We start from the raw sequence: 55,606 nt of genomic DNA on the forward strand, positions 1-55,606 counted from the left end.
TTCTGTGCGCGGACCGGTTGTTCGAACGCGTGGCGCTGACCAACTACGGACGCGAGGACGTGCGACTGAGCCTGGTGTTCGATTGCGATGCGGACTTCCGCGACATGTTCGAAGTGCGCGGCAGCCATCGCGCCGCGCGCGGGCAATCCCTGCCGCCGCATCCGCGCGAGGACGGCCTGACTTTCGGATACGTCGGCCTGGACGGCGCACCGTGCCGTTCGTCCATCGTCTTCTCGGAGGCGCCGCGCCGGATGGACGACGGACGCCTCGCGCTGGATGTCACCCTCGCCTCGCGCGAACGCCACGAGTTCTACCTGGAAGTGAGCGCCGACGATCATCCCGCCAAGGCCACGCGCGCCCGTTACCGCGCCGCGGCGAGCGTCGCCCGCACGCGCATGCGGCGGCGGCAGCGGCGGCTGTCGCGCGTGCGCAGCGAGGCGCCGCTGTTCAACTCGTGGATGGAACGCTCGCGCGCCGACCTCGCGCTGCTGACCAGCGAACTGGACACCGGACCGTATCCCTACGCGGGCATTCCGTGGTTCTCCACGCCATTCGGGCGCGACGCGGTGATCACCGCGCTGCAGACGCTGTGGCTGGATCCGCAGCTTGCACGCGGCGTGCTGGCGTTCCTTGCGCAGCACCAGGCCAAGGAAGAGTCGTCCTTCATGGACGCCTCGCCCGGCAAGATCATGCACGAGACGCGCAAGGGCGAGATGGCGCGCCTGCGCGAGCTTCCCTTCGGTCTCTACTACGGCGGCGTGGACACCACGCCGCTGTTCCTGGTGCTCGCCTCGGCCTATGCGCGACGCACCGGCGACATCGAATTCATCCGCCGCATCTGGACGGAACTGAAGGCCGCCGTGGCCTGGATCGAGCGTGTATGCGATGCCAACCCGCTCGGCTTCCTCGACTACGCGCGCGGTGAGGCGACGGGTCTGGCGAACCAGGGCTGGAAGGACAGCTTCGATTCGGTCTTCCATGCCGACGGCCGTTCGCCGCAGGGGCCGATCGCGCTGGTGGAGGTGCAGGGGTACGTATTCGAGGCATTTCGCGGGATGTCGCGCCTGGCGCTGGCCGTGGGCGAAGACGGGCCATCGCGGCAATGGCTCGTGCGCGCCGAGCGCATGGCCGATGCGGTGGAGCGTCATTTCTGGATGGACTCGGGCTTCTACGGCATCGCCGTGGACGGCGAGAACGCCTTGTGCGCGGTGCGTGCGAGCAATCCCGGGCACCTGCTCTACATGGGACTGCCCACGCATCCGCGCGCGCAGGCGGTGGCGAGGCAGCTGATGTCGCAGGATTTCTTCAGCGGCTGGGGCGTGCGCACGCTGGCGGTCGGCGAAGCGCGCTACAACCCGATGTCGTATCACAACGGCTCGGTGTGGCCGCACGACAGCGCGCTGTGTGCGGCGGGTCTGGCGCGTTACGGACAGCGCGAGGCTTCGGTTCGCCTGCTGCGCAGCGCGTTCGAAGCGGCGGTGGCGTTCGACATGCGGCTTCCGGAACTGTTCTGCGGTTTTCCGCGCGTGCCCGGCGGCGCACCGGTGGCGTATCCGGTGGCGTGCCTGCCGCAGGCGTGGGCGGCCGGCTCGGCATTCATGTCGTTGCAGGCGTGCCTGGGAATCGACATCGACGGACCCGCTGCGGAAATCGTGCTGGACCACCCTCGCCTTCCGGCCGGCGTGGAGGAACTGTCGATCCGCAACCTCGCCCTCGGCGAACGCCGCGCGCATCTGGTGCTCAAGCGTTTGGGCGATCGCGTGGCGGTGTTCGTGGAGGGGCCGGATGCAGGGGGCGTGGTGGCGCGCGTGCGTGGGTGAAGCACCGCGCATCAGGCGAAGACCGGCATGCGCCGGCCTTCGCCGAAGGCAACGATCAGTGCTTGGAGAGCACGAACGCGCGCAGATCGCCGCGATCAAGGCCTGACTGGCGATTCCTCGCTCCCCGCTTCGGATTCCTGCGCAGTGATTAGGGACGCGTGCAGGCGCATCGCCCGGCCATCATTGGGGCGATGAATTCAATGGAATGATCAATGCGATCGGATCCGCTTTCCGGTAAGCGGACGCGGCGGGCTCTTCATGCCGCGCCACGCAACTGCGGCTATCGGCAAGGCATCAACGCGCCAACGCCTTCTCCACCGCCCGGAACACCGCCCCCATCTGCAACGGCTTGAGCAGTATCGCTGCCACTTCATCGTCCGGCAGCGCATCGTGGCGCAGCGGATCGGCCGGATCGCCGAGCGTGATCACCGGACCGTCGAAGCCCGCATCGCGCAATGCAAGCAACAGGCTCACCGCCGACAGCATCAGGATCTGGCTGTCGATGATCGCCAGCGCCGGCAGACCCTCGCGTTCGATCAACCGCAACGCGGCCGCACCGTCCACCGCGATCAGCGGCTCATACCCCTGGCTGTCCAGCGCGTTGGCCAGCAGCGACAAGCGCGTGCCATCGCCGTCCACCAGCAGGATCCGCTGCCCGTTGCCGACCGCGAAAGTTTCCCCGGGCACCTGCGCACCTTCGATCACGATACGCAGCGGCAGGTGCAGTTCGAACGCGGTGCCCTGCCCCGGCTGGCTCTCGACCTCGATGCGTCCCTGCAGCGAATCGACGAAGCGCTTGCACGACAGCAGCCCCAGCCCCGTGCCTTCGGGCTTGGTGGTGAAGAACGGGGTGAACAACTGCGAGCGGGTGTGCGCATCCATGCCGCAACCGGCATCGGAGATGCGGATGCACAGCCGCTCACCATTTTCGTGCGGGCCGCGCGAGGCGGACAGACGCAGCTCGCCGCCCGCTTCTTTCATCGCCTGCACGCCGTTGAGCGCCAGGTTGACCAGGCACTGCTGGAACTCGATGTAGTTGCAGTGGACGACGAGGTCTTCCTCCAGCGGGTCCACCACCAGCGCGATGTTCCTCGGCAGCGTGCCCTGCAACAGCAGCGCGACGGCCTGGAACAGTTGCGCGACGGCCACGTCCTCGCTCGCGCGGTGCGAGCCGCGCACGAAGGCGAGCATGGATTCGGCCATCTCGTGCCCGCGCCGACCGCTCTCGGCGATCAGCGACGACAGGCGACGGATGTTCGGATCTTCGCTGTAGGCGTTGAGCAGGTCCGGCACGATCAGCAGCGGCTGCAGCACGTTGCGCAGGTCGTGACTGAGGCCGGCGGCCAGCATCGCCAGGCAGTCCAGGCGCTGTGAGCGCATCAGTTCCTTTTCGGCCAGCTCGCGTTCGCGCGCGGTCCGCGCCTCGCGCACGGCGCGCGCGACCGCGTTGGGCAGGCGCGCGGGGTTCTGCTTGAGCACGTAGTCGTTGGCGCCACGATGCAGCGCGTCGATCGCGGTCTCCTCGCCGATGGTGCCGGAGACGAAGATGAAAGGCAGCTCGCCGTCGACTTCGCGCAGGATGCGAAGCGCCTCCATGCCGGAGAACCCCGGCAGCGACAGGTCCGACAGCACGACGTCGTAGCGGTCGCGCGCGAGCGCATCGCGCAGGTCGCGCTCGCTGTCGACGCGATCGAACTGCGCCGCAAGGCCCGACTCCAGCAGCTGCTCGCTCAGCAGCTCGGCGTCTTCCCACGAGTCCTCCACCATGAGGACGCGAAGGACTCCCAGCGAAGGCGCGGCCTGGTTCATGTCAGGCCTTTTCCGGCGCCTGGTTGATCACGGCCCAGAACGTCCCCAGCGTCTTCACCGCCTGGAAGAACTGGTCCACGTCCACGGGTTTGACGACATAGGCATTCACGCCCATGTCCCAGCTGCGCGCCAGATCGCTTTCCTCGCGCGAAGACGACAGGATCACCACCGGCAGGCAACGCAGTTCGTCGTGCTGGCGGATCGTCTGCAGCACTTCCAGTCCGTCCAGGCGCGGCATCTTGATGTCCAGCAGCAGCACGGCGGGAAGGCCCTCGCCGCGACCTGCGAACTTGCCCCGGCGCAGCAGGTAGTCCAGCGCCTCCACGCCGTCCTCCACGTGCACGATGGGGTTGAGGAGGTTGGCCTCGCGCAGCGCGTCGATCGCCATTTCGGCGTCGGCGTGGCTGTCTTCGGCCAGCAGGATGGTGCGGTATTCGCTCATGCGATGGATCGCTCTTGGATGGGCGCATCCAGCGCCGCGGGCAGGGTGAAGTGGAAACTCGCGCCCTCACCGGGCGCGGATTCGGCGCGGATGCGGCCGCCGTGGCGCGCCAGGACGCGGCGCACGCTCGCCAGGCCGATGCCGGTGCCGGGGAACTCGGTGGGCTTGTGCATGCGCTGGAACACGCCGAACAGCTTGCCGGCGTAGGCCATGTCGAAGCCGGCGCCGTTGTCGCGCACGGTGAATTCGTGGCTGCCATCATCGAGCACGCGATGGTCCACGTCGATCACGGCCACGTCGCGGCGCGAGGAGTACTTGATCGCGTTGCCCAGCAGGTTGCCCCAGAGCTGGCGCATCATGTTTTCGTCGGCGACCAGGATCGGCAGCGGCGCGATGTGCCACTCCACGCGCGTGGCGCGCGCTTCGGCACCGGCGTCGAGCATCGCGCGCGTCTCGGCCACCAGCGACTGCATGTCCACCGCCTGCAGGCGCAGTGCGCTACGGCCCAGGCGCGAATAGACCAGCAGGTCGTCGATCAGCTGCGACATGCGCCGCGCCGAGCCGCCGATCACGTCCAGATAATGCCGCGTCTTCTCGTCGGTGCCCTCGCCCAGATGACGGGTGAGCTTGTCGGAGAAGCCGGCCACGTGGCGCAACGGCGCGCGCAGGTCGTGCGAGACGGAATAGCTGAAGGCTTCCAGCTCGCGGTTCACTTCCGACACCTGCTCGACCTTGCCTTCCAGCTGGCGGTTGAGTTCGGCAATCTTCTGGTTCGTGGCCTTCTGCGCGGAGACGTCGGACACCGTCATCAGCACGACATGGTCGTCCACGTCCGGCAGTGGCATGCGCCGCGCGTTCAGCAGCACGGTGCGCGCGGTACCGTCGGGCTGGTGCTGCTCGTGCTCGAAGTCCCACAGCTCGCGGCCGCGTTGCAGCACGTCGCGCAGGCGTTGCTGCAGGACGGGATCGTTCCATGCGCCGCCTGCGTCGGCGAGTGCGTGCGGGCCGTCGCCCGGGATCGCGTACATCTCGGCGAACGCGGCGTTGTGCATGACGATGCGCTGGTCGTCGTCGAACAGCACGATCGGCTCGCGCACCGTCTGCAGCACGGCCATCGCGCGCTCGCTGGCGCGGCTGGAGCGTTGCTCGGCACGAATGCGGCTGGCGATCTGCCGGCCCAGCAGCAGCATCACGATGCCCACCAGCAGCAGTTGCACCGCCATCGCCGCCCAGCTCAGCCACATTGCGTTGCGACGCTGCGATTCGGCGTCGTAATTGCGCTGCGCCAACAGTGCCTGCTCGTTGCGCAGCATTTCCTGCAATGCCGGGCGGATCGCGAAGCGCGACACCAGCGGCATCAGCGCCTGCGCGCCATCGCGGCGGTCACCGCGCAGGAAGTCCTCGATCGTGTCCACGCGGCTTTCCACCAGCTCGCGCAGGCGTCCGATCAGCACCTGCTGCTCGGGGTTGTCGGCGGTCAGGCGGGTGAGCCGGTCGAACTGCGGGCCAAGCTCGCGCTTGCCGGAGGCCATGCGCTCGCGCGCCAGCGGCTGGTCCACGCCCAGCGCGATCAACATGCCGGAGGATTCGATCTCGCGCACCGTCAGCGCCAGCTGGGCGACGGCGGTTTCCACCTCGTGCGTGTGGGCCACCGCGTCGGCCGCCTGCAGGTTCTGCTCCGACAGGCGCTGCAGCAGCAGGAACGGCGTGACCATGATCAGCACGATGCCGGCCGCGAGCAGCGGCAGCCTCCATCGTCCCCACCCGAAGCGAGTCATGGTCGTTTCCATCGGTCCCCTGAACCGGCGAAGTCACCGGCGAACAGCGGCCGATCCTAACGGATGCCCGCGCGTGCGTCAGGTGAAGATCATGTGGACCGGTTTGCGACATCGGCCTTTTGACTGCGTGGACGCCGGGTTTCACCTGGCGTGGGCGGCGATTGTGCTCTGCTGCGTCACCAGCACCCCACCGCGCTTTCCATGAGCAAACTCCATCGCGACCCATCTGGCCTGGACGAGGCCGACACGCGCAAGGGCGAGCTGCGCAAGCCCGACGACCGCGACGATCAGCCCGGCCAGGGGGCCGACCTGACGCCGCCGCTGCGCGATACCGCGCTGGACGCAGGACACGAAGCCCCGCCCTCTTCGACGCATCATTGATCGTGGTCGTGCGCCGGTGCACGGAAATTTAACGCCGTGCAAACTAGTCTCGCCCGACGAAAGGGGGATGTGACATTGGTCGACGCAATTCCCGCGCGGCCGCCGCATGAAAGCGGCGTGGCCGTGGGCGGACCCTCGTTGAGGGGACTGGACGACGAAGCCCGGCAACTGGCGCTGCTGATCGGCAGCGTCACCGACTACGCCATCTACATGCTCGACCCCGACGGCTACATCCGCAGCTGGAATCCCGGCGGTGAGCGCATCAAGGGCTACACCGACCGCGAGATCGTCGGCCAGCATTTCTCCCGCTTCTACACGCCCGAAGACGTGGTCAAGGGCGAACCGCAGCGCGGTCTGCAATGCGCGCGCACCGAAGGCAAGTTCGAGGCCGAGGGCTGGCGCCTGCGCAAGGACGGCACGCGTTTCCGTGCCAGCGTGGTGATCGATCCGATCTGGCACGACGGCGAGCTGATCGGTTTCGCCAAGGTGACCCGCGATGTCACCGAGCGCTACGAGGCGCAGCTGCGCCTGCAGGACGCGCAGAAGGCGCTGGTGCAATCGCAGAAGCTGGAGGCGATCGGCAAGCTGACGCTGGGCCTGGCGCACGACTTCAACAATCTGCTGACGGTGATCGTCAACAGCCTGGACCTGATCAACCTGCAGCACGCGCAGGACGCGCGCACGGGCGAGTGGGTCGAAGCCGCCCAGCGCGCCGCCGACCGCGGCGCCCTGCTCACCCGTCAGTTGCTGGCGTTCGCACGCGGACAGAACCTGGCGCCGGAGGTGCACGACGTCAACCACCTGCTGGCGTCTTCGGCCGAACTGTATCGGCGCGCGTGCGGGCCCTCGATCCAGTGCGCCTTCGAGCTGGGCGAGGACATGCCGCAGCTGGAAGTGGACGCGACGCAGTTCGAGGCCGCGGTGCTGAACCTCGTCGCCAACAGCCGCGACGCCCTCGCCGGCGGCGGCACGATCACGGTGCGCACGCGCAAGGTCCGTCGCGCGCCTCCGGACATGCCCGATGCGGAGCCGCGCGACTACCTGGCCATCGAGGTGATCGACAACGGCGAAGGCATGAGCGCGGACACCGTGGAGCGCGCGGCCGAGCCCTTCTTCACCACCAAGGACATCGGCCGTGGCAGCGGACTGGGACTGAGCCAGGTGTACGGATTCGTTGCGCAATCGGGCGGCTTCGTGCTGCTGCGCAGCGCGCCCGGCCAGGGCACGACGGTCGGCATGCACCTGCCCGCACGCACGGAGTGCAACGATGGCTGAGCACGACGTCCTGCTGGTGGAGGACGAGGACGACCTGCGCATGCTCGTCGGCGAAGCGCTGCGCCTGACCGGCTACCGCGTCACGCTCGCCGCCGACGGCCCGCAGGCCGTGGCCGCGCTGGAACAGGGGCGATTCGACGTCGTGGTCAGTGATGTGAGCATGCCCGGCGGCATGTCCGGCATCGATCTGACCACGCATGCGGCCCGGCTGCAGCCCGATGCCCGCATCATCCTGGTCTCCGGCTTCGCCCGCGCGCAATTGCCGGCGTTGCCGGCCAACGTGGGTTTCCTGCCCAAGCCCTATCGCATTCCGCAACTGCTGGAACTGCTGCGCGAACACGTGCCCTCCTGCGAACCGGCGCTGGCCCGCGTACCGGGCTGAAGAACCGGCCGCATCGGCCGATACCGTGGAAGACGCGCCATGCCGGCGCACGTCAACGTGCGCTCACGGCGTTGTCACATCGCAGCGTCCCGAATACCACCTCATCCTCCGGTACCCCGACCACCGCACACGCGATGCCTTCCGCCGAAGCCTCCAGCACCGCGCCAGGCCGCACCCAGTCGGCCGCTGCCGTACTGGCCTTCGGACTCGGGCTGGCGGTGGTGCTGGGCATCGTGCTGGTCGTGGTCGCCGCGTCTGATCGGCGCAATCGCCTGGTCGCCGCGGAGCAGCAGAACCTCGCCCTCACCTCCGGCGCGGGACGACTGGTCTGGTTGCAGCTTCGCAACCTTGAACGGGCCATGCTCGGCATCGCCGGCGATGCGCAGCGCATCGAGGACACCGCACCGGAGCACGCCCTGCCCCTCGTCGCCGAATCCTTCGCCGGCGTCGCGCAGCGCCAGCAGGAGCTGGAAAGCCTGGAGCTCACCGATGCGCGCGGCCGCCCGCTGAGCGGCGGACGCGGCGAGCCGGAGTTCGCGCGCTGGCCGGACCTGCAACGCGCACGTGCGCACGCGCGATCGATGTCCGTCGGCCCACTGCAACGGCATGGCGGCCGATGGCTGTTGCCGTTGGCGGTGCCGATGCGCGGCGACCGCTGGATCATCGCGCGGCTGCGCACGGAGGAGCTGCACGGGCTCATCCGCCACCTCGAAGGCGACCGTCGTCGCCTCATCCAGCTTGCCGACGCGCAATCGCGCATCGTCGCCGACAACCGCGGCCTGCAGTACGTGGGCGATCGCGACGACGATTTCGTGGCCGCGCAGGTGGAGCCACGCTCGGTCGAGTCCGGCACCGGATACGGCGACGGCGTAGCGCGCATCACCGCGTCCGGTGCGGTGCCCGGCTATCCGCTGCACGTCAACGTGGGCCTGCCGCGCACCAGCGTGCTGGCGCCGTGGTGGCGACTGGTCATCGCCGGCACCGTGCTGTACGCGCTGTATCTGGTCGGCCTGGCGTACCTGGTGCGCGTGGTGAAGCGCAACGCGCGCGACAACGCCGCCATGCTGAAACGCCTGACCGAAACCGCCGAAGGCCTGCGCCGCGCGCAGGAACTGGGCCGCACCGGCACCTGGAGCGCCGATCGCAGCGGCACGATCCGCTGGTCGGACCAGGTGGCGGAACTGGTCGGGCTGCGTGGCGATCGCCACGACGCGACGATCGAGGACTTCTACGCAAGCGTGCACCCGGACGATCGCGAGCGCGTGTCCGCCGATTTCGCCCAGGCCTGGCGCAGCGGCGAGCCGTACTCGCTCGACTACCGCATCCTCGGCGACGACGGTGTCGTGCGTTGGATTTCTGCGCGCGGCGCCGCGGTCATCGGCCCGCACGGCACCGAGCAGATGAGCGGCACGGTCATGGACATCACCGCGCGAATGGAAGCGCAGCAGGCGCTGGCGGACACCGAACGCCAGTTCCGCCTGCTGTTCCAGCGCAACCCGCTGCCGTTCTGGGTGTTCGACGTGGAGACGCTGCGGTTCCTGGAGGTGAACGAGGCGGCCATCGCGCAGTACGGCTACACGCGCGAGGAGTTCCTCGCCATGACGATCTTCGACATCCGCCCCGAAGAACATCGCCATAAAGTGATGGAGGATCTTGACCGACACGCGGGCGCGCACCACGACGAAGCGCGCATGTGGGTGCACCGGCGCAAGGACGGACGCCTGCTCGAAGCGCGCGTGTACGCCACCGACATCGAGCTGCGCGGCCGGCCCGCGCGGCTCGTGCTCGCCGAGGACGTGACCGATCGGATGGCGCAGCAGCGCGAGCTGGCGTATCGCGCCAGCCACGACATGACCAGCGGCCTGCCCAACGCCGACGCGCTGGCGCAGCGCATCGATGCGATGGCGCCGGGGCCCTGCCGCGTGGCGAGCATCCAGCTGCGAGGGCTGGAGCTGATCGAGGACAGCCTGGGCCGCGAAGCCGGGCACGACACGCTGCGCGCGATGGCCACGCGCGTGGCGCGCCTGGGCGAGCGCTTCGGCGCCGCGGGCCACGTGCGCGGCGACGAGTTCGCGCTGGTGGTGTGTCCCGCGCAGGCCTGGGATCAGGCCTTGCAGAATCTGCAACGCGAGCTGGCGCGACCGATCCCCGGTGAGGACACGCTGCACCGTCTGGAATCGTGGATCGGCGTGGCCGACCTGCGCGCCGGCGAACACCAGGCCGCCCAGGCCATCGGCAACGCCGGGCTCGCGGCGCACGTGGCCCGCACCGAGCACCGTCCCGTCGTGGTGTTCGAACCGGGCATGGCGCGCCACGCCAGCGACCGCCTGCGCCTGGCCGGCCGCATCCATCGCGCCATCGACGCGGACGAGTTCGAGCTGCATTTCCAGATCCTGTGGGATGTCGGGCGCTCACGGCCGGCCGGTCTGGAAACGCTGATCCGCTGGCCGCAGAGTGATGGCGGCTACCTGCCGCCATCGCAGTTCATCGGCATCTGCGAAGACACCGGCCTGATCGTCCCGCTGGGCCGCTGGGCCATGCGCGAAGCCGCCGCGGCGCAGCGTCTGCTGGGCCGCGCCGGATTCGGCGATCTGCCCGTGGCAGTGAACGTGTCGCTGATCCAGTTCATCGACGGCGACATCGCGCACGACATCGAGCGCACGCTGGCCGACTACGAACTGCCGCGCGGCGCGCTCCACATCGAGCTGACCGAGAGCGTGCTGATGACGCGTCCGGAGCAGGCGCTGGATACCCTGCGCCGCCTGCAGGACGCCGGCGTGTGCATTTCGCTGGACGACTTCGGCACGGGGTTTTCGAGCATGTCCTACCTCAAGCAGCTGCCGCTGGATGCGATCAAGCTGGACCGCTCGTTCGTGCGCGACGTCGATCGCGACGAACGCAGCGCCTCGATCTGCGATGCGCTGCTGACGCTGGGGCACGGCCTGGGGCTGAAGGTGGTCGGCGAAGGCGTGGAGACGCAGGCGCAGTTCGAATGGCTGGCCGCGCACGGCTGCGACCAGGTGCAGGGCTTCGGCATCCACCGCCCCGCGCCGCTCGCACAAGCGATCGAGCAATTGCGCACGATGCGCGACTGGATCGACGGACCGTGGCAGGCGTCGGGGACGCATTCGCGCTGACGCTTCGGCAAAGGGCACCGCCTGCCGGCACCTTCTCCGCTCGCGCGAGCGGGGCTCGGGTGCGGCATTCCACGCGCCTCAGGTCAACGTCGGATACAGCCGCCGCATCGTGAAGCACACGCGCCACTGCCCCTGGTCGATCACCACCAGGTACGACGCGGATCGCAGCGTGCGTGCGATGCGCCACTTGCACGCAGGAAAGGTGAACCCGCGCAGCGTCGAAAACGGCGCGCCGTGTTCGCGCACCATGCCGGCCAGCGTGCGCGAGGTGAGTTCCAGTGCGCTGTCCAGCGTGCCGCTGCCCAGCAGGAGCATGATCAGCGTTTCGATGCCGTCGCGATCGGCCTCATCGAACGCCTTCAGACATTCGAAAGACTCCAACTGCCCGTGATCCTCACTTGGATCATGCAGGTTCTCGTAGCGGTAGCCGCACTCGAGGCACTGGTGATGGCGAACGATCTCGTCGGACAGACGCAGGCTGCGCACGCGCTCGCCGCAGCGTGGACACAACTCGTTGCCCCTCGGGGAGAAAGACATGGTGGGGCCGACCCTGGCTCCGGAATGAAGAGCCATCCTCGGCAGAACGCGCGGGCGCTTGAATCGGAACGTTCTGAAAACCGCCCGCCGCGCGTCAGGGAAGCGTTTTCAGGGCGGCCACCACGCCGGGCAGCAGCGTGCGCACGCGTTTGTCGGCGGACTGGTCGGCCTCGACGTAGACCGCCTGCAGGAAGGCCACCAGATCGTGTCGCCGTGCCAACCATTGCGGGTCGCGCCAGGCCAACGACGGATCGCCCAACCGCGTGACCAGGGCCGCGAACCACGCCGTCCAGCCGGCCTCGTCGCGAATGCCGCGCTGCGCCGCGTACACCACGGGCGCCGCCAGCCGCTGCGGCTCGCCGAAGACATACGCCACGCCCGTCGCGGGCACCGCCTGCGTCGCCACCGCATCGACGATGCGATGCAGCTGCGGTCCGTCCAGCGCGGGATTCAGCGAGAGCTGCATCAGCCAGTCGGCACCGTGCGCGACACCGTGGCGCCAGCCCTCGTCCGGTTCGAAGCCGCGGTAATCGCGCACCGATTCCAGGTACGCGACCGCGCGCAGCACCATCGTCGAACGTTCGGCGGGCGTCATCCACGGCGCGAGGCGATCGGTGCGCGCGACCTCCGACAGCACCAGCGCCGCGAACGGCCATGCGTAGCCGTCCGCATCGGGCGCGCCCAGCATCGCGTAAAGGCGCTCGCGCATGGCGCGCAGAGTCTCCGGCGGCAGCTCGCCCTTGCGCATCCAGCCGGAGAGCGCTTCGAAGGCGATGCCATCGCGCAGGCCCGGGTCGGGCGCCGCGAGGCAATCGGTGAGCGCCAGCGCGAGCGCGGCACGCTCGTTCGCATCGGCGATGACGAAACCGCCCTGTTTCAGCGACTCCAGCCGCTCCACCGGCCAGCCGTCGGGCGGACACGCCTGCGCGGCCGACGCGCTCGCGCACGCGCCGAACGACAGGCAGACGGTCATGACCGTGGAAAGGAGGATCGGCGGATGGCGCATGTCATCGGGTCCAGCGCGGGGCGCCTTGCGGCACGGCCCGGCGACTATGCCATCGCACCGCGCCGCTTTCACCCGTCGTCATCGCCGCGCGGCGCGCGCGGGCCTATCATGCGCGCATGCCGGCCGCACGGCCGCCCCGCCGCATCGCGATGTCCCACAAGAAGCCCATCGAACACTACCTCAAGCCCGCCGGCGGCTGGGACGCGCTGCGCAGTTCCTGGCAGGCACTTCGCGACCAACAGGTCGTGATGAAGGGCGCCTCCACGCTGCTGCGCGCCAACCAGCCGCGCGGCTTCGACTGCCCGGGCTGCGCCTGGCCCGACCGCAATCCGCATTCGACCTTCGAATTCTGCGAGAACGGCGTCAAGGCCGTCGCCAACGAGACGACCTCCAAACGCGTCACGCGCGCGTTCTTCGAACAGCACACCGTCGCCTGGCTCGACCAGCAGGACGACCACTTCCTGGAAGCACAGGGCCGTCTCACCGAGCCGATGCTGTACGACGCGGCCAGCGATCGTTACCGGCCGATCGCGTGGAACGAAGCGTTCGCCTCCATCGCGCGCGCGTTGAACACGCTCGGCTCGCCGGACGAGGCGATCTTCTACACCTCGGGGCGCACGTCGAACGAAGCCGCCTTCCTGTACCAGTTGTTCGTTCGCGAGTTCGGCACCAACAACCTTCCCGACTGCTCGAACATGTGCCACGAAGCCTCGGGCGTGGCGCTGACCGAACAGCTCGGCAGCGGCAAGGGCTCGGTGACGCTGGAGGATTTCGAGCTCGCCCAGGCGATCTTCATCTTCGGCCAGAACCCCGGCACCAACCACCCGCGCATGCTCGGCGAACTGCGCAGCGCGGCCAAACGCGGCTGCCGCATCGTCGCCTTCAATCCGCTGCGCGAGCGTGGGCTGGAGCGCTTCGCCAACCCGCAGTCGCCGGCCGACATGCTCGGCGGCGGCAGCACGCAGCTGGCGTCGGAGTACTACCAGCCGCGCATCGGCGGCGATCTCGCCGTGGCGACGGCGCTGTGCAAGGTCGTGATCGAGAGCGGCGCGGTGGATCGCGAGTTCGTCGATGCGCACACGCACGGCTACGAGGACTTCGCCGCCACGGTCCGCGCGACGCAATGGGACGCGCTGGAACGCGAATCGGGCCTGTCGCGCGCCGACCTCGAACAGGCCGCGCGCACCTACCTGGACAGCACGGCCACGATCGTGTGCTGGGGCATGGGCATCACCCAGCATGCGCGCAGCGTGGCGACGATCCAGATGCTGGGCAACCTGCTGCTCCTGCGCGGCAACATCGGCCGGCCGGGCGCGGGACCGTGCCCGGTGCGTGGGCATTCCAACGTGCAGGGCGACCGCACGATGGGCATTTACGAGCAGCCCTCGGCCATATTCCTCGATCGCCTTGGCGCGGAGTTCGATTTCGCGCCGCCGCGTGCGCACGGCTTCGACACGGTCGCCGCGATCCAGGCCATGCACGACGGCCGGGCGAAAGTGTTCTTCGCGATGGGCGGCAACTTCGCCGCCGCCACGCCTGACACGGCGCTGACGCATGAAGCGCTGCGGCGTTGTGAACTCACCGTGCACGTGAGCACCAAGCTCAACCGCTCGCACCTGGTGCACGGACGCGACGCGCTGATCCTGCCGTGCCTGGGACGCACCGAGATCGACCTGCAGGCCGACGGCCCACAGGCAGTGACGGTGGAGGATTCGATGAGCATGGTGCACCTGTCGTCGGGGATGAATCCGCCCGCGTCGGAGCACCTGATGTCGGAACCGGCGATCATCGCGCACCTGGCCGCCGCCACGCTGCCGGGCAGCCGCACGCCGTGGCTGGAACTGGTGCGCGACTACGACCGCATCCGCGACCGCATCGCGCGCGTGATCGAGGGCTTCGCCGACTTCAACGTACGCGTGCGCACCGACGGTGGCTTCCACCTGCACCATCCCGGCCGATCGCGCATGTTCCCCACCGCCAGCGGCAAGGCGGGCTTCTTCGCGCACGCGCTCGATTCGCACCGCGCGCAGGACGACGTGCTGCAACTGATGACGGTGCGTTCCCACGACCAGTACAACACCACGGTGTACGGACTGGACGACCGCTACCGCGGTGTGCACGGGCTGCGCCGCGTGTGCTTCATCTCGACGGCCGACCTGGCGCGCCTCGGGCTGCGCGACGGCGAGCATGTCGACATCACATCGGTTTGGCACGACGGCGAGCGCACCGTGCGCGACTTCCGCCTGGTCGAATACGACATCCCGTCCGGCTGCCTGGCCAGCTACTTCCCCGAGACCAACGCGCTGGTGCCGCTGGACCACCATGCCGAACGCGCGCGCACGCCGGCGTCCAAGTCCATCCCCGTGCGCCTGCGCCGGAGCACGCCGGCATGAGCGACGACGACGCGCTCGCGCTGCTGCGCCTGTTGCAGTCCGAAGACGGTCAGTCGATCCACCGCGTCGCCAAGCGCCTGCACCTGGGCCTGAGCGAGCTGCAACGCCTGCTTGCGGCGCTGGGCGACGATCCGCGCTTCGACGGACTGGATCTGGTCGAACGCCGCCAGGACGGTGAGCGCACCGTGCTGTGGCTCACCGCGAAGGGACGGCAACTGGTGGACGCGGCATGAACGAGCCGCTGCAATCCGTGCAGGCATTGCGGTTGCATGCCGACGATCGCGCGCCGCACGCGGGCCGCGCGCCGCACTTAGACCACGTCATCGTCGAGGCGCCCGTCGCCCTGCTCTACAACGGCGAGTCCTTCGCCGTGATGATGGCCACGCCCGAATCGCTGGAGGACTTCGCGCTCGGCTTCGCGCTGAGCGAAGGCATCGTGGCGGAGCCGGCGGAATTCAGGCTGGTGGACGTGGTGCGCCACGACACGGGCGTGGCACTGCACGCGGCGATTCCGCAAGCGCGCTTCGATGCGTTGCAGGAACGTCGTCGCGGCCTGGAAGGCCGCAGTGGGTGCGGGCTATGCGGCGTGGAGAGCCTTCAGGCCGCGCTGCGCCCGGTGCCGCGCGTGGCGACGGGCGCGACGGTGGAGATCGCCGCGATCCGCGCCGCACTGGTCGAACTCGCACGGCAGCAGCCGCTCAACGCACTCAGCGGCGGCGTGCATGCGGCCGGCTTCGCGCATGCGGACGGGTTGCTGGTGCGCGAGGATGTCGGCCGCCACAACGCGCTGGACAAGCTGATCGGCGCGATGGTCCGCCATGCGCCGCCGCTCGCGGCCGACGCGGGCTTTCTCGTCATCACCTCACGCGCGTCGTACGAGATCGTGCACAAGGCGGCGACCGCGGGCATCGGCCTGGTCGTGGCGATCTCCGCACCGACAGATCTTGCGATCCGCACCGCCGACGATGCGGGCGTCACGCTCGCTGCGTTCGCGCGCGGCGATTCGCTCAACGTCTACACGCATCCGCGACGGATCGCGGAGCGCTGACTCAGCGCGCCAGGCTGCGATCCAGGAAGCGCAGCACCGATTCGTAGTACTTCCTGCGCGATTCCACGCCGTAGAACCCGTGCGTCTCGTCGGAAGGAAAGTAGCCGTCATACGGGATCTTGGCTTCGTCCAGGGCGCGTCGCATCGCGCGCAGGTGTTCGGGCGAGACGCGGCGATCGCGCATGCCCTGCACCAGCATCACCCGAGCGCGGATGTTGCCGGCGTGCGCGGTCGGCGATGCCTGCCGCAGTTGCGCCTGGTCCTCGCCCAGTGAGCGCGCGAGGTACGCGCGTCCCCATTCGGAACGCTGCGTGTCGCCCCAGCGGTAGAGCGTGGGCAGATCGTAGGGACCAGCCATGCCGACGACACAGCGGTACAGCTCCGGCTCGCGCACGGCGCCCATCAGCGCGGCGTAGCCGCCGTAGCTTTCGCCCCAGATGCAGATCCGCGACGCATCGGCGCCGCCGTGTTCGATTGCCCAGCGCGTGGCGTCGGTAAGGTCGTCCTGCATCGCGCGGCCCCACTGGCGGTAGCCGGACTCGATGAACGCGCGGCCGCGGCCCTTCGAACCGCGGAAGTTGATGCGCAGCACCGCATAGCCGCGCGTGGCCAGCATCTGCACGTCGTCGGCGAACGCCCAGCCGTCGGCGACGCCGAACGGCCCGCCGTGCGGCATCACCACCAGCGGATGCGGGCCGTCGCCTGCCGGCCTGTTCAGCCATCCGTGGAGCACCACGCCGTCGCGCGCGGTGAACGTCACCGGCGTCGATGGCCGCATCGCGGAAGCCGCAAGCCACGGCCGGCTGCGCGCCAGCAGCTTGAGATCGCCGCTGGCGGTGTCGAGCAGATAGAAGCGCTCCGGCTCCACCGCACTGGTCACGGTGACCAGCGCGCGGCGGCCGTCACGACTGGCGCTGGTGACGCGCGCAAGTTCACCGGGAAACGAATCGATGAGTTCGCGCGACAGCGCCGCGTGCGGGTGCGCGGTGTCGAAGAAGCGCACCTGCGGCCGGATGCCGCCGTACACCGCGCCGATGGGCTCGTGCCCGTCGAAGGACCACACCAGGCTCTGCGGGTCCGAATCGGGATCGCTGGCGACCACCGTGCGCTCGCCGCTGACCAGGTCGATCCGCTCGATCACGTCCGGCCCCTGCTTGCGTTCGCTCCACAGGAAGCCGTAGCGACGGTCGTAGCTGGTGCCGATGGGCGTGGACTCGATACCGCTGTCCTGCTCGTCGTTGATCTTCGTCCAGGTGCCGTCGCGCAGCAGGTAGACCTGCTGGCGATCGTCGTCGTCGGTGTTCCAGGAAAAACGCACCGTGCCGCTGCGGTCGGCGAGGAAATCGGCATTGGGAATCGGCGCGTCGACGATGTCTTCGCGCGAGCCCAGCCCGTCGCTGCGCATCTTGCGCACGCGTGTCCAGCAATCGTTGATGGTGACCTTGCGGCAGTACGAGGTCAGCACATGCTCGGGGTCGTCGATCAGCGGGTCGATCATGTAGCCGGGGAATGAGCGGCCGTTGCGGCCATCCACGTCCACCGAGTGCTGGTTGGGCAGCATGTACGGCTGCTCCAGCGTGCCCAGCTTGATCGAGACCGAGGCGAACAGACGCGTGTCGGACACCCACGTTTCGGATTCGACGAAACCGTCGCGGCCCGGGTCGATCTTCGCGGTGACCTGCATGTCCGCCAGGCGCAGGATGGCCAGCACGGTGCGGTCGTCGAAGGGCACGCGGGCCGCCACGTAGTCGCCGCGCGGCGACAGGGTCATCGATTCGTACTGCGGTTGCTTCAGGAAGTCCGCCAAAGCGGGCCCGGTCGCCCCCACGTCCGCCACCCAGGCCAGCGGCACCAGCGCCGCGGCCGCGATCCACTGCTTCATGTTTTCCCCCTGCGCCGGCTCCCCCGGGCGCAGGTGGACGATACCCGCTCCGGCGGCGCCGCGCAGCGGTCGGCCAGAGTCGGCAACGGCGCCTCAACGATCGGCCTATGGGGTCGGGCCTACGCAGGGGATATCCTCGCGGGACCGCGGCCCTGCCGCCTGTTCCGACCCTTCGAGACCCGTCCATGCCGTCGTTCCGCCCCACCCTGCTCGCCGCCGCCGTGCTCACGGCGAGCCTCGCCGCCTGCCAGCCGCAACCTTCTCCCGCCCCCGCCGACACCAAGGCCACGGCCGCCGCGCCGGCCTCCGACGCCGCCGTGGATGCGCGCTTCGCCGAAATCTCCCAGCAGTGGCTCGACGGCTGGCTGCGCCTGAACCCGGTCTCCGCCACGCAGATCGGCAAGCACGACTTCGACGGCGAGATCGACGATCTCAGCGCCGCCGGTCGCCAGGCGCAGGTGGACTTCGCCAAGAAGATCCTCGCGCAGCTCGACGGCATCGACACCGCCAAGCTCTCGCGCGAGAACCAGATCGACGCGGCGATCCTGCGCAACCAGGTGCGCGGCGATATCTGGAGCATCGAGACGCTGCAGAGCTGGGCCTGGGATCCGCAGGTGTACAGCGGCCTGGCCGGTGGCGCGATCTACAACCTGATGGCGCGCGAGTTCGCACCGATGCCGCAGCGCCTGAAGTCGGCGACCGCGCGCATGCAGAAGATCCCCAGCATCTACGCGCAGATGCGCGAGAACCTGGACCCGGCGCGCGTGCCGAAGATCCACGCCGAGAAAGTGGCCAAGCAGAACGCCGGCATGCTCAGCCTCATCGACACCTTCATCGTGCCCAACGCCGGCCAGTTGCAGGGCGAGGATCGCAAGCAGCTCGACGCCGCCGTCGAAGGCCTGCGCAAGGCCGTCGCCGAGCAGCAGACCTGGCTCGACAAGACGCTGGTGCCCAACGCGAAGGGCGACTTCCGCATCGGCCAGAAGCTGTACGACGAGAAGCTGCAGTTCTCGCTGAACTCCTCGCTGTCGCGCGCGGAGATCAAGCAGCGCGCCGAAGGCGAACTCAAGCGCGTGCGCGGCGAGATGTACGCCATCGCCCAGACCGTGCTGAAGGACAAGCCGAACGCGCCGGACATGCCGGCCAACCCGACGCCGGAACAGCAGCAGAAGGCGATCGAGGCCGCGCTCGAACTGGCCTACGCCGACAAGCCCGCGCGCGACCAGGTCGTGGACTTCGCCAAGCAGACGCTGGCGCAGGCGACCGACTTCACCCGCAAGCACGATCTGGTCACCGTGCCGAACGATCCGGTGAAGATCATCCTGATGCCGGAGTTCCAGCGCGGCGTGGCGGTGGCCTACTGCGATTCGCCGGGTCCGCTCGACAAGGGCCTGGACACCTACTACGCGATCTCACCGATCCCCGACGAGTGGGACGACAAGCAGGTCGACTCGTTCCTGCGCGAATACAACAACCGCATGATCCATCTGCTGTCCATCCACGAAGCGATGCCGGGCCACTACCTGGAAGGCGCGCATTCGGCGGAGTCGCACTCCACCCTGCGTTCGGTGCTGCGCTCGGGCCTGTTCGCCGAAGGCTGGGCGGTCTACACCGAGGACATGATGGCCGACGCCGGCTACCTGGATAACGACCCGCTGTTCCGCCTGGTGCAGCTGAAGTTCTACCTGCGCACGATCGCCAACGCGATCCTCGACCAGGGCGTGCACGTGGACAACTGGACCCGCGAGCAGGCGATGGAACTGATGACCAAGCAGGCGTTCCAGCAGGAGAGCGAGGCTGCCGGCAAGTGGGATCGCGCGCAGCTCACCTCGGCGCAGCTGCCGACGTATTTCGTCGGTGCGCAGGAGCACTTCGACATGCGCAAGGCCGTGGAAGCCAAGCTGGGCGGCAAGTTCAACGCCAAGGCCTACCACGACCAGGTGCTGAGCTACGGCGCGCCGCCGGTGCGCTTCGTGCGCGAGATGATGCTGGACGAGCCGATCCAGTAAGCGGCTGCTTCAAGGCTTCTTCAAAACCCCTCTCCCACCGGGAGAGGGGTTGGGGTGAGGGGCGGCGAAGCGCAAACGATGACCCGCCGATGCACCGTTTGGACCGCCATGTCACGCCTTCCGGAGCGTGATGCAGCCGATGCATGGATCCCCGCCTTCGCGGGGATGACAACTCAGGAACACGACGTTTCTCCGTAGCCCGGGTAAGCGAAGCGCACCCGGGATCACGGCCACCGCACCCGGGTGCGCTTCGCTTACCCGGGCTACGAGTAACGCCTCTCAGCGCGAACGCCCGTCGTAATGCACCACCTTCAACGACGAGGCCTCCACACCGTCCAGGCAGCGCGCGTTGATCGCGATGACGGCCGTGCCGTCCGGTGCGGTGCCTTCGGTGAACGGCGAGATGCCGCAGTTCGGGCAGAAGTGGTGCTGCAGCTTGTGGGTGTTGAAGGTGTACGTGCGGAAGTTCGACTCGGGCGTCTTCAGCTCGAACGTGGTGCGCGGCACGAACCACAGCAATCCGCCGCGCTTGGCGCACATCGAACAGTTGCAGTCCAGGACCTGCTCGATCTCTCCGTCGACTTCATACGCGATGCCGCCGCAGTGGCAGCCTCCGGTGTAGTGCGTCATGGCGTGCTCCTTGGTCCGTGAGCGCCGATTCTGCCCCAGCCACGCCGCGCACGGTGTGCACGAAGCGACATCGGCTTAACCGGGCGGCGTTATGCTTCGCCCCCTCACTGTCCCATCGAGGCCGCCGACATGCCCGCATCCCGCCGAGGCAGCACCGTGATCCCGACGTTGAGCTACCGCGACGCGCCGGCCATGATCGACTGGCTGGTCCGCGCGTTCGGTTTTCAGAAGCAGGCCGTCTACATGGACGGCGACGTCGTCCTGCACGCGCAGCTGACCTGGGGCGACGGCATGATCATGCTCGGCTCCAGCGGCAAGGACGGCGACTGGGCCAAGCTGATGGCGCAGCCGGACGAAATCGGCGGCCGCTCCACGCACGGCGTGTGCGTGATCGTGACCGACCCCGATGCGCATTACGCCCACGCGAAAACCGCAGGCGCCACCATCGTTATCGACATCGCCGACCAGCACTACGGCGGACGCGGCTACGCGGCGCGCGATCCGGAAGGTTACGTGTGGTGGTTCGGCAGCTACGATCCGTGGAATCCCGAAGGCGAAAATCCCTGAGCATGGAACTCTTCGAAGCACATCCCCGTCCCGTGGACGGCATCCGCGTCGGCATCGGCGGCTGGACGTTCGCGCCGTGGCGCGACAACTTCTATCCCAAGGGCCTGGTGCAGCGCCGCGAGCTGGAATACGCCAGCCGCAAGCTCACCGCGATCGAAGTCAACGGCACCTACTACGGCGCGCAGAAGCCGGCCACCTACGCCAAGTGGGCCTCGGAAACGCCGGAGGGTTTCGTCTTCTCGGCCAAGGCGCCGATGCGGATCATGCAGTCGCGCGCATTGGCGAAGACCGGGCCGCAGATCGAGGATTTCCTCGGCGGCATCGCCTCGCTGGGCGACCGGCTCGGGCCGATCGTGTGGCAGTTCGACGAGAACCAGCGCATCCAGCGCGAGAGCTTCGGCGAGTTCCTGCGGCTGCTGCCCGCGTCGGTCGAAGGCCGTGCGCTGCGGCATGTGCTGGACGTGCGCGATCCTGCGTTCGTGAATGCCGACTACGTCGCGCTCGCGCGCCAGCACAACATGGCGACCGTGTTCACCGATTCGGACGAACATCCCTCCTTCGCCGATGTGACCGCCGATTTCGTCTACGCGCGGCTCATGCGCGCGCGCAGCGACGTGCCGACCGGCTACACCGATGCCGAACTGGCGACGTGGGCGCAGCGCGCGCACGAATGGGCCGACGGCCGTCAGCCCGACGCGCTGCCGTATCTGTCGAAGGACGCCGCACCGCAGCGCAAGCGCGACGTGTTCGTGTACTTCATCAGCGCGGCGAAGGAGCGAAATCCGGCCGCGGCGATGGCGCTGATCCAACGGCTGGGCGCGTGAGGCCGGCGGCTCGTCGCAAACCCCGACGTCGACCCGTGCCGAAAGGCACTCGCCTGCGCGCCTTCTCGACACTATCAACGGCATAGTCGGCATTCCCGTCGCCGTGAAGAGAGCAATCGCCATGACCAGCCGTCGCGAGTTCATCTCCACCGCCACCCTCGCCGCCGCCGGCGTCGCCCTGGCGCCGCTGGCCGCGTGCAGCCAGGAGCGCGCACCGGCGAAAGCCGCCGCGACCGCCGCCGTGGCGCCACCCAAGCCCGGCACGCTCATCACCCGCACCATTCCCTCCAGCGGCGAAAAGATCCCGGTGATCGGCATGGGCACCTCGGGCAGCTTCGAAGTCGGCAGCGACGCAGGCGAACGCGCACCGCTGCGCGAAGTGCTGGAGGCTTTCGTCGCCGGCGGCGGCACGCTCATCGACACCGCGCCCACCTACGGCACCGCCGAGGACGTGCTGGGCGACCTGATGGCGCAGACCGGCACGCGCGGCAAGCTGTTCATCGCCACCAAGCTCTCGGGCGTCACCGGCAAGGACGAAGGCATCAAGCAGTTCAACGACACGCTGCGGCGCCTGCGCACCGACAAGGTCGAACTGCTCCAGGTGCACAACCTGCGCGACACGGCGACGCAGATCGCACTGGCGCGCGAGCTCAAGGCGCAGGGCAAGACGAAGTACACCGGCCTCACGCATTACCGCGAAGACGGCCAGGCGCAGCTTGCGGAGGAAATGCGCAAGCACAAGCCCGACTTCATCCAGATCAACTACTCGCCGGTATCGCGCGGCGCGGAGCAGACCGTCTTCCCGCTCGCGCAGGAACTGGGCTGTGCGGTGATGATCAACCGCGCGTTCGAGGACGGCCGGCTGATCTCGCAGGTGCGCGACAAACCGCTGCCGCCGTGGGCGAAGGACGTCGGCGCCGATTCGTGGGCGCAGCTGTTCCTGAAGTTCGTGCTGAGCCATCCGGCGGTGACGGTCGTCATTCCGGCCACGTCGAAGGTGCGCCACCAAGTGGACAACCTGCGTGCCGGCACCGGCTCGCTGCTGGATGCGAAGCAGCGCGACGCGCTGATCGCCGCACTGGCCTGAGCGTGTCCGTCCTGAGCCTGGAGCCTTGATGAACTGGCAATCGCGCATCGCCCGCCTCTTCGGTGTCGCCGAAGGCGAAGCCAAACCGGTCCTCACCGGCGCAACGCTCTTCTTCGTGATGTTCGCCGGCTACTTCATGTTGCGGCCGGTGCGCGAAACGATGGGCGTCGCCGGTGGCGTGGACAACCTGCAATGGCTGTTCACCGGCACCTTCCTGGCGACGCTGGCGGCGATGCCGCTGTTCGGCTGGATCGCATCGAAGGTGCCGCGCCGTCGCATCCTGCCGTGGACGTTCGCGTTCTTCGCGGTGAACCTGGCGTTGTTCGCGATCGGCTTCCAGAGCGATCCGGACAACCTGTGGATCGCGCGCACGTTCTACATCTGGATCTCGGTGTTCAACCTGATCGCGATCTCGGTGATCTGGAGCGTGTGCGTCGACCTGTTCCCCAACTCGCAGGCCAGGCGTCTGTTCGCGCTGATGGCCGCCGGTGCGAGCTTGGGCGGATTGGTCGGCCCTTTGCTCGGCATCGCGCTGGTGGGCCCGATCGGGCACGCCGGCCTGCTGTGGCTGGCGGCGGCGCTTCTGCTGGTGGGCATCGGCATCGCGCGCAACCTGCAACGCTGGCGCGACGCGCAGCCGGTGCGCGACGAACTCACCGCGCAGGCGCGTGCGCGTCCGCTTGGCGGGCATCCGTTCGCGGGCATCACGACGGTGCTGAAGTCGCCGTACCTGATGGGCATTTCGCTGTTCGTGCTGCTGCTGGCGAGCGTGAGCACGTTCCTGTATTTCGAACAGGCGCGACTGGTCGAACTTAACTTCCCGAACCGCGCCGACCAGACGCGCGTGTTCGGCACCATCGATGCGATCGTGCAGAGCCTGACGATCCTCTCGCAACTGTTCATCACCGGCCGTCTCGTGCAGCGTCTGGGCCTGGCCGCGTTGCTGGTCGCGGTGCCGGTGGTGACGATGCTGGGCTTCCTGTGGCTGGCGCTGGCGCCGACCTTCGCGGTGCTGGCGGTGGTGATGGTGGTGCGCCGGTTCGGCGAGTACGCGTTCGTGCGACCGGGCCGCGAGATGCTGTTCACCGTCGTGCCGACCGAGGCGAAGTACAAGGCGAAGAACTTCATCGACTCGGTGGTATACCGCGGCGCCGATGCGGTAAGCGGCTGGGCGAAGGCGCTGGTCGACATGCTCGCCCAGCACCCGGCGCTGGCGGCGTTGATCGGCGCGGGCATCGCGCTGGCGTGGGCGTTGACGGGCGCCGGGCTGGCACGGGCGCAGAACAGGATCGTCGAGCAGGAAGCGATGGCGGAGGGGTTCGATGTTGCGGGTGAGGGGTTGCGGCGGTAGGGCGTGGGCCGATGCGCGCGTTGCAGCGCTCCTCCTTCCCCCTCTCAAACTCCGTCATCCCGGCGAAGGCCGGGATGACGACTTCGGCAGCGATGACAGCTTCGCTTAGACGCGGAACGTCAGCTTCGGGCTGACGAACCCGCCGTCAGCGCAATCGCGCCATCGCCCGCACCGGAAACGTCCCCGCCCCGCGCACCTTCGGCGGCATCGCGCTGAATTCGAAGCCCTCGTCCGGTAACGCGGCCAGGTTGCACAGGTGCTCGACGATGAGGATGTCCGCGCCCAGCAGCACCGAATGCACAGGACGCGCCTTGCCCTGCGTCGCGTCCTGCGAGGTGTCGTCGATGTTCATCGAATCGATGCCGACGAGCTTCACGCCGCAGTCGCGCAGGTACTCGGCCGCGTCCTGCGTCAGGAACGGATGCTCGACCGCGTACGCCTCCTCGCGCCAGAACGCATCCCAGCCCGTGTGCACCAGCACGGCGCGACCGCGCAGTTCCTTGTCGCGGAACCAGGACGCGTCGATGCCGCGCACATCCTGATACGGCGCGCGGATCACGATCGTGTCGAGATCGCAAAACGCCTCCGGCCCGATCTGCGACAGGTCGTCGCCGTGTTCGTACCGGTGCGACGGGCAATCCAGGTACGTGCCCGTGTTGGCGACGATCTCGATCTTCGCGATTTGGAACTCCGTGCCCGGCACGTAGATCTCGCGCGAGCGTTCTCGGCTGAGGTAGTCGCAGATGCGTGCGGCCGGCAAGCCGGGATACGTGACCATCCCGTCCTCGATGTCGTGGCTGAGTTCGACGTAGACGCGGCGACCGCCGTCCGCCTTCGCCTTGCGCTTGTGCGCTTCGGTGATGATCTTCTTGTTGAGGATGCGCGCGGGGCCGACCATCAGCAGGCGCAGGTCGCGGACGATGTAGTCGACGAGCGCGGCGTCGTCGATGTCGTCACCGTCGATATCCAGGCGGAAATCCTGGCCCTGGATGCCACCGCCGTTGGTGAACTCGAAGTCGAAATCGAAGACGACGCGCTTGTCGGTCATGGGTTGGTCCTGATTCGGGGAGTACGTGTATCGCCACGGAGCAGCATTGGTGCGCGCAGGTTCCGGCGCAGTGCGTACTCGACACCGTTCGTCCTGAGCGTAGGCGCGCAGCGCCGGAGCCGAAGGATGATCGGAACGGCCGCGGATCCGCCCGCCCTTCGACTTCGCTTCGCTACGCTCAGGACGAACGGTGAAGGTACGACGCGTCCGGCAGCGAGCGACGGACGCGATGTCGCCTACTTGCCCACCCGCTGACTCAACGCCACGCTGCCCAGGATCATCGCACCGGCGATGCCCATCTTCACGGTCAGCGGTTCGTCCAGCAGCAGCCACGCCCATGCGACGCCGAACACCGGAATCAGGTACGTCACCGTGGACGCACGGCTCGCGCCGATGCGCGCGATCAGGCGGTAGTACATGACGAAGGCCAGGCCCGTGCAGACCACGCCGAGCATGGTCGCGGAGAACCACGACTTCATCGGGATCGCATGCGTGGGCCAGTTCGCGATCGCGAACGGCAGCGTCAGCAGCGCGGACGTGCCCAGCGTGGCCGAAGCCACTGCCGCAGGCGGCAGGCCGGTCAGGTGGCGACGCACCAGGTTGATGCCGATGCCGTACAGAAACGCCGCCGCAGCACCCGCGGCCACCGCCCAGCCGACCTGGTCGCCGCCGGCCGTCTTGTCGCTGGCCAGCACCACCACGCCGACGAAACCGGCGACCAGTGCGATCGCACGACGCGCACCGATCTTCTCGTGGAAGAACAAAAAGCCCACCAGCGCGGTGAACAGCACCGTCATCGCATTGGCGATCGCGCCGATGCCCGCCGGCGCACGCTGCGCGGCCCAGGCGAACAGCATGAAGGGCACCGCCGAGTTGATCGCGCCGATGATCGCCAGCTTCGGCCACAGCTTCGCGGGGAACTGCGCGCGCGCACGCCACAGGAACGGCAGCAGCACGAGCGAACCCAGCGCCAGGCGCACTTCCACCAGCGGCATTGCGCCGAAGTCCCGCGCGGCCACGCGCATGAAGAGGAACGAAGCGCCCCAGATCGCGCCGAGCAACGCCAGCTCCAGCGGCGTCAACCAGCCGCGTTCGCGCGCATCGGGCAATCCGGAAGTCGAAGCAACGGTGTTCATCGGGGACCTCGTGGGGGAGGAACGAAAGTGGCAGGACGATCCGGGTGGAAGCCCGCGATCAACCCTGCGTCGGGTGGTAACAGTGCGTGATCGATTCGGGACTGCCACCGGCGGCGAGGAATGCGGCGTCGCCCAGGTTCATGCCGATCAGGCGCACGCCGGTCTCGGTGTGCGGGCGGTGGCGGCTGTCGGGCGCGAAACAAACGTAGGTGCCGGCGCCGAATCGCGCTTCGCCTTCGATCACTTCGCCGCTGATGACGTAATACGACTCGCCCGTCTCATGGTGGTTGAGGACCGGCCACTGCGCGCCCGGCGCCATGTCGACCACCCACACACGCAGGCCGGGGCCGGCGGGCAGGTCCCGCCGCGTGCAACCTTCGCCGACCGGCTGTGCGGGCACGGAGTCGACGTCCAGCGCCTGCATCGCGGCGCGGCTGACGGTGTCGGGTTCGATGGTGAAAGGACGGCCCACTGCGCGGCTCCCACGGCCCCGGCCGGGGTCGGCGCGGTGGCGATCAAGAAATCTGGCTTTTGCCGGAACGGGTATTTTGATTCCGCCGCCGGGCCTTGCAAGCGCATACTTTCCGGGTCAGACACAAACGAAATTTGAGGCTTGCATGGCCCTGAGAGCGGACTGGCTGCCGGCCCTGACGGCCTTCGAATCGGCGGCGCGCCACCAGAACTTCGCCCACGCGGCCGAGGAGCTGCACCTCACCGCCAGCGCGGTCAGCCACCACGTGCGCAAGCTGGAATCGCGCCTGGGCGTGGCCCTGTTCCAGCGCCATGCGCGCGGGGTCTCGCTGACGGCCGAAGGTCGCCAGCTCGCCGACGCCGCCGGCACCGCGCTGGCCGACGTCGACGGCGTGCTGCGCAGCCTGCGTGGCGCACGCGAAGCGCACGACCGCGTGCGCATCACCACCCTGCACTCGCTGACCTACACCTGGCTGCTGCCGCGGCTGGCGGCGTTCACAAGCGCGAACCCGGGCATCCGCCTCAACGTGGACACCGAAATCGCGCTCACCCGCTTCGACGAGGGCGGCCCGGACCTGGGCATTCGCCACGGGCCGGGGCACTGGCCCGGGCTCACTTCGCATTTCCTCATGGACGAGGCGCTGTTCCCGGTGGTCTCGCCCGCCTATGCGCGCCAGGCCTGCATCGAGACGGCGGCCGACATCGCGCGCCATCCGCTGATCGCCGACCACGCGCGACAGGGCTGGCACGACTGGTTTCGGGGCGCGCACGTGCACGGGGCGAAGGTCGAGGAGCGCTACACCTTCAGCGACACCACCGACGCCATGAAGGCCGCCGCCGCGGGACTGGGCATCGCCCTGGCGCGCTCGCGCATCGCCGTGCCCTACCTGGAATCGGGCGAACTGGTGCGCCTGCCCGGCCCGGCCCTGCCCGCCCGCTGGGGCTACTACGTGGTCTATCCCGCGCACCGGCGCCTGCGGCCGGCCGCGCAGGGCTTCGTGGACTGGCTGCTGGAGAGCGTCCGCGCCTGAACCGACCGCCGGTCGGAATGTTTTTTCGCAGGCATGTCGATTCCGCCTCCGCTGCTTCGTCGTCCTCACAAGAGCGCGGGATTGCCCCGCCGCCCGACCGGAGAGACGACGATGAAGTTCATGGTGATCGTGCGCGCCACGCCCGAAAGCGAATCCGGCGCGATGCCCAGCGAAGAAATGCTCACGCAGATGGGCCGCTACAACGAAGAGCTGGCCAAGGCCGGCGTGATGCTGGACGGCCAGGGCCTTTACGCCAGCGCGAAGGGCGCGCGCGTACGCTTCGACGGCGACCGCCGCAGCGTCGTCGACGGGCCGTTCGCCGAGACCAAGGAACTCATCGCCGGCTTCTGGATCTTCCAGACCGCCTCGCTGCAGGAGGCGATCGAATGGGTCAAGCGCTGCCCGAATCCGGACGGCGGCATGAGCGAGATCGAGATCCGCCAGGTCTACGAAGACGGCACCTGCGGCGGCGATCTCTCGCCGGAACTGAAGGCGCAACACGAGCGCATCCGCGCGCAACTGGAGGCACGTTCGCAATGACCGCCACCACAGGCCAGCCGCCCATGAAGATCAACGCCTACCTTAGCTTCGACGACCAGTGCGAAGCCGCCTTCCGCTTCTACCAGCAGGTGCTGGGCGGCACGCTGGAAACGCTGATGCGTTTCGGCGACACGCCCGCGTGCGACCACGTCCCCGAATCGCACCGCGATCGCATCATGCATGCGCGGCTGGTGGTGGGCGACCAGGCGATCATGGGTTCGGACTCCGTACCCGAGCACCCGTACGAAGGCATCAAGGGCGTGTCCATCGCACTCAACGTCGATTCCATCGGCGAGGCCGAACGCGTGTTCAACGCGCTGAGCGAAGGCGGCCAGGTGATCATGCCGCTCGACCAGACCTTCTGGGCCGCGCGCTTCGGCGTGTTCGTCGACCGATTCGGCGTGTCGTGGATGGTGAATTGCGAGAAGGATCTGTAGCCCTTCCGCGCAGTTCCAGCGCCTTCGTTGGCGCTTACGAAGTCCCCATCGTTCCCGCGAAAGCCCCAGCTGTCATTCCCGCGCAGGCGGGAATCCAGCGCGCCGGCGTCACTGCGTCCTCCGGAGGGCGTGACGCCTCCACGGTTGGATTCCCGCAGCAGAGCAACCAAAGAAAACTTCACCCCAGGAACCCACCCATGCCCACCCAGATCTTCGTCAACCTCCCCTGCCACGACCTGCCGAAGTCGAAGGCCTTCTTCGAATCGCTCGGCTATTCCTTCAACCCGCAGTTCACCGACGACAAGGGCGCCTGCCTGGTCGTCAGCGACACGATCTACGTGATGCTGCTCACGCGCGAGTTCTTCGGCACGTTCACGAGCAAGCCCGTCGCCGATGCGCACAGCACGCTGGAGGCCATCACCTGCCTGTCGTTGGACAGCCGCGAAGCCGTCGACGACATCCATGCCAAGGCGCTGAAGGCCGGCGCGAAGAGCGCTGGCGATCCGCAGGACTACGGCTTCATGTACTCGCGCGCGTTCGAAGACCTGGACGGCCACCAGTGGGAATTCGTGCACATGAGCGGCACGCCGGACCAGGCGGGCTGATCGCATCCATTGCAGACGGAGACACGACCATGCGCTTCATGATGCTGATGATCCCCAAGGGCTACGAATCCGCCGAGCCCGGCACCCTGCCGCCCGCCGATCGCGTCGCGGTGATGATGAAATACAACGAATCGCTGCAGAAAGCCGGCGTGCTGCTCGCACTCGACGGCCTGCATCCGCCGTCGATGGGCGCGCGCGTGAGCTTCGAAGGCGGCAGGCCGCACGTCACCGACGGCCCGTTCTCCGAAGCCAAGGAAGTGCTCGGCGGCTACTGGATGATCCAGGTGAAGTCGCGCGAGGAAGCCATCGCCTGGGCATCGCGCTGCCCGGGCGCGGAAAACGAAGTGATCGAGATACGCCAGGTCATGGAGTTCGACGACTTCCCCGCCGACGTGCAGGGCGCCGCCTGCGATTTCGAAAAGTTGCAGCAATCCACCCAAGCCAACCGGAACTGAGGACGTTACATGTTCAAGATCATCGGACTGATCGTGCTGGTGCTCATCGTCGCCGTGCTGCTGTTCGCGGCGACGCGGCCGGACACCTTCCGCATCGAACGCAGCATCGTGGTGAAAGCGCCGCCGCAGCGCATCCATGCGCAGATCGAGGATTTCCATCGGTGGCGCGCGTGGTCACCGTTCGAGGCGATGGACCCGCAGATGAAGCGCGAGATCGCCGGCAGCCCGGCGGGCACCGGCGCGGTCTACACCTGGGATGGCAATTCCAAGGCCGGCGCGGGACGCATGGAGATCCTGGAATCCACGCCGACGTGCGTGCGCATCCAGCTCGATTTCACCCGGCCGATGACGGCGCACAACACGGCCGAATTCCTGCTCGCGCCAGAAGGCGACGGCACGCGCGTGACCTGGGCGATGCACGGCCCGCAGCCGTACATCGGCAAGGTGATGGGCCTGGTGTTCAACATGGACGCGATGATCGGCGGCGATTTCGAGCGCGGGCTGGCGAACCTGAAGCGGGTTTCGGAGCAGGGGTAAAGCCTTTTGCTTTCAGTACGTGTCGTTGATTCCTTCTCCCCTTGAGGGAGAAGGTGCCCGAAGGGCGGATGAGGGGTCGCGCGCAGCGCGCTTGCCGCGACCGGTTACCCCTCTCCCTGGCCGCCTGCGGCGGCCTGTCCCTATCCCGCAAGGGGAGAGGATGGACCGCACTTGCACCTGACCTCCCACGATGGTTCCATCGTCCGCCTATGACGGCGACCGACCTCCATCGCACCATCGATGCCGTCTGGCGCATCGAATCCGCCCGACTCATCGCCTCGCTCGCGCGCATGGTGCGCGACGTGGGGCTGGCCGAGGAACTCGCGCAGGACGCGCTCGTCGCCGCGCTGGAGAGATGGCCCGACAGCGGCGTGCCCGACCAGCCCGGCGCATGGCTGATGGCCACCGCCAAGCACCGCGCCATCGACCGCCTGCGCCGCAGCAAGCTTCAGCAGCGCAAGCACGAGGAGATCGCACGCGAACTTGAAGACGAACAGGCGCACGCCGACGACGCGCACATCGACGCGCTCGACAACCCGTTCAACGACGACCTGCTGCGCCTGGTCTTCACAGCCTGCCATCCCGTGCTGCCCACGCATGCGCAGGTGGCCTTGACGCTGCGCCTGCTCGGCGGCTTGACCACGGACGAGATCGCGCGCGCGTTCCTGGTGCCCGAAGCCACCATCGCCCAGCGCATCGTCCGCGCCAAGCGCACGCTGGCCGAGAAGCAGGTGCCCTACGAAGTGCCGCGCGGCGACGAACTGAACGAGCGCCTGTCGTCGGTGCTGGCAGTGATCTACCTGATCTTCAACGAAGGCTATGCGGCCACCGCCGGCGACGACTGGATGCGCCCCGGCCTGTGCGAGGACGCGCAGCGCCTGGGCCGCATGCTCGCCGAGCTGATGCCCGACGAAGCGGAAGTGCACGGGCTTATTGCGCTGATGGAAATCCAGGCCTCGCGCGCGGCCGCACGCATCGGTCCCGATGGCGAACCGGTGCTGCTGCTCGAACAGAACCGCGCGCGTTGGGACCAGCTGCTGATCCACCGCGGATTGAGCGCACTGGAGCGCGCGCAGAAGCTCGGCTCCGCGCGCCATCCGGTGGGCAGCCCGTACACGCTGCAAGCCGCCATCGCGGCCTGCCATGCCCGCGCGAGGAACGCGGAGGAAACCGACTGGGCCGCGATCGTCGGCCTGTACGGCGCATTGGCGCGCATCACGCCCTCGCCGGTGATCGAACTCAACCGCGCGGTGGCGCTGTCGATGTTGTTCGGCCCGGCATCGGGATTGGCGGTCGTGGACGCGCTGAAGGACGAGCCGGCGCTGAAGGACTACCACCTGCTCCCCGCGGTGCGCGGCGACCTGCTCAAGAAGCTCGAGCGCTGGGACGAGGCACGCATCGAATTCGAACGCGCTGCGGACATGACCCGCAACGCGCGCGAACAGGCGCTGCTGCACCGGCGCGCCGCCGAATGCGCGGCGGCGTCCGGCGACGCGGGCGCGCTTATGCCGTCATCGAAACGATCGGCTTGAACCCGCCCCAGAACATGCGCTTGCCGTCGAACGGCATGCTCTTGGGATCCAGCCCGGCGATGCGCGGATCCTTCATCACCTTTGCGTTGATCCGGTCGCGCGCGGCGCGCGACTTGTAGGTGATCCACGAGAACACCACGACCTCGTTCGGCTTGAGTTTCACCGACTGCGGGAAGGACGTGGTCTTGCCCGGCTGGACGTCGTCGGCGACGCACTCGTGGTATTCCAGCGCACCGTACTCGAGCCAGACCTTGCCGGCCGTGCGCGCCAGCTTGCGGTAGGCGTCCACGTTGTCCTTGGGAACCGGGACGACGAAACCATCGACATAGAAAGCCATCGTTTTCACTCCTGGGATACGCGGCGGGAAGCCGCAGGATGCGGGATGCGGTGTTAGCGCGAGGTCTGCTTCACGGCTTGCGCGTGGCTTCGACCTGGATGCGCAGCGCCACGTTCATGTCGAAGCCGTAGTCCTTGCCGGCGTCGATGCCGAACGCGTCTCGGCGGAATTCGCCACGCGCGTCGGCGCCGCAGAGCTCGCGCTTGTTGAGCGGATGCGGGATGCACTTGAAGCGCTCGATCGTCAGGTCCACAGGGCGCGTGACGCCGTGCAGCGTCAACTCGCCCTTCACGCGCGTGGGCGCGCCGTCGCGGAAGTCCGCCAGCGTTCCGGTGTAGGTGGCCTGCGGGAACTTCGCCGTGTCCAGCAGCGTGTCGTTGCGCGCGTGCTCGTTCATCGCGTCCAGGCCGTAGTCGATGCTGTCGGTGTCGATGACCACCTTGACGCTGCCCGTGCCCGCGGCGCGGTCCAGCAGGATCTCGCCGCTGCTGCGGTTGAACTTGCCGCGCCACACCGAGATGCCCATGTGGTCGGCTTCGAAACTGGGGAAGGTGTGGGCGGGGTCGATCTCGTAGGTGGCGGGCGCGGCCGTGGCCGTGGCGGCGGCAGACAACAGCGCGACGGCGACAAGCGTCGCGAACGGCGAAATGCGGCGTGCGGACATTGGGATTCCTCGTTGTGTACGGCCAGCGCTATTGCGGCCTTCTCTGGAACGACGAACGGAAAGGCCCGGAATCGACATGGGGCCCCGGCCTTTTCTCATGGACGAAGCGTGCAGCGGTTCCGGAAGGTACGCCGCAGGCCTACAAGGAGCCAGCCATGCCGCAGCAGTCGGATGTACGTTTCCTCTTCCGCATCACGGATCGTATTCGCCGATCCAGCGGCGCTGGAGCAGTTCAACCTGCGCCTTCAGGCGTTCGCCAGGAACGCGCTGGAGGAGCAAAGGCTGCAGAAGCTCATGTCCAGCTACCGCTCAGCGCAGGCGCAGACGGCGCGGTGATGACACGCCGAGCGTGACCGCCTGGGTCCCGGCCTTCGCCGGGATGACGGTGCCACTGCGACGCGTACCCGCTACCGATCGCGTTTGGGCTTCCGCGACGCCCGCGACGCCGCAGCGCGCGCCAGTTCCGCCCACGGGCGCATCGCTTCGGCCGAATCCATCGCCGCGTCGGGCAGCGACCAGTAACTCATCGTGATCGGCTCGGCCTGTCCCAGGTACACATAGGGTTCGCATCCGGCGGCTTCGAAGAGCAGTCGCGTCTCGTCGTCGACTTTCAGGTACAGCGCCTCGCCCATCACCACGCCGATCAGCGCGCCGTCGAGGTAAACACCGTGGCCACCGAACATCGCGCGCGTAGTGACGGCACCGAGCGGATCGAGCAGGTCGTGCAGGTGGGCGAGGTAGGCGTCGCTCATGGGGAGACACCGCGCAATGCAGGGAAACGCGTTGGAAGGTGACGGCGGCCCTGCCCTCACCCCACCCCTCTCCCGCACGCGGGAGAGGGGCTTTCAGATCGTCGTGCTCAGAACTTGTGCCACAGCCTCACGTACCACGCCGCACCGTTGAGGCCGAACTGCACGCTCTCGTAGATGTGGCCGTTGTCGGTTTCGTCGGGGTTCTGCTTCGTCGGGAACTTGTCGAACACGTTCGCCCCGCCCACCGTGAACTTGGTGTTGTCGCTGAAGGCGTAGGTGAGGCTGACGTCGGCAGAGGCCTTGCTTGCGTAGTGCTGGTTCGGCACGCCCGCTTCGGTGCCGGAGAACGTGCCCAATTCCTGCTCGCCGAAGTAGATGCCCTTCACCGTGGCCTGCCACGCGCCGCGCTCGTAATCCACGCCAAGCACCGCCTTGCTGCGCGGCGCGCCGTTCTCGATGAACAGACGGTCGCGCTCTGGCAGCAGCACGTCTTCGCGGCCGGCCAGTGCCGGCGGCGTGTTCACCTGGGTCACGTCGGTCTTGGTGTAGTTGGCGCCCAGGTAGGTGTTCCAGTGCGCATTGGCCCAGTCGAAGTCGTAGGTGACGGTGAGGTCGGCGCCTTCGGTGCGCGTGTCCACGGCGTTGAAGAAGAAGCGCGCCAGGCCCACGTCCATCGCTTCCAGGATCGGCCCGATCGACGGATCGCTGGTGTCGAAGTCGCCGCTGAGCACGACGCGGTCGTCGATGTCGATGCGGTACAGGTCCAGCGTCAGCGACACGTCGCTGCGCGGCGACCACGTCAGGCCCAGCGTCGCGCTCTGCGAGGTTTCTTCCTTGAGGTTGGGCACGCCGGCCAGGCGCGCCAGTTCGCTGTCGTTGGAGGCGATGACCACGTCCACCGGCTCGCCGCTGATGAAGTCGGTGATGGTGGAGGAGAAGTACTTCTGCTGCAGCGACGGCGCGCGGAAGCCGGTGCTCACCGAGCCGCGCAGCAGCACCGTGTCGCTGGCGTGGAAGCCGGCGGCGATCTTGCCGTCCAGCGTGGTGCCGAAGTCGCTGTAGTCCTCGTAACGCACCGCGTAATCCATCATGAAGCGGTCGGTGAAGTTCACCTCCAGGTCGGCGTAGCCGGCCCAGCTCTCGCGCTCCTTGTCGGTGACGTCGCCCGGCTGGAAGCCCGGGAAACCCTGGCTGCCCGGATTGCCGCCCTCGCCCGCGCCGTCGTAGTCCAGGTACGAACCTTCCTCGCCCTGGCGGATGCGGTAGCGCTCCTCGCGCCGCTCGACGCCGAAGGCGACGTTGACGCCGCTCAACACGCCGTCGAAGTAGCGCGAAACATCGAAGTTGCTGGTCTTCTGCTCGAACGAGAAACCGCCCGCGTCGAAGCTCGCCGGGCTGATGCCGCGCCCGCCGTTGAGCAGGTCCAGGTTCGCCAGCGAGGCGTTGAGCGTGCGGTTGATCGTGTAACGCAGCTCGTTGTAGCCGTAGGTCTGCGACAGGTCCCAATGCCATTGCGCGACGTCGCCGCGCAGGCCGAGGATGCCGAAGCGGTCTTCCAGCTCGCCGTCGATGAAGGGCACGAAGCCGTCGGGGTACATCGCCGCGGAGTTGCGCGAAGGGATGTCTTCCGAGCCGATGCCTTCGCGCGCGAACGCCGCAGACGATGCGTCACGCGACTGCATGCCGGCGGTGAAATAGACCTCGGCCGCCTCGCCCAGCGGCGAGTCGCCATTGAGGAAGACGGTGCGGTTGGTGATCTTGGAATCGCCGATGATGCGCGGGCCGTCGCGCGGCACGGAGCGGTCGGAGCGGTCGCGGTCCTGCCATTCGCCGGTGACGGTGAACATGCCGCCGGTGGCCAGTTGCGCGCCGCAGTACGCGGTGGCGAGCCAGTTCTCGCCGTCGCCGCGCGTGTATTCGCCGTAGCCGGCCACGGCCTCGCAGCCCTTGTCGCGCTTGAGCGAGATGTTCATGACGCCGGCGATGGCGTCGGAGCCGTACTGCGCCGCGGCGCCGTCACGCAGCACTTCGACGGCGTCGATCGACATCAGCGGAATCGAGTTGAGGTCGGTGCCCGTGTTGCCGCGATTGCGCGCGCCGTAGATGTTCACCAGCGCGACGGTGTGGTGGCGCTTGCCGTTCACCAGCACCAGCGTCTGGTCCGAACCCAGGCCGCGCAGCGCGGCGCCGTCGATGAGGTCGGCGCCGTCCGCGCCGGTCTGGCGGGTCGAGGTGAACGAGGGCGAGGCGTATTGCAGCGTCTGCGCGAGGTCGAACTGCGCGCCTTCCTCGACGGCCTGGTCCATCGGCAGCACGTCCACGGGCGACATCGAGGCCGTGTCGGAGGAACGCTGGATGCGGCGCGAGCCGAGCACCGAGACCGTGTCCAGGGTCTTGGCCTTGCCTGTTTCTTCTGCTCGCGCCTCGGCCGGGGTTTCCGGTTCGCCGGTCACCGGCGGCGTCTGCTGCTGGGCGAAGGCGACCGAACTGGCGAGCAGGCCACCCGACAGCCACAACGCGGCGTGGACGGCATGGAACAGACGGCTGCGGTGCTGACTCATGGGCACTCCCTGGCGTTGGCGGTCCCCCAGCCTAAATCGAATTGTTAAGAATTTGCCAATTTTTGCGCCCGAGTCGGCAAATGTGACGGGGTTTGCGGAACGCTCCTGCGGGCGCCGGTGATAGGGCGAAAGCCCCTCTCCCACCGGGAGAGGGGTTGGGGTGAGGGTCGGCGAAGGCCGGGCGGTGAAGACTCGCCACAGCCGCTTTGCATGGCGGCTTCGAGAAGGCGTGACGGCCTGGATCCCGGCCTTCGCCGGGATGACGGTGTCTTGGGGATGACGGTTTTTTTTGGAGACGACGGTGTCTTGGAACGACGGTGTTCCTATAGCCCCTCTCCCGCTTGCAGGTCGCCGGGACGACGGTGAGCCGATGGGTGACCCAACGCATCCCCGCGCGACCGCACGTTCCGGCGACAATGACTCCCCTTTCCCGCCCCGCTTCCATCGCATGACCCCGTCCAGCAAAGCGCAACTGCAAATCCATTTCTGCGTGCTGCTGTGGGGCTTCACCGCGATCCTGGGCAAGCTCATCACCCTGCCCGCGCTGCCGCTGGTGTGGTGGCGCATGCTGCTGGTGGTAGCGGCGCTGGCGCTGGTGCCGCGCGTGTGGCGCGGACTGCGCGCGATGTCGGCGCGGACGATGCTCGCCTACGCCGGCATCGGCGCACTCGTGGCGCTGCACTGGCTCACCTTCTACGGCGCGATCAAGCTCTCCAACGCTTCGGTGGGCGCCACCTGCATGGCGCTGGGCACGGTGTTCGTGGCGATGATCGAACCGTGGCTGACGCGCACGCGCTTCTCCAAGCGCGAGCTCGCGCTGGGCCTGATGGTCCTGCCCGGCGTGGTGCTGGTGGTCGGCGGCGTGCCGGCCGGCATGCGCGTGGGCATCGCGGTGGGCGCGCTGTCGGCTTTCCTCGTGGCGATCTTCGGTTCGCTCAACAAGCGCATGGTCGAGCACGGCGATCCGCTCACCGTCACCGCGCTGGAGCTGGGCGCGGGCGTGCTCGTGCTGACGCTGCTGGCCCCGCTGATGCCGGTGATCTTCCCCGCCTTCGCGGGCCCGCTGCTGGTGGCGCCGAGTGCACACGACGGCGCGCTGCTGGTCGCGCTCGCGCTGGCCTGCACGCTGCTCCCGTTCAGTCTGTCGCTGGTGGCGCTGCGCCACATGAGCGCGTTCGCGCAGCAGCTGGCGGTGAACCTGGAGCCGGTCTACGCCATCGTCCTGGCCGTGCTGTTGCTGGGCGAGCAGCGCGAGCTGACGACGCTGTTCTACGTCGGCGTGGCCATCATCCTCGCCGCCGTGTTCATCCATCCGCTGCTGGGCCGGCCGCGCCCGCTGCAGCAGGAAGTGCTGGGCACGGCGGAAGCAAAAGGCGCAGCGGAGTGATCCGCCGCGCCTGTCCGGCCGATTTCGTGGCAGGCTAGACGCCTCACCCCGACTTGGCAGCGCATGTATCTCGAGCACTACGGCCTGAGCGAGCCGCCGTTCTCGATCACGCCGGATCCGCGTTTCGTGTTCCTCAGCGAGCGCCACCGCGATGCGCTCGCGCACCTGTTGTTCGGCATCACCCAGGGCGGTGGCGGCGGTTTCGTGCAGCTCACCGGCGAGGTCGGCACGGGCAAGACGACGCTGTGCCGCCTGCTGCTGGAACAGGTCCCGGAGAACACGCGCGTCGCGCTGGTGCTCAACCCGCGCCAGACGCCGGTGGAACTGCTGGAGACGATCTGCGAGGAATTGCACATCGACCTCGACGGCCGTCACGGCAGCGCCAAGGCGCTCATCGACGCGCTCAACGCCTACCTGCTCGATGCCTACGCGCAAGGCCTGCGCGTGGTGCTGGTGATCGACGAGGCGCAGAACCTGTCGGTCGATGCACTGGAGCAGGTGCGTCTGCTCACCAATCTGGAGACGCCGACGCAGAAGCTGCTGCAGATCGTGCTGCTGGCGCAGCCGGAACTGCGCCGCATGCTCGCGCGCGAGGACCTGCGCCAGCTCGCACAGCGCATCACCGCGCGCTTCCATCTCACGCCATTGGACGCCGCCGAGACCGGCGAATACCTGCGTCATCGCTACCGCATCGCCGGTGGCACGCGCTTCCCGTTCGACGCTTCGGCGGTGAAGCGCATCCACCTGCATGCCGGCGGCGTGCCGCGCCTGGTCAATGTGATCGCCGAACGCAGCCTGCTTGCCGGCTACGCACACGACGTGGCGATGCTGGATGCGCGCTGGGTCGATCGCGCGGCCGCGGAGGTGTTGCCGGCGAAGGCATCCGATGCGCACCGTCGTCGCTGGTTCATCGCCGTGCCGGTGGCCGCGCTGGCGGTGGCGACGATCGGGTTCGCCACGTGGTGGTGGATGCGCGCTCCGGCGCGCGCCGAAGCGCCCATTCCGGCGCCTGCACGCCCCGTGGCCACCGCACCGGCGCCCGTCGTGCATGCGCCGGGCCTGGACGCGGAAGCGTTCGCCGCCGCGCTGCGCGAGGCGCCGTTGCGCCCAGGCGCGACCGGCGCCGTCGTCGAATGGATCGCGCGTCGCCTGCAGCCCGGTTACCTGCCCGCATCGAACGCCCCGGCGGTCTTCGATGCGGCGATGCAGGATGCGGTGCGCCGCTTCCAGCTCGACCACGGCCTGACCGCCGACGGTGTCGTCGGCCCGGCCACCTTGATGGCGCTGGCCTCGCGCGGCGGGACACCGCAACTGCTCGGCTCGCTGGCCGCGCCTTCCGACGGAGCGAAATGAGGCGATGTCGCTGATCCTCGACGCCCTGCGCAAGTCCGAAGCCGAGCGCCGCCGCGGCCAGATGCCGGACCTGCATGCCGAACTGCCGCCGCTCGTCCACGCCACCGCACCGCGCCGACGCGCATGGCCGTGGTGGTTCGCAGGCCTGGCCGTGCTGATGGCGGCGACCGCGCTGGCGTGGAGCCAGTGGGCAAGCCGTGCGGCATCCGTGTCCGCTGTGCAGACGTCAGATCGACACGACCCGCGGACGGCGATGAGCAAGCCGCCCGCACCGATGGCGAGGTCTGCACCTGCGCCGTCCTTCGCACTGCGCCCCGTCGCGCAGCCGACACCGGCGCCGCACGACGTGCGCCCGGCCGCCCCGATGGCATCGGTGGAAACGACGCCCCGGACGCAGGCGCCCGCCGCCATCGCGCCCGCTGCGCGTGAGCTTCCGGCCGCTGCAACGGCCGCACCGTTGCCTGCAGCGCCCGTCGCCCTTGCAGCGACGACGCCGGCACCCGAGGCGCCCCCCGCCCCGACCCTGCCTTCCTTGCCGGATGCCGGCGGCACGGTCCGCCTCGCCGATCTCTCGCCCGGCGAACGCGAGCAGCTCCCGGCGCTGAAGATCAGCATGCACATGTGGGGCGCCACCCCGGCGCAGCGCTTCGCGATCATCGACGGCACGCGCGTGGCCCAGGGCGACCGGGTGGGCGAAGCGGTGGTGGAAGAGATCGCCGCCGACGGCGTGGTCCTCAACTGGCACGGCCGCCGCCTGTCCCTGCCCCTGCGCTGACGGTTGCGCCGGAGACGGCGGCGCGTGACCATCCGCTGGTCCGACCAAACGGGGTAGCGCCATGAACAGCACCACCCAGCAAGACATCGGCAAGCTGATTCTCCGCATCACGCTCGGCGTACTGGTTTTCCTGCACGGCATCAGCAAGCTCGAAGGCGGCCTGGACGGCATCTTCAAGCTGGTCGAAACGCAGGGCTTTCCTGCCTTCTTCGCCTATGGCGTGATCATCGGCGAGGTCATCGCGCCCTTGCTGGTCATCGCCGGATTCTTCTCGCGAATCGGCGGCATCATCATCGTGATCAACATGCTGTTCGCGCTGTACCTGGTGCACCTGGGCGACATCGGCCGCCTCAACGACCAGGGCGGCTGGGCGATCGAGCTGCAGCTGATGTACCTCTTCGGCGCCGCAGCGGTGGCGCTGCTCGGGCCGGGCCGGTGGGCGTTCAACCAGCGCTAGTTGCGCGGTTTGCTCCACGCCTCTGGACATTGCCCGGGATCGGAAACGGTCCCGGGCAAGCTGTTTCCTACAGCCGGTTCACCCGGAACTTGCGTCCCTTGATCTTGCCCTCACGCAACCGCGCCAGCGCGTGCGCCGCCTGCCCGCGCACGACCGCGACGTACGAACGCGTCGGGAACACGTCGATCTTCCCCACCGCATCCGCCTTCAATCCCGCATCCCCGGTAAGCGCGCCGAGGATGTCGCCCGGGCGCAGCTTGTCCGTGCGGCCGGCATCGATGCGCAGCGTCGTCATCGCCGCAGGCGGCACGCTCGACGGCTTGCCCGACAGCGGCGTGCCCTTGAACCAGTTCAACGGCGCGCCTTCGCGTTCCTCGATCGACGCCACGCGTCCCTGCTCGCGCGGGCCGCACAGCGTCAGCGCGACGCCGTCGCTGCCGGCGCGACCGGTGCGGCCGATGCGGTGCACGTAGGTGTCGGCGTCATGGGGGACGTCGAAGTTCACCACCATCGCCAGCTCCTTCACGTCGAGCCCGCGCGCCGCCACGTCGCTGGCCACCAGCACGTTGCAGCTGTGGTTGGCGAAGCGCACCAGCACCTCGTCGCGGTCGCGCTGCTCCATGTCGCCGTGCAGCGCGAGCGCGGTGAAGCCGTAATGCGCGAGCGATCCGGCAACCTCGTCCACGTCGCGCCGCATGTTGCAGAACACCACGCACGATTGCGGCTTCTCCTGCAGCAGCAGCGCGGCCAGCAGTTGCGTCTTGCGGGCCGGATCGACCTCGTAGAAGCGCTGTTCGATCGAGCCGTGGCGCTCGCCGCCCTCCACCGTCACTTCCACCGGATCGCGCAGCATCGCGCGGCTGATCTCGCGCACGCCCTCGGGGAACGTGGCCGAGAACAGCAACCCCTGGCGCGAGGCCGGCGTGGCGCGGACGATTTCGCGGATCGGTTCCTCAAAGCCCATGTCGAGCATGCGGTCGGCCTCGTCGAACACGAGCGTGCGCAGCTTCTTCAGATCCAGCGCGCGCTTGCGCAGCAATTCCTGGATGCGGCCCGGCGTGCCGACCACCACCTGCGGCGCGTGCTGCGCCAGCGAATCCAACTGCGGCTGCAGCGGCGTGCCGCCGCACAGGATCGACAGCTTCAGATTGGGAACGGCGAAGGCGAGCTTGCGCAGCTGCTTGCCGACCTGGTCGGCCAGCTCACGCGTCGGGCACAGCACCAGCGCCTGCGTCTCGGTCCGGGTGGCATCAAGCCGGTGCAGCAGGCCCAGGCCGAAGGCGGCGGTCTTGCCGCTGCCGGTGGGGGCCTGCGCGATGAGGTCGCTGCCGTCGAGGATCGCCGGCAGGCTCGCGGCCTGCACCGGCGTCATGTGGGTGTAGCCCAGCGTCTGCACGCCCTGCAGCAGCGCGGGGGCGAGCTCCAGGCGCTCGAACGTGGGGGCCTGGGCGGCGCTCGGGGTATTGGGGGATGCGGTCATGCGCCATGATCGCAGCTGGGGGCGTGAACGCGCCATGCCGCGGACGATGGCCTATCCTGCGGCCACCGGCCCTGCGCCCAACCTTCACGGCCCTCGCGCGCCATGGAACCCGCCGCCGTCGCGACCGAACCGATCTTCGTCCACATCCGCATCGTCCTGGGCATCGTCCTGGGCCTGGCGCTGACGACGCTCCTCAAGGGCCTGGCGAAGTTCGTCCAGCACCCCGGACGCGAGCGCATCTACGGCGTGCACCTGGGCTGGGCGCTGTCGATGTTCATCCTGCTGGTGCACTTCTGGTGGTGGGAGTTCGGCCTGGTGCGCGTGCACCCGTGGACGTTCACCTCCTACGCGTTCCTGATCCTGTACGTCGTCGTGCTGTTCCTGCTGTGCACGCTGCTGTTCCCTGACGACCTGGCCGACTACAGCGGCTGGCGCGATTACTTCCAGTCACGGCGCAGCTGGTTCTTCGGGATCATGGCCTGCCTGTACGTGATCGACTTCATCGACACGCTGATCAAGGGCAAGCCGTACTACCACCACTTCGGCATCGAGTACCCCATCCGCAACGCGGTCTACGTCGCGCTGTGCCTGGTGGCGATGAAGGTGGGTTCGGAACGGTTCCATCGCGCGTTCGTGGCGTTCGCCATCGTGTACGAGCTGTCGTGGATCTACCGCCTGTACGATTACCTGGAATGAGCGCGACCTGGTACGTCTACCTGCTGGAATGCCGCGACGGCAGCCTGTACACCGGCATCACCACCGATGTCGCGCGCCGCTACGCGCAGCACCTCGCCGGCAAGGGCGCGCGCTACACGCGTTCGCGTCCGCCGGTGCGGTTGCTGGGGCAGTTTCCGCATCCGGACCGCGCGTCGGCCAGCCGCGCCGAGCACGCGATCAAGCAGCTGCGCCCGGCGCAGAAGCGGGCGCTGTGTGCGACGGGTTGAAGGCGTATGTTGAAGGCGTATCCTGAGCGCCCTCGCCCGCCGGCCCCGTCCATGCAGCACATCGATTTCGAACTCGACCGCGACCACGTCGAACTCAACCAGCTGCTCAAGCTGGTCGGCCTGTGCGACAGCGGCGGTGCCGGCAAGGCCATCGTCGCCAGCGGCGTGGTGCGCGTGGACGGCGAAGTCGAACTGCGCAAGACCTGCAAGATTCGCGCGGGACAGGTCGTGGTCGTGGACGACGTGGAGATCCGCGTCGTCGACGCATTCGCCTGAAGCGCCCCGTCAGACCATCGACGAAAACAGCTTGTCGAGCACTTCGTCCACCGGCATCACCAGCAGCACCAGCGGCAGCAGCGGCGCCGCGGAGGCCGCCACGAAGGCGATCAGCACGTAACGCTGGATCGGCACGACCACCAGCGTGTCCACCGTCGAATAGACCGCGGTGAAGTCGGCCAGTGCCGACGGATCGCCCGCATGCAGGATCGGCCGCGCCTCGCCGCGCGCGCGGCCGGCCCAGGTGGTGTCGAACTGTTCGGCGCAATCGGTGCCGATGACGCCGTAGTCCATCAGTCCCGCGCGCTTGAGCGCCGCCAGCTTCGGCACGAACAACAGCAGCGGCGCGATCATCACCGTCAGCGCGATCACCACGTAACCCAGCAGCACGTAGCGCAGGCTCATCAAGGTCACGCCCAGGTAAGCGATCTCCACCGCCAGGCTGCCGCACAGCAGCAGCGAGCCGACCAGCGGCATCACCAGGAAGGCCGCCTGCGCGAACCCCAGGATGCCCAGCCCGCCGTGGCCGTCGGGATGCGCGACATAGAGCGTCAGGTGCAGGCGCGAGAGCCGCCACAACAGGCTCAGCCACAGCAGGAAGCGCCACATCCACAGCAGGCACAGGAAGCGGAACAGCGGCATGCCGACCCAGTGCAGCCATAGGCCGGCGGGACTGAGCGCGTGACCATTGCCGTGACGCCAGCTGCTGACGTGGTCGAACACGTCCAGCGCGGCCACGGTCACCGCGCCGGCGACCGCCAGCACGAACAGCAGCAATTCGGGGATCACCGAATCTCGCCAGCGCCGCACGCGCGCGAGCACCGCTTCGAAGCGCGGCTGGTCTTCCGGCGTCACCAGCCCCTGCAGGTGATGCATCGCGCGCCACAGGCGCTCATCGGCGACCGGCACGGCGAGGATGAGCAAGGGCATGGCCAGCACGAAGCGCGCCCAGACGGTGTAGTCGCGCAGCAACGGCACCTGCACGCCGCCCAGCAGGGTCCGGTCCATCGCGGCAAGCACGATGGTGGGCAGGAGCACGATCGTCATCAGCACGATCGTCACCGGCGGCGCCATCCATCCCTCTCCCCCGCGGCGGCCGAAGCGCGTGAGCCGATACATCATTCCGCCGCGCATCAACGAATAGCGCTCTTCGAACATCCGCCTGCTCCGGGAGGGGATTGCGGCGGACACTAGCATGGGGGGTGTGGGAGGGCGGTGTGGCTTGGTCGTCGCGGCGGCACCCGGGACCAATCCGACGAAACGGTCGCGCCACGAAACCCGTCATCCCGGCGAAGGCCGGGACCCAGGCTGTCATGCCCTCAGCCATCTCACGTCATTCCAGCGAAAGCTGGAATTCAAAAACTCCAGGGAAAGCCTGGAAAGTCCCTGGATAGTGCCGCGTGCGGCGGCCCAACAGCCCCGCCTTCGCGGGAATGACGATGAAGTAATTTGCGCGAGTGCCCACGCGCCGAAGGCCGGGACCTCAGCTATCCCCGCCCTGCTTCGCCGCTGCCGCCTTGGACACGCTCTGCGGACCTTGCGGCGGCGTGACCGTCGCCGTATCGCGGTCGAATTCCGACAGCGGACTCTCCGCCGGGCACGCGCGATCCGGGAAACCGAAATCGGTGCGCAACGACAGACCGCAGGCGTTGAGGGCATCCAGATCGGTGTCCGGCGTCTTGCAGCGCTTGTCGAAGGCACGCACGAAGGAATCGCGCCGGTTGACGAAATCCTCGCCGCACTTGCGCATCAGGCGCAGCCGGTCCAGATCGTCCTGCGCCGGGTTCACGCCGTCCAGGCCATAGAGCTGCAACTCCTCCGGCGTGAGCAGGCGCAGCCCGCGGTTGGGCACGGCCATCATCAGGTCCGCCACCGCGGTCGCGGCGCCGTTGCGCTCCAGGTAATCGCGCACCCGGTCGTACACCACGCGCAGCTCGGCGTTGAGCTGCGCGCGCGTGGTCGCGGTGGAGCTCATGCGGATGATGCGGTGGATGCCGACGCGGCCGGCGATCATGCGCGTGTCGCCCGCGCTGAGGATGAACACGCAAGCGCTGTGGCAAATCGCACCCTCGCGCACCCAGATCGTCCAGCGCGATTCGGCGATGAAATCGCCCACGACGATCGCGTCCTCGACCTGTCCGCCCGCGGAATCGACGTCGAGCACGCGCTTGCCGATGTCCAGTTCGTCCGCGACCTGCGTGACGCGCTCGATCAGCGTGCCGAACTCGGCGGTGATCTTGCCCTTGTAACGCAGTCGCGCCACACCGGCATCGGCGCAGGGCGACAGCGCGGCCTTCAGCGCCTCATGGTCGAACGCCTGCAGCACGTCGCCGTCGCCGCGCTGCGCGTAGTCCAGGTCGCAACTGATCGAGGCCTCGCCCGCGCTGAGTTCCAGCGGCGCGTCCCAGAGCTTCTTCGGTTCAGGCTCCGGGCGCACGGCCTCGCGGATCGACGTGCGTGCCTGGCGCGGCCCCTCCGGCTTGACGGGCGCGACCTTCACAGGCGCCGTGCTGATCGCGCCGCCTTCCTGCGGACTGGCGACTTCCTCGATCACCATGCCATGCGTCACCGGTTCCGGCTGCTGGCATGCGGCCAGCAACAGGCAGATCAACAACGGTCCGGTAAGCCTGGGCATTGGGAGCGGAGGTCTCCGAGGTCGGGTGTGCGGGGATCCGCCGGCAGGAACATGAATGCGCGCGTGGCGTTCGTCGTCGGTGCGCACAGCATACGACGATCGGGCTGACTCGCGGCCGAGCAAACGCCTCGCGCTTTCACACGCAGCGGCATGGCGCGTCGGCGAACGCATCGCCGCGCGCCCGCACGCCCAGGCTCATCTCGCCGCCGCGTCGCGCGCCTTCTCCTGTGCGATCCACGCTTCCACCCGCTCGCGCAGGAAGCGCAGCGGCACCACGCCCTCGCCCAGCACTTGCTGGTGGAACTGCTTCAGGTCGAAGCGCGGGCCCAGCGCGGCTTCGGCCTCGCGGCGCAACGCGAAGATCTCCAGGCCGCCGGAGTCGTAGGCGGTGAGTTGCCCGGGCATCGCGGCGATGCGATCGACCAGGTCGGCAGCGGTCTCAGGTGAGAAGCGCCCGCTCTCGGCCATGAACGCGACCGCGCGCTCGCGCGTCCAGCCGAACATGTGGATGCCCGGGTCGACCACCATGCCGCGCGCCGGCCACAGGCGTCGGCTGATCTGCGCGTAGGGCGTGGTGTAGATCCCGGCCTCTTCGCTCAGCGCTTCGGAATAACGCGCCCAGCCTTCGGCGTAGGCCGAATTGAACGCCAGCGCCGACAGCGGATGACGTTCGCCCACTTGCCGCGCCAGCGCCAGCTGCAGGTGATGGCCCGGCCAGGTTTCGTGCACCAGCGTGATCTCCGCCGCACCACGGCGGTCGGCATCGGGGTGGTCCAGGTTGATGCGGTAGATGCCGGGGCGCGTGTCGTCCGGATCGGGTTCGTAGTGCGAACTCACGCCGGTGCCACGCTGCTCGGGCTTGAGCGGCTCCACCACCGCCGGCTGCACCGGCATCGTGGCGAAGTACGGCGCGCTCTTCTCACGGGCGGCGTCCAGCAGCGATCGCGAGAACTGCAGTTGTTCGTCGGCGGATGCGAAGCGGTTGCCCTTGGCTTCGTCCACGCGCTTGACGATCGTCGGCAGGTCGGTCGTGCCGAACATCGTCTTGCCCAGCGCCTGCACGCGCGCCAGGTTGTCGGCGACGGTGCGCTCGCCCAGGTCGTAGACGGCATTGGGCGTGCGATCCAGCGTGGTGTACGAACGCAGCATCGCCTGGTAGCACTGCGCGCCGTCGGGCAGCGCGGACAATGCGATCGTCTCGCGCGCCTTGGGCTGGTATTCCTTCACGAGGAAATCGCGGTAACGGCGCAGCGCGGGCTGCACCTGCTGCGCGACCACCTGTTCGAACTGCGTGGCGAACGCCGCGTCCTTCGCCTTCTCGCCGGGCGCGAAATACGGCGACTTGCGCGGCTCCAGCGCGAGCATGCCATCGAGCTGCTTCACCACGCGCGCGACGACGGCCTTGGGCGCGGTGTAGCCGGCCTTCATGCCCGCACGCAGGTTGGCGATCTCGTTGTCCACGTAGGCCGGCAGCGTGCGCCAGCGGGCCAGCGCCTGCGCGCGTTCGTCGGCGGTGGCGACGGGCTGGCGGTCGGCCAGATCGGTGAAACCAGTCTGCCAGCCGAACATGTGGTTCACGTTCCACTGCTCGGCATGGCACACGCGCAGCGCGCGGTTGGTTTCGAGCATGTCGCGCAACTGCGCGTAGGCCAGCTGCGCGCCGCGATCGTTGTCCAGCTTCGCGCGATCCACGGCCTGCAGGCGCGACCAGAGTTCGTCCTCGCGTGCATCCAGGCGCGCGTTGTCGGCGGCGGAGTTGCGCGGCAGGTAGTCGTGACGCTTGAGCGGCAGGATCTCGTAGTACGCCGGCGTGGGGTCGTACTCCAGCGCCAGCGCGACCATGTCGTCGGCGATGGCCATCACCTGCCCGGGGGCGTCGTCCGCCGCGCAGGCCGCCATCGGCGCCAAGGCCAACCCCACGCACACCACACTGCTCCAACCGCCTGCGAATCGCATGACTTGGCTCCTGCCAGGTAGGTCAGGCGATGGTAGTGGCTGGCGACGGGGTGCGGATGTGTCGTCGGTCCGGGGGCGGTTGCCGCGCCCCTCTCCCCATCGGCGAAGAGGGGTTGGGATCAGGCCGGATCAGCGACGCAGCAACCGCTCGCGCAGGATGTCGCGCGCAAGCCGCGCTGCTTCTTCGCGCGACATCGTCGGCGCCGATGCCGGTGCGGGCAGGGCCTGCGGCGCTGCCAGTGCCGCGGCCGCCAGCCCGCCGCCCGTGCCCGGCACGGGTTCGATGACGAAGATGTCGCCATCGAAATCGACGATGTAGAGATTGTTCGACGTATCCACGCCGAAGCTGACGACGTTGTCGATCACGCCCGCATTCGGCGTGAAGTCGGCGTTGCGCAGCACGAACTGCGCCGACGGGATGGTCGAGCCGATCAGGAACTGGCTGCTCAGGATCGACCAGATGTTGGGCCGCACGAAGTCCGCGAAGATGTACTGCCCGCGCAGCGACTCCAGCGGTCCGCGGTAGATGTAGCCGCCGGTGACCGAATCGCCCTCGCGCGGGCCCGTGCCGTGCAGGTACTCGGCGATCGGCGGGGTGAGGCCGGTGGTCGAACCGCCGCGGAACGGACGCGTGCCTTCCAGGATCGGCCAACCGAAATTGGCGCCGGCATCGCCCGGGCGCATCAGGTCGATCTCCTCCACCGTGCCCTGGCCGACATCGCCGATGAGCAGATTGCCGGTGAGGGGATCGAAGCTGTTGCGGAACGGATTGCGCAGACCGTAAGCCCACACTTCCGGCGCGTTGGGCGCGCTGAAGGGATTGCCGGCGGGGATCGCGTAATCGCGATTGGCGTCGCTGGGAAACGCATCGCTGGACGGATCGATGCGAAGGATCTTGCCCAGCAGCGTCCCGCGGTTCTGGCCGTTGCTGTCCGGATCGCCGCTGCCGCCGCCGTCGCCAACGCCGAGGTACAGCATGCCGTCGGGGCCGAAGCCGATCCATCCACCGTTGTGGTTGTTGCGCGGGTGCGCGATGCGCAGGATCGCGTCGCCGGAAGCGGCATCGGCCTGATCGCGGTTGTTGGTCAGCGTGAGGTAACGGCGCAACTCGATCGTGCCGTCGGTCGTCGTCAGGTAGATGAAGAAGCGGCCGCTGGTGGCGAAATCCGGCGCGGTCGCGAAGCCCAGCAGGCCGCGTTCGCCGTCGGTGGACACCTGGCCGGTGATGTCCAGGAAAGGCGTCGCCGCGATGACGCCCGTGGACGGATTGAGGATGCGGATGCGGCCGGCGCGCTCGACCACGAACACGCGCCCCGTCGCGTCCGGGACGGGCGCGAGGAAGGTGGGGAAGTCCATGCCCGTCGCCACGCGACGCACGCGCAGCTGCGCGCCGGTGACGTCGGTGACGGTCACCGTGAGCGCCATCGTGGCGCTCTGCGTGCCGTCGCTGGCGGCCAGCGTGACCTGGTACAGGTTGTCGTTGTTGGCGTCGGTGGGGGCTTCGAAATCCGGCGGCGAGAGGAACTGCAGCGCGCCGGCCGCACTGATGATGAAGCGCGCCTGGTCGGCGCCGCCATTGAGCGAATACGTGACGGGTCGGCCTTCCGGGTCGGTCGCGACCGCGGTGTAGAACACGCCGGCGGTGCCTTCGGGCACGGTGGCCGACGTGGGCGAGGTGAACGTCGGCGGTCGGTCGGTCGGCGCACCGGGGATCTGTTCGTTTCCGCCCCCGCCCCCACCGCCGCAGGCCGCGAGCATCGCGGCCAGGACCCAGCTCATCGCCTGCACTGCGTGCCGTGCCTGCACCATGGGTGTGCTCCCGGGCCCGGGCGGTCGCCGAAGCGGCGGGCCTGCGGGCGGCCGCCAGCGTGTCAGAGGCCGCCGCGTCGGTATGTGAAGGCCGACGCAGTTCACTCCACGGTGATCGGCCCCGCGCCCCCGTTCGTCGGTGGGCGCGCGGGGCACGCTTCGCTCACACGCCCCACAACCGCCGTGCTTCCTCGGCGATGAGGTCGGGGAACTCCTCGGGGAAGAACAGCTTCGCACCGTCGACGCGACGCACCCCGCGCGAGACGCCGAAGGCGCGATCCAGGTGGTCGGCGCCGGCTTCGGAGAAGATCGGATCGCCGGTGCCCCAGACGATGCGCGTCGGCGCGCGGCTGGCCTTCAGTGCCGGGCCGATGCCGTCGAGCCAGTTGCGCTCCAGCGCGACGGCGAAGGCGTTGGTGCGTGCGGCCTCGCGCACCAGCGGCGTCAGGTACACGTCGATCGCCTGGTCGCTCGGGTGGGTCGCATGCGTGAACGTCTGCCCGCCCAGCCCTTCCGGCGAGCGCGCCAGCGCCTTGTCGGCCAGCCACGGCGCCAGCCACTGCTGCGCGAACTGGCCCTGCTTCGCCAATGCGATCACCGGTTGCAGCGCCGGCGGCGGGCATTCGATCTGCGAATCGCAGTTGGTCAGCAGCAGCGTGCGCACGCGATCGGGATACGTCGCCAGGAACAACTGCGCCGCCTGCCCGCCGCTGTCGTTGGCGACCAGATCGACGCGATCGACCGACAGGCGATCGAGCAGTTCGGCAAGCATGCGCACCTGCGCGTCTGGCGCCAGGCTCTGGCCGGGCGCAACTTCGGTGTAGCCCAATCCGAGGAAATCCGGCGCGATGCAGCGACGATGCGGCGACAACCGCGAAAGCGCGCCGCGCCACTGGAAGCCGTTGAGCGGAAATCCGTGCAGGAACAGCGCGGCCTCGCCGCTTCCGCGTTCGACGTAGGCGATGCGACCGGCCGACGTGCTCACGAAGCGGCGCGCTGCGAGGAACGCTGCGGCGTCGTCCGCGTCGGACGTGTGCACGACGGGCGACGACGCGACATGCGCGAAGGCGCTGCGATCGACCAGGCCGGCGGCCAGCGCGCCGACGCCCAGACCCAGGAATTGCCTGCGTTGCATGGGAGAACTCCATGCCGGGACCGCCCCGGCCTGGAGCGCATCATTCGCCCGCGCGGTCATGGTCTCAACGAGGCCGCAGGTCATGCGGCCATGACCTGGCAGGTCATGGAATCGCTGCGGCGCGCCCCGTATGCTCGCCGCGTGAACCGCGCCGCCCCGTCCACCGCCGCCACTTCCGACGCATCGCGACTGGGCTCGCTCCTGCGCGAATGGCGCGCGGCGCGTCGGCTGAGCCAGCTCGACCTCGCGCTCGACGCCGGTGTCTCGGCGCGCCATCTCAGTTGCGTGGAAACCGGCAAGTCGCAGCCCAGCCGCGACATGATCGCCCGCCTCGCCGACGCACTCGACATGCCGCTGCGCGAGCGCAACGCCCTGCTGGTCGCCGCCGGCTACGCGCCGCGCTATCCCGAAACCGCGCTGGCGACACCGGAACTGGCGCAGGTGCGGCGCGCGATCGAGTTCATCCTCGCCCAGCAGGAACCGTATCCGGCGTTCGTGCTGAACCGGCACTGGGACGTGCTCATGGCCAACGCCGCCGCGATGCGCGTCAACGCCTTCGTGATGCACGGCCGCACCAGCGCGCATACGAACATGATCCGGCAGATCTTCGATCCCGACGATCTGCGCGCCGCCGTCGACAACTGGGAGGAAGTGGCCGGCGACCTGATCCGTCATCTGCACGGCGAGATCGCCGCCGCACCGTCGGATACGGCGGCGCGCGAATTGCTGGACGAAGTCCTCGCCTTCCCCGGCGTTCCGGCGCGCTGGCGACTGCGCGATGTCGAAGCCGCACCCACGCCGCTGCTCACCACCGTGCTGCGTCGCGACGAACACCGCCTGCGTTTCTTCTCCACCATCACCACCTTCGGCACGCCACGCGACGTGACGCTGGAAGAACTGCGCATCGAATGCTGCTTCCCGGTGGACGAGGCCACGGCCGCGCTCTGTCGGCGTCTTGCGCAGGACGCGGGCTGAACACGTGCGCTGGTGGCTTTTCCTTCTCCCCTTGAGGGAGAAGGTGCCCGAAGGGCGGATGAGGGGTACGCGCGCAAGCGCGTAACCGCGCTTCGCGCGTCCCCTCTTCCGGCGCTGCGCGCCACCTTCTCCCGCAAGGGGAGAAGGGAAACGTTTGCTGGCCTGTTCTCCCACCGCTTCCCGTATCGGTGTTCACATCACCTGAGAGCAAGGCAATGCGGCGTGTGGCGAAGTGGCTGGGCTGGAGCGTGATCTTGCTGGCGGCGATCGTGGCGGGCGTGTTCGCGACCGCCTGGGCCCTGAGCGAACGGGCGTTTTCGCGCACCTGGCACGTGCAGGATCCGCCCTTGGCCGACACGGTCGCCAGCGCCTCGCCGGAACGCGGCCGCCATCTGTTCGCCACGCGCGGTTGCGCCGACTGCCACGGCGCCGACGGCGCGGGCAAGCTGCTGGTGGACGCGCCAGGCGTGGTGCGCATCGTGCCGAGCAACCTTACGCGCAGCGTGCGCGATCCGGCCTGGACTGACGATCGCCTCGCCGCCGCGATCCGCCACGGCGTCCGCCCCGACGGCACGCCGCTGATGATCATGCCCACCGGCGATTACACGGACCTGGACGATCAGGACGTCGCCGCCATCGTCGCCTTCATGCGAACGCTTCCGGTGGTGGACACCGATCCGGGGCGCACGCAAGTGCATCCGTTTGGCCGCGTGCTGTACATGTTCGGCAAGCTGCCGCTGGTGCCGGCCGAACGCGTCGACCACACGCCGCGCGAGCGCACGGCGCCGCCAGCAACGGCCAGCGTCGCCTACGGAAAATACGTCGCGCAGGTGTGCACCGGCTGCCACGGTTCGGATTTCGCGGGCGGTTTCGTGCTCGAACCCGGCACGCCGCCCTCGGCCAACCTCACGCCGCATGCGAACGGACTGGCGACGTGGAACGAAGCCGACTTCCTTCGACTGATGCGAACCGGCCAGCGCCCCGACGGCCGCCACCTGCATCGCATGATGCCGTGGAAGTCGTACAGCCAGATGCAGGACGTCGAGCTGCGCGCGGTATGGGCTTATCTGGATTCGCTGCCGCCCTCACCCGGCCGCAAGCAATGACGCCGACCGCGCGCGTCAGTCGATGCGATAGACGCGCGCCTTCGGCATCCCATCCACGACCTGCAGGAACCAGCGACCCGCGACGCCGGGGACGACGAGGATCTCCGGCGCGTCGAGCGTCTTCGGCAATTTCAGCGCGCCCTTGAGCACCTTCCACTGCTGCCCGTTCTCCAGCTCGAATACCGTGCCGGGCTCCCAGCCACTGACCGAACCCTTCAGGCGGCTCTTGATGGGTTCGTCGTTGAAGCCGATCAGTGCGGAGCGATCGCGACCGGCCTCGTCGTCATGACGCGCCGCCGGTGCGCTGGCAATCGGCGCATTGGCTGGCTCTGCCGCCGTCGTCGGTGCAGCGGCCGCCACAACCGGCGTCGATCGCTCCTGCGCCTCGCGCAGCATCCCGTTGAGCCGGCCCAGTTGCTCCGGCGTAAGCCCCACCGAACGCAGCTGCTCCGGCGTGAGCCGCTCCTCGATGTTCACGTAATGCTGCGCCCATGCGGCGGGCGACAGCGCGAGCGCCACAACGAACGACACGGCAACGGACAGGAACGACGGCTTCATCGGGGGCGCCTCGGGGATCGACGGCGCCACTTTGCTACGGTTTCATTTCAACGAGGTGACAGCCTCAGGCCTCGCCGCGACGCAGCGACCAGAACGCTATGTCGCAGCGCTGTTCGTAGCCGCCGCGCGCGTAGAGCTCCTTCGCGCGGGCGTTCTCGTTGGCCACGTGCAGGAACGGCGTGCGGCCGCGCGCGAGGTTGTCGTTGCTGAGCATCGCCAGCAACCGGCGCGCGTAACTGCGCCCCAGGAACTCCGGGTGCGTGCACACTGCGCTGATTTCCTGCCAGTCGTCCATGCCCATGCGCTCGCCGATGATCGCGGCCAGTTGCCCGTCCTGGTAGATGCCGAAATAGCGCCCCAACTGCATCGTGTACGGGCGGAAGTAATGGGGGTAGACCAGCGCGGTCAGCGCGAGCACGTCCTCGCGGTGCGCCTCGCCCAGCTCGATGATCTGCGGCCCGTCGACTTCGTCCATCGGACGCGTGCAGACCATCTGCGCCAGCATCGCCAGCTTTTTCGCTTCGAAGCCTTCCGGCACGCGCGGAAGGCGGTCGAGCAGCAGCGCCGTCTCGCCGGGCGCGAGCAGCGCCTCCAGCGCTTCGCGCGCTTCGACGCCCTCGCGAGGCACGCCCAGGAACGGCGCGATGTGCGCCGGATACCGCATCACCTCACCCTGCGCGAGAGCGATGCCGCGATGCCGGCTGCGCAGCGCTTCCCAGATCGGATTGTCCAGAATGTGTCCCGTCATCGTCGCCCTACACCTTCACCGTTTTCCATTTGCCGCGCGAGAACAGCCACAGCGTGAACAGACCCACCGCGGTCTCGGAGACGAACACCGCCCAGAACACGCCCGAATACTGCCAGCCCAGATGGATGGCGAGCAGATAAGCCAGCGGAATCTGGATCAGCCAGAAGAACACGACGTTGATCTTGGTCGGCGTGACCGTATCGCCGGCGCCGTTGAACGCCTGCACCGACACCATCCACCAGCCGTACACGAAGTACGAATACGACAGGATCCTCAGCCATTCGCCGCCCACCTCGATCACTTCCGGGTCGGAGGTGAAGATCGCGATCAGCTCGTGATGGAACAGGAAGAACGCGACCGACATGGCGAAGGTGAAGGCCATGTTGTACCAGCCGATGTGCCACACCGCCGCTTCGGCGCGCTCGGGGTGATCGGCGCCGAGGTTCTGCCCCACGAGCGTCGCGGCCGCGTTGGACATGCCCCAGGCCGGCATCAGCGTGAACATCATGATGCGGATGGCGATGGTCGCACCGGCGACCGCGTCGCTGCCGATGCTCGACAGGATGCGCATCAGGAAGATCCAGGACGTCATCGACACCAGCATCTGGCCGATGCCGCCCAGCGAGGTGCGCACGATGTTCCACAGCACCGCAGCGTGCACGGCGATCTGCGACATCGTCACGCGGATGTGCTTTCCGCCATGGAACAGCACGTACAGCTGCAATGCCACGCCTGCGCCGCGACCGATATTGGTGGCGATCGCCGCGCCCTCGATGCCCAGCGCAGGAATCGGGCCCAGGCCGAAGATCAGCAGCGGGCACAGCACGATGTTCAGGCCGTTCGCCAGCCACAGCACGCGCATCGCGATGGCCGCGTCCCCGGCGCCGCGGAAGATCGCATTGATCACGAACAGCAGCATGATCACCGCGTTGCCGCCGAGCATCCACTGCGTGTAGCGGTAACCGTGCTCGATGCTCCACGCGTCGGCGCCCATCAGCCGCAGCAGGTCCTTCGCCCAGACGATGCCGATGATCGCGAACGGCAGCGACACCAATAGCGCAATGAGGATCGCCTGCACCGCGGTGATCGCCGCTTCCTCGCGCTTGTTCTCGCCGATGCGCCGGGCCACGATCGCGGTGACCGACATCGCCAGCCCCATCGCGATGGAGTACAGCAGGAACAGGTAGGTTTCCGTCAGCCCCACCGTCGCCACCGCCGACGGCCCGAGCTTGGCGACGAAGAAGATGTCGACCACCGCGAAGGTCGATTCCAGCACCAGCTCCAGCACCATCGGCACCGCGAGCAGGAACACCGCGCGGCGCAGCGGGATCTTCGTGTAGTCGGCGTTGGTGCCGCGGATGGCCTCGCGCAACTCGGACCATAGCGAGGCGCGCACAGCGGGTGATCCCGCGCCATTCGCGCCAGGGTCGAGGGTCGATTCGGGTTCGTGGCTCATTCGGTCGTCCTGTTCGTCTGGAAGGGAATGCAAAGGCGCATCCCGCGCCTTTCCCGTATGACGAACGAAGCGTACCGAATTCGACAGCGCGC

The 55,606-nt window shown here is 68.4% G+C and carries 53 protein-coding genes (1 of these 53 cut by a window edge); 30 read left to right on the forward strand and 23 right to left on the reverse strand.

Annotation, left to right across the window (positions count from 1 at the left end; genetic code table 11):
- Nucleotides 1-1,820 carry the 3' portion of an amylo-alpha-1,6-glucosidase gene (locus JI752_RS03495; RefSeq protein WP_216959246.1) on the forward strand. The gene continues 298 nt to the left of window position 1, outside the view, so only the last 1,820 of its 2,118 coding nucleotides appear in the window; its start codon lies off the left edge, out of view; the stop codon is at nucleotides 1,818-1,820.
- A gap of 294 nt (nucleotides 1,821-2,114) precedes the next feature.
- Here the strand turns inward: JI752_RS03495 and JI752_RS03500 are convergent, their stop codons facing one another.
- The 3 genes from JI752_RS03500 to JI752_RS03510 are packed head-to-tail and all read right to left on the reverse strand — an operon-like array spanning nucleotide 2,115 to nucleotide 5,861.
- Nucleotides 2,115-3,629: a response regulator gene (locus tag JI752_RS03500; RefSeq protein WP_254200174.1), complete on the reverse strand. Its 1,515-nt coding sequence runs from the start codon at nucleotides 3,627-3,629 to the stop codon at nucleotides 2,115-2,117.
- Nucleotide 3,630: 1 nt separating this feature from the next.
- Nucleotides 3,631-4,071, reverse strand: a complete 441-nt coding sequence (locus JI752_RS03505) for a response regulator (protein ID WP_216959249.1) — start codon at nucleotides 4,069-4,071, stop codon at nucleotides 3,631-3,633.
- Entirely contained in the window at nucleotides 4,068-5,861 is a 1,794-nt protein-coding gene (locus tag JI752_RS03510) for an ATP-binding protein (protein WP_216959251.1), read from the reverse strand. The genes JI752_RS03505 and JI752_RS03510 overlap by 4 nt, the downstream gene beginning before the upstream one ends.
- 189 nt (nucleotides 5,862-6,050) lie before the next feature.
- On the opposite strand from JI752_RS03510, the gene JI752_RS03515 reads away from it, so the two are divergent.
- The 4 genes from JI752_RS03515 (at nucleotide 6,051) to JI752_RS03530 (ending at nucleotide 11,024) form a co-directional block, all read left to right on the forward strand.
- Nucleotides 6,051-6,230, forward strand: coding sequence for a hypothetical protein (locus tag JI752_RS03515; protein WP_216959254.1), 180 nt, complete (start codon nucleotides 6,051-6,053; stop codon nucleotides 6,228-6,230).
- Between the two features lie 117 nt (nucleotides 6,231-6,347).
- Complete coding sequence (locus JI752_RS03520; protein WP_345777315.1) at nucleotides 6,348-7,505, forward strand: ATP-binding protein; 1,158 nt, start codon at nucleotides 6,348-6,350, stop codon at nucleotides 7,503-7,505.
- Nucleotides 7,498-7,887 (forward strand): response regulator, encoded by a 390-nt coding sequence (locus JI752_RS03525; RefSeq protein ID WP_216959258.1) that lies wholly within the window; start codon nucleotides 7,498-7,500, stop codon nucleotides 7,885-7,887. The genes JI752_RS03520 and JI752_RS03525 overlap by 8 nt, the downstream gene beginning before the upstream one ends.
- A 134-nt stretch (nucleotides 7,888-8,021) precedes the next feature.
- Nucleotides 8,022-11,024, forward strand: a complete 3,003-nt coding sequence (locus JI752_RS03530) for a phosphodiesterase (RefSeq protein ID WP_216959261.1) — start codon at nucleotides 8,022-8,024, stop codon at nucleotides 11,022-11,024.
- Nucleotides 11,025-11,102: 78 nt separating this feature from the next.
- Here the strand turns inward: JI752_RS03530 and JI752_RS03535 are convergent, their stop codons facing one another.
- Entirely contained in the window at nucleotides 11,103-11,561 is a 459-nt protein-coding gene (locus JI752_RS03535; protein WP_216959264.1) for a YheV family putative metal-binding protein, read from the reverse strand.
- Nucleotides 11,562-11,655: 94 nt separating this feature from the next.
- On the reverse strand, nucleotides 11,656-12,567 hold the full coding sequence (locus JI752_RS03540; RefSeq protein ID WP_216959267.1) for a DUF2785 domain-containing protein: 912 nt from the start codon (nucleotides 12,565-12,567) through the stop codon (nucleotides 11,656-11,658).
- A 149-nt stretch (nucleotides 12,568-12,716) separates the two neighbouring features.
- On the opposite strand from JI752_RS03540, the gene JI752_RS03545 reads away from it, so the two are divergent.
- From JI752_RS03545 to fdhD, 3 genes are read left to right on the forward strand one after another with little or no spacing between them, the layout of a single operon-like run.
- Nucleotides 12,717-14,960: an FdhF/YdeP family oxidoreductase gene (locus JI752_RS03545; RefSeq protein ID WP_216959268.1), complete on the forward strand. Its 2,244-nt coding sequence runs from the start codon at nucleotides 12,717-12,719 to the stop codon at nucleotides 14,958-14,960.
- Nucleotides 14,957-15,193 carry a hypothetical protein gene (locus JI752_RS03550; protein WP_216959271.1) on the forward strand — a complete coding sequence of 79 codons (237 nt, stop codon included), beginning with the start codon at nucleotides 14,957-14,959 and terminating at the stop codon, nucleotides 15,191-15,193. Before JI752_RS03545 ends, JI752_RS03550 begins: the two co-directional genes overlap by 4 nt.
- The gene (gene fdhD, locus JI752_RS03555) at nucleotides 15,190-16,008 is read left to right on the forward strand and encodes a formate dehydrogenase accessory sulfurtransferase FdhD (RefSeq protein ID WP_216959275.1); all 819 of its coding nucleotides are present in this window, start codon (nucleotides 15,190-15,192) and stop codon (nucleotides 16,006-16,008) included. The genes JI752_RS03550 and fdhD overlap by 4 nt, the downstream gene beginning before the upstream one ends.
- A gap of 1 nt (nucleotide 16,009) precedes the next feature.
- Here the strand turns inward: fdhD and JI752_RS03560 are convergent, their stop codons facing one another.
- The gene (locus JI752_RS03560; RefSeq protein WP_216959278.1) at nucleotides 16,010-17,890 is read right to left on the reverse strand and encodes a prolyl oligopeptidase family serine peptidase; all 1,881 of its coding nucleotides are present in this window, start codon (nucleotides 17,888-17,890) and stop codon (nucleotides 16,010-16,012) included.
- Nucleotides 17,891-18,075: 185 nt separating this feature from the next.
- Between JI752_RS03560 and JI752_RS03565 the strand changes: the two genes are divergently transcribed.
- Entirely contained in the window at nucleotides 18,076-19,899 is a 1,824-nt protein-coding gene (locus JI752_RS03565) for a DUF885 domain-containing protein (protein WP_216959281.1), read from the forward strand.
- Between the two features lie 279 nt (nucleotides 19,900-20,178).
- Here JI752_RS03565 and JI752_RS03570 read toward each other — a convergent pair whose 3' ends face one another.
- The gene (locus tag JI752_RS03570; RefSeq protein ID WP_216959283.1) at nucleotides 20,179-20,529 is read right to left on the reverse strand and encodes a GFA family protein; all 351 of its coding nucleotides are present in this window, start codon (nucleotides 20,527-20,529) and stop codon (nucleotides 20,179-20,181) included.
- A gap of 129 nt (nucleotides 20,530-20,658) precedes the next feature.
- Here JI752_RS03570 and JI752_RS03575 point away from each other — a divergent pair, with 129 nt between their 5' ends.
- The 4 genes from JI752_RS03575 to JI752_RS03590 all read left to right on the forward strand — a co-directional run bounded on the left by JI752_RS03575 (nucleotide 20,659) and on the right by JI752_RS03590 (nucleotide 24,358).
- Nucleotides 20,659-21,096, forward strand: coding sequence for a VOC family protein (locus tag JI752_RS03575; RefSeq protein WP_216959286.1), 438 nt, complete (start codon nucleotides 20,659-20,661; stop codon nucleotides 21,094-21,096).
- Nucleotides 21,097-21,098: 2 nt separating this feature from the next.
- Entirely contained in the window at nucleotides 21,099-21,920 is an 822-nt protein-coding gene (locus tag JI752_RS03580) for a DUF72 domain-containing protein (RefSeq protein ID WP_216959289.1), read from the forward strand.
- Between the two features lie 121 nt (nucleotides 21,921-22,041).
- On the forward strand, nucleotides 22,042-23,007 hold the full coding sequence (locus tag JI752_RS03585; protein WP_254200177.1) for an aldo/keto reductase: 966 nt from the start codon (nucleotides 22,042-22,044) through the stop codon (nucleotides 23,005-23,007).
- A 28-nt stretch (nucleotides 23,008-23,035) separates the two neighbouring features.
- Nucleotides 23,036-24,358 (forward strand): MFS transporter, encoded by a 1,323-nt coding sequence (locus tag JI752_RS03590; protein ID WP_216959292.1) that lies wholly within the window; start codon nucleotides 23,036-23,038, stop codon nucleotides 24,356-24,358.
- A 145-nt stretch (nucleotides 24,359-24,503) separates the two neighbouring features.
- Here the strand turns inward: JI752_RS03590 and JI752_RS03595 are convergent, their stop codons facing one another.
- The 3 genes from JI752_RS03595 to JI752_RS19220 all read right to left on the reverse strand — a co-directional run bounded on the left by JI752_RS03595 (nucleotide 24,504) and on the right by JI752_RS19220 (nucleotide 27,014).
- The gene (locus JI752_RS03595; protein ID WP_216959294.1) at nucleotides 24,504-25,406 is read right to left on the reverse strand and encodes a cyclase family protein; all 903 of its coding nucleotides are present in this window, start codon (nucleotides 25,404-25,406) and stop codon (nucleotides 24,504-24,506) included.
- A gap of 236 nt (nucleotides 25,407-25,642) precedes the next feature.
- Nucleotides 25,643-26,542 (reverse strand): DMT family transporter, encoded by a 900-nt coding sequence (locus JI752_RS03600; protein ID WP_216959296.1) that lies wholly within the window; start codon nucleotides 26,540-26,542, stop codon nucleotides 25,643-25,645.
- Nucleotides 26,543-26,600: 58 nt separating this feature from the next.
- Complete coding sequence (locus JI752_RS19220) at nucleotides 26,601-27,014, reverse strand: cupin domain-containing protein (RefSeq protein ID WP_216959300.1); 414 nt, start codon at nucleotides 27,012-27,014, stop codon at nucleotides 26,601-26,603.
- Nucleotides 27,015-27,159: 145 nt separating this feature from the next.
- Between JI752_RS19220 and JI752_RS03610 the strand changes: the two genes are divergently transcribed.
- From JI752_RS03610 to JI752_RS03640, 7 genes are all read left to right on the forward strand, one after another.
- A complete protein-coding gene (locus JI752_RS03610) occupies nucleotides 27,160-28,044 on the forward strand; it encodes a LysR substrate-binding domain-containing protein (RefSeq protein WP_216959302.1) in 885 nt (294 codons plus the stop codon).
- Between the two features lie 111 nt (nucleotides 28,045-28,155).
- On the forward strand, nucleotides 28,156-28,584 hold the full coding sequence (locus tag JI752_RS03615; protein WP_216959305.1) for a YciI family protein: 429 nt from the start codon (nucleotides 28,156-28,158) through the stop codon (nucleotides 28,582-28,584).
- A complete protein-coding gene (locus JI752_RS03620) occupies nucleotides 28,581-29,021 on the forward strand; it encodes a VOC family protein (RefSeq protein WP_216959308.1) in 441 nt (146 codons plus the stop codon). The genes JI752_RS03615 and JI752_RS03620 overlap by 4 nt, the downstream gene beginning before the upstream one ends.
- A 197-nt stretch (nucleotides 29,022-29,218) precedes the next feature.
- On the forward strand, nucleotides 29,219-29,626 hold the full coding sequence (locus JI752_RS03625; RefSeq protein ID WP_216959309.1) for a VOC family protein: 408 nt from the start codon (nucleotides 29,219-29,221) through the stop codon (nucleotides 29,624-29,626).
- A gap of 29 nt (nucleotides 29,627-29,655) precedes the next feature.
- Nucleotides 29,656-30,081: a YciI family protein gene (locus JI752_RS03630; protein ID WP_216959312.1), complete on the forward strand. Its 426-nt coding sequence runs from the start codon at nucleotides 29,656-29,658 to the stop codon at nucleotides 30,079-30,081.
- 9 nt (nucleotides 30,082-30,090) lie between these two features.
- Nucleotides 30,091-30,618, forward strand: coding sequence for an SRPBCC family protein (locus JI752_RS03635; RefSeq protein WP_216959315.1), 528 nt, complete (start codon nucleotides 30,091-30,093; stop codon nucleotides 30,616-30,618).
- 209 nt (nucleotides 30,619-30,827) lie between these two features.
- Nucleotides 30,828-32,150, forward strand: a complete 1,323-nt coding sequence (locus tag JI752_RS03640) for an RNA polymerase sigma factor (protein WP_216959317.1) — start codon at nucleotides 30,828-30,830, stop codon at nucleotides 32,148-32,150.
- Here JI752_RS03640 and JI752_RS03645 read toward each other — a convergent pair.
- Entirely contained in the window at nucleotides 32,122-32,487 is a 366-nt protein-coding gene (locus tag JI752_RS03645; protein ID WP_216959320.1) for a DUF1428 domain-containing protein, read from the reverse strand. The two genes, JI752_RS03640 and JI752_RS03645, sit on opposite strands and share 29 nt — an antisense overlap.
- 70 nt (nucleotides 32,488-32,557) lie before the next feature.
- Entirely contained in the window at nucleotides 32,558-33,151 is a 594-nt protein-coding gene (locus JI752_RS03650) for a YceI family protein (protein ID WP_216959323.1), read from the reverse strand.
- Nucleotides 33,152-33,322: 171 nt separating this feature from the next.
- Here JI752_RS03650 and JI752_RS03655 point away from each other — a divergent pair, with 171 nt between their 5' ends.
- Nucleotides 33,323-33,487, forward strand: a complete 165-nt coding sequence (locus JI752_RS03655; protein ID WP_216959326.1) for a hypothetical protein — start codon at nucleotides 33,323-33,325, stop codon at nucleotides 33,485-33,487.
- Between the two features lie 71 nt (nucleotides 33,488-33,558).
- On the opposite strand, the gene JI752_RS03660 is transcribed toward JI752_RS03655, so the two are convergent.
- Nucleotides 33,559-33,903, reverse strand: a complete 345-nt coding sequence (locus JI752_RS03660; protein ID WP_216959328.1) for a TfoX/Sxy family protein — start codon at nucleotides 33,901-33,903, stop codon at nucleotides 33,559-33,561.
- A gap of 107 nt (nucleotides 33,904-34,010) precedes the next feature.
- The gene (locus tag JI752_RS03665; protein WP_216959330.1) at nucleotides 34,011-36,464 is read right to left on the reverse strand and encodes a TonB-dependent receptor; all 2,454 of its coding nucleotides are present in this window, start codon (nucleotides 36,462-36,464) and stop codon (nucleotides 34,011-34,013) included.
- 448 nt (nucleotides 36,465-36,912) lie between these two features.
- Here JI752_RS03665 and JI752_RS03670 point away from each other — a divergent pair, with 448 nt between their 5' ends.
- From JI752_RS03670 to JI752_RS03685, 4 genes are all read left to right on the forward strand, one after another.
- The gene (locus JI752_RS03670; protein WP_216959332.1) at nucleotides 36,913-37,851 is read left to right on the forward strand and encodes a DMT family transporter; all 939 of its coding nucleotides are present in this window, start codon (nucleotides 36,913-36,915) and stop codon (nucleotides 37,849-37,851) included.
- Between the two features lie 63 nt (nucleotides 37,852-37,914).
- The gene (locus JI752_RS03675) at nucleotides 37,915-39,204 is read left to right on the forward strand and encodes an ExeA family protein (RefSeq protein ID WP_216959335.1); all 1,290 of its coding nucleotides are present in this window, start codon (nucleotides 37,915-37,917) and stop codon (nucleotides 39,202-39,204) included.
- 4 nt (nucleotides 39,205-39,208) lie between these two features.
- Nucleotides 39,209-39,979: a general secretion pathway protein GspB gene (locus JI752_RS03680; protein ID WP_216959338.1), complete on the forward strand. Its 771-nt coding sequence runs from the start codon at nucleotides 39,209-39,211 to the stop codon at nucleotides 39,977-39,979.
- A 61-nt stretch (nucleotides 39,980-40,040) separates the two neighbouring features.
- A complete protein-coding gene (locus tag JI752_RS03685) occupies nucleotides 40,041-40,436 on the forward strand; it encodes a DoxX family protein (protein WP_216959341.1) in 396 nt (131 codons plus the stop codon).
- Between the two features lie 67 nt (nucleotides 40,437-40,503).
- Here JI752_RS03685 and dbpA read toward each other — a convergent pair whose 3' ends face one another.
- Entirely contained in the window at nucleotides 40,504-41,916 is a 1,413-nt protein-coding gene (gene dbpA / locus JI752_RS03690) for an ATP-dependent RNA helicase DbpA (RefSeq protein ID WP_216959344.1), read from the reverse strand.
- A 102-nt stretch (nucleotides 41,917-42,018) separates the two neighbouring features.
- On the opposite strand from dbpA, the gene JI752_RS03695 reads away from it, so the two are divergent.
- The 3 genes from JI752_RS03695 to JI752_RS03705 are packed head-to-tail and all read left to right on the forward strand — an operon-like array spanning nucleotide 42,019 to nucleotide 43,136.
- A complete protein-coding gene (locus JI752_RS03695) occupies nucleotides 42,019-42,612 on the forward strand; it encodes a hypothetical protein (protein WP_216959347.1) in 594 nt (197 codons plus the stop codon).
- Nucleotides 42,609-42,860 carry a GIY-YIG nuclease family protein gene (locus JI752_RS03700; RefSeq protein ID WP_216959362.1) on the forward strand — a complete coding sequence of 84 codons (252 nt, stop codon included), beginning with the start codon at nucleotides 42,609-42,611 and terminating at the stop codon, nucleotides 42,858-42,860. Before JI752_RS03695 ends, JI752_RS03700 begins: the two co-directional genes overlap by 4 nt.
- Before the next feature lie 51 nt (nucleotides 42,861-42,911).
- Nucleotides 42,912-43,136: an RNA-binding S4 domain-containing protein gene (locus tag JI752_RS03705; RefSeq protein WP_216959365.1), complete on the forward strand. Its 225-nt coding sequence runs from the start codon at nucleotides 42,912-42,914 to the stop codon at nucleotides 43,134-43,136.
- Nucleotides 43,137-43,145: 9 nt separating this feature from the next.
- Here JI752_RS03705 and JI752_RS03710 read toward each other — a convergent pair whose 3' ends face one another.
- The 5 genes from JI752_RS03710 to JI752_RS03730 form a co-directional block, all read right to left on the reverse strand.
- On the reverse strand, nucleotides 43,146-44,294 hold the full coding sequence (locus JI752_RS03710; protein WP_216959367.1) for a hypothetical protein: 1,149 nt from the start codon (nucleotides 44,292-44,294) through the stop codon (nucleotides 43,146-43,148).
- A gap of 325 nt (nucleotides 44,295-44,619) precedes the next feature.
- A complete protein-coding gene (locus JI752_RS03715) occupies nucleotides 44,620-45,771 on the reverse strand; it encodes a hypothetical protein (RefSeq protein ID WP_216959369.1) in 1,152 nt (383 codons plus the stop codon).
- 195 nt (nucleotides 45,772-45,966) lie between these two features.
- The gene (locus JI752_RS03720) at nucleotides 45,967-47,727 is read right to left on the reverse strand and encodes a DUF885 domain-containing protein (protein ID WP_216959372.1); all 1,761 of its coding nucleotides are present in this window, start codon (nucleotides 47,725-47,727) and stop codon (nucleotides 45,967-45,969) included.
- A gap of 129 nt (nucleotides 47,728-47,856) precedes the next feature.
- The gene (locus JI752_RS03725; RefSeq protein WP_216959374.1) at nucleotides 47,857-49,536 is read right to left on the reverse strand and encodes a PQQ-dependent sugar dehydrogenase; all 1,680 of its coding nucleotides are present in this window, start codon (nucleotides 49,534-49,536) and stop codon (nucleotides 47,857-47,859) included.
- A 163-nt stretch (nucleotides 49,537-49,699) separates the two neighbouring features.
- Nucleotides 49,700-50,671 carry an alpha/beta hydrolase gene (locus JI752_RS03730; protein WP_216959376.1) on the reverse strand — a complete coding sequence of 324 codons (972 nt, stop codon included), beginning with the start codon at nucleotides 50,669-50,671 and terminating at the stop codon, nucleotides 49,700-49,702.
- Between the two features lie 90 nt (nucleotides 50,672-50,761).
- On the opposite strand from JI752_RS03730, the gene JI752_RS03735 reads away from it, so the two are divergent.
- Nucleotides 50,762-51,646, forward strand: a complete 885-nt coding sequence (locus tag JI752_RS03735; RefSeq protein ID WP_254200179.1) for a helix-turn-helix transcriptional regulator — start codon at nucleotides 50,762-50,764, stop codon at nucleotides 51,644-51,646.
- Nucleotides 51,647-51,861: 215 nt separating this feature from the next.
- The gene (locus tag JI752_RS03740) at nucleotides 51,862-52,752 is read left to right on the forward strand and encodes a cytochrome c (RefSeq protein ID WP_216959379.1); all 891 of its coding nucleotides are present in this window, start codon (nucleotides 51,862-51,864) and stop codon (nucleotides 52,750-52,752) included.
- A gap of 15 nt (nucleotides 52,753-52,767) precedes the next feature.
- Here JI752_RS03740 and JI752_RS03745 read toward each other — a convergent pair whose 3' ends face one another.
- Genes JI752_RS03745 through JI752_RS03755 form a run of 3 tightly spaced genes read right to left on the reverse strand, consistent with a single transcriptional unit; the run spans nucleotide 52,768 to nucleotide 55,514 of the window.
- The gene (locus JI752_RS03745; protein ID WP_345777316.1) at nucleotides 52,768-53,340 is read right to left on the reverse strand and encodes a hypothetical protein; all 573 of its coding nucleotides are present in this window, start codon (nucleotides 53,338-53,340) and stop codon (nucleotides 52,768-52,770) included.
- Nucleotides 53,341-53,374: 34 nt separating this feature from the next.
- Nucleotides 53,375-54,058 carry a GNAT family N-acetyltransferase gene (locus tag JI752_RS03750; RefSeq protein WP_216959383.1) on the reverse strand — a complete coding sequence of 228 codons (684 nt, stop codon included), beginning with the start codon at nucleotides 54,056-54,058 and terminating at the stop codon, nucleotides 53,375-53,377.
- A gap of 7 nt (nucleotides 54,059-54,065) precedes the next feature.
- A complete protein-coding gene (locus JI752_RS03755; RefSeq protein WP_216959386.1) occupies nucleotides 54,066-55,514 on the reverse strand; it encodes an MATE family efflux transporter in 1,449 nt (482 codons plus the stop codon).
- Nucleotides 55,515-55,606 lie beyond the last annotated feature (92 nt).

It is taken from the genome of Lysobacter sp. MMG2 (assembly GCF_016735495.2).
Taxonomy (GTDB): domain Bacteria; phylum Pseudomonadota; class Gammaproteobacteria; order Xanthomonadales; family Xanthomonadaceae; genus Lysobacter_J.

Bases quoted from the DNA above. Each gene is read 5' to 3' on its own strand.
- JI752_RS03500 (WP_254200174.1), bottom strand. From the start codon at position 3,629: ATGAACCAGGCCGCGCCTTCGCTGGGAGTCCTTCGCGTCCTCATGGTG.
- JI752_RS03505 (WP_216959249.1), bottom strand. From the start codon at position 4,071: ATGAGCGAATACCGCACCATCCTGCTGGCCGAAGACAGCCACGCCGAC.
- JI752_RS03510 (WP_216959251.1), bottom strand. From the start codon at position 5,861: ATGGAAACGACCATGACTCGCTTCGGGTGGGGACGATGGAGGCTGCCG.
- JI752_RS03515 (WP_216959254.1), top strand. From the start codon at position 6,051: ATGAGCAAACTCCATCGCGACCCATCTGGCCTGGACGAGGCCGACACG.
- JI752_RS03525 (WP_216959258.1), top strand. From the start codon at position 7,498: ATGGCTGAGCACGACGTCCTGCTGGTGGAGGACGAGGACGACCTGCGC.
- JI752_RS03530 (WP_216959261.1), top strand. From the start codon at position 8,022: ATGCCTTCCGCCGAAGCCTCCAGCACCGCGCCAGGCCGCACCCAGTCG.
- JI752_RS03535 (WP_216959264.1), bottom strand. From the start codon at position 11,561: ATGTCTTTCTCCCCGAGGGGCAACGAGTTGTGTCCACGCTGCGGCGAG.
- JI752_RS03540 (WP_216959267.1), bottom strand. From the start codon at position 12,567: ATGCGCCATCCGCCGATCCTCCTTTCCACGGTCATGACCGTCTGCCTG.
- JI752_RS03545 (WP_216959268.1), top strand. From the start codon at position 12,717: ATGTCCCACAAGAAGCCCATCGAACACTACCTCAAGCCCGCCGGCGGC.
- JI752_RS03550 (WP_216959271.1), top strand. From the start codon at position 14,957: ATGAGCGACGACGACGCGCTCGCGCTGCTGCGCCTGTTGCAGTCCGAA.
- fdhD (WP_216959275.1), top strand. From the start codon at position 15,190: ATGAACGAGCCGCTGCAATCCGTGCAGGCATTGCGGTTGCATGCCGAC.
- JI752_RS03560 (WP_216959278.1), bottom strand. From the start codon at position 17,890: ATGAAGCAGTGGATCGCGGCCGCGGCGCTGGTGCCGCTGGCCTGGGTG.
- JI752_RS03565 (WP_216959281.1), top strand. From the start codon at position 18,076: ATGCCGTCGTTCCGCCCCACCCTGCTCGCCGCCGCCGTGCTCACGGCG.
- JI752_RS03570 (WP_216959283.1), bottom strand. From the start codon at position 20,529: ATGACGCACTACACCGGAGGCTGCCACTGCGGCGGCATCGCGTATGAA.
- JI752_RS03575 (WP_216959286.1), top strand. From the start codon at position 20,659: ATGCCCGCATCCCGCCGAGGCAGCACCGTGATCCCGACGTTGAGCTAC.
- JI752_RS03580 (WP_216959289.1), top strand. From the start codon at position 21,099: ATGGAACTCTTCGAAGCACATCCCCGTCCCGTGGACGGCATCCGCGTC.
- JI752_RS03585 (WP_254200177.1), top strand. From the start codon at position 22,042: ATGACCAGCCGTCGCGAGTTCATCTCCACCGCCACCCTCGCCGCCGCC.
- JI752_RS03590 (WP_216959292.1), top strand. From the start codon at position 23,036: ATGAACTGGCAATCGCGCATCGCCCGCCTCTTCGGTGTCGCCGAAGGC.
- JI752_RS03595 (WP_216959294.1), bottom strand. From the start codon at position 25,406: ATGACCGACAAGCGCGTCGTCTTCGATTTCGACTTCGAGTTCACCAAC.
- JI752_RS03600 (WP_216959296.1), bottom strand. From the start codon at position 26,542: ATGAACACCGTTGCTTCGACTTCCGGATTGCCCGATGCGCGCGAACGC.
- JI752_RS03610 (WP_216959302.1), top strand. From the start codon at position 27,160: ATGGCCCTGAGAGCGGACTGGCTGCCGGCCCTGACGGCCTTCGAATCG.
- JI752_RS03615 (WP_216959305.1), top strand. From the start codon at position 28,156: ATGAAGTTCATGGTGATCGTGCGCGCCACGCCCGAAAGCGAATCCGGC.
- JI752_RS03620 (WP_216959308.1), top strand. From the start codon at position 28,581: ATGACCGCCACCACAGGCCAGCCGCCCATGAAGATCAACGCCTACCTT.
- JI752_RS03625 (WP_216959309.1), top strand. From the start codon at position 29,219: ATGCCCACCCAGATCTTCGTCAACCTCCCCTGCCACGACCTGCCGAAG.
- JI752_RS03630 (WP_216959312.1), top strand. From the start codon at position 29,656: ATGCGCTTCATGATGCTGATGATCCCCAAGGGCTACGAATCCGCCGAG.
- JI752_RS03635 (WP_216959315.1), top strand. From the start codon at position 30,091: ATGTTCAAGATCATCGGACTGATCGTGCTGGTGCTCATCGTCGCCGTG.
- JI752_RS03640 (WP_216959317.1), top strand. From the start codon at position 30,828: ATGACGGCGACCGACCTCCATCGCACCATCGATGCCGTCTGGCGCATC.
- JI752_RS03645 (WP_216959320.1), bottom strand. From the start codon at position 32,487: ATGGCTTTCTATGTCGATGGTTTCGTCGTCCCGGTTCCCAAGGACAAC.
- JI752_RS03650 (WP_216959323.1), bottom strand. From the start codon at position 33,151: ATGTCCGCACGCCGCATTTCGCCGTTCGCGACGCTTGTCGCCGTCGCG.
- JI752_RS03655 (WP_216959326.1), top strand. From the start codon at position 33,323: ATGTACGTTTCCTCTTCCGCATCACGGATCGTATTCGCCGATCCAGCG.
- JI752_RS03660 (WP_216959328.1), bottom strand. From the start codon at position 33,903: ATGAGCGACGCCTACCTCGCCCACCTGCACGACCTGCTCGATCCGCTC.
- JI752_RS03665 (WP_216959330.1), bottom strand. From the start codon at position 36,464: ATGAGTCAGCACCGCAGCCGTCTGTTCCATGCCGTCCACGCCGCGTTG.
- JI752_RS03670 (WP_216959332.1), top strand. From the start codon at position 36,913: ATGACCCCGTCCAGCAAAGCGCAACTGCAAATCCATTTCTGCGTGCTG.
- JI752_RS03675 (WP_216959335.1), top strand. From the start codon at position 37,915: ATGTATCTCGAGCACTACGGCCTGAGCGAGCCGCCGTTCTCGATCACG.
- JI752_RS03680 (WP_216959338.1), top strand. From the start codon at position 39,209: ATGTCGCTGATCCTCGACGCCCTGCGCAAGTCCGAAGCCGAGCGCCGC.
- JI752_RS03685 (WP_216959341.1), top strand. From the start codon at position 40,041: ATGAACAGCACCACCCAGCAAGACATCGGCAAGCTGATTCTCCGCATC.
- dbpA (WP_216959344.1), bottom strand. From the start codon at position 41,916: ATGACCGCATCCCCCAATACCCCGAGCGCCGCCCAGGCCCCCACGTTC.
- JI752_RS03695 (WP_216959347.1), top strand. From the start codon at position 42,019: ATGGAACCCGCCGCCGTCGCGACCGAACCGATCTTCGTCCACATCCGC.
- JI752_RS03700 (WP_216959362.1), top strand. From the start codon at position 42,609: ATGAGCGCGACCTGGTACGTCTACCTGCTGGAATGCCGCGACGGCAGC.
- JI752_RS03705 (WP_216959365.1), top strand. From the start codon at position 42,912: ATGCAGCACATCGATTTCGAACTCGACCGCGACCACGTCGAACTCAAC.
- JI752_RS03710 (WP_216959367.1), bottom strand. From the start codon at position 44,294: ATGTTCGAAGAGCGCTATTCGTTGATGCGCGGCGGAATGATGTATCGG.
- JI752_RS03715 (WP_216959369.1), bottom strand. From the start codon at position 45,771: ATGCCCAGGCTTACCGGACCGTTGTTGATCTGCCTGTTGCTGGCCGCA.
- JI752_RS03720 (WP_216959372.1), bottom strand. From the start codon at position 47,727: ATGCGATTCGCAGGCGGTTGGAGCAGTGTGGTGTGCGTGGGGTTGGCC.
- JI752_RS03725 (WP_216959374.1), bottom strand. From the start codon at position 49,536: ATGGTGCAGGCACGGCACGCAGTGCAGGCGATGAGCTGGGTCCTGGCC.
- JI752_RS03730 (WP_216959376.1), bottom strand. From the start codon at position 50,671: ATGCAACGCAGGCAATTCCTGGGTCTGGGCGTCGGCGCGCTGGCCGCC.
- JI752_RS03735 (WP_254200179.1), top strand. From the start codon at position 50,762: ATGACCTGGCAGGTCATGGAATCGCTGCGGCGCGCCCCGTATGCTCGC.
- JI752_RS03740 (WP_216959379.1), top strand. From the start codon at position 51,862: ATGCGGCGTGTGGCGAAGTGGCTGGGCTGGAGCGTGATCTTGCTGGCG.
- JI752_RS03750 (WP_216959383.1), bottom strand. From the start codon at position 54,058: ATGACGGGACACATTCTGGACAATCCGATCTGGGAAGCGCTGCGCAGC.
- JI752_RS03755 (WP_216959386.1), bottom strand. From the start codon at position 55,514: ATGAGCCACGAACCCGAATCGACCCTCGACCCTGGCGCGAATGGCGCG.